Source organism: Bacteroides sedimenti (genome assembly GCF_040365225.1).
Lineage (GTDB): Bacteria > Bacteroidota > Bacteroidia > Bacteroidales > Bacteroidaceae > Bacteroides > Bacteroides sedimenti.
On the sequence record NZ_AP028055.1, the window covers coordinates 692,056 to 749,726 of the forward strand.

The 57,671-nt window shown below is 39.2% G+C and carries 49 protein-coding genes and 2 riboswitches (2 of these 51 only partly in view); of the genes, 30 read left to right on the forward strand and 19 right to left on the reverse strand.

Features of this window, described 5'->3' with window-relative positions; genetic code table 11:
- Positions 1–2,705 carry the 5' portion of an efflux RND transporter permease subunit gene (locus tag ABWU87_RS02650; RefSeq protein WP_353333033.1) on the reverse strand. The gene continues 487 nt to the left of window position 1, outside the view, so the window shows 2,705 of its 3,192 coding nt (coding positions 1–2,705); the start codon lies at positions 2,703–2,705; its stop codon lies off the left edge, out of view.
- A 27-nt stretch (positions 2,706–2,732) separates the two neighbouring features.
- Positions 2,733–3,926: an efflux RND transporter periplasmic adaptor subunit gene (locus tag ABWU87_RS02655; RefSeq protein ID WP_434533898.1), complete on the reverse strand. Its 1,194-nt coding sequence runs from the start codon at positions 3,924–3,926 to the stop codon at positions 2,733–2,735.
- 173 nt (positions 3,927–4,099) lie between these two features.
- Here ABWU87_RS02655 and ABWU87_RS02660 point away from each other — a divergent pair, with 173 nt between their 5' ends.
- Positions 4,100–4,957 carry a helix-turn-helix domain-containing protein gene (locus tag ABWU87_RS02660; protein ID WP_353333034.1) on the forward strand — a complete coding sequence of 286 codons (858 nt, stop codon included), beginning with the start codon at positions 4,100–4,102 and terminating at the stop codon, positions 4,955–4,957.
- A gap of 151 nt (positions 4,958–5,108) precedes the next feature.
- Here ABWU87_RS02660 and ABWU87_RS02665 read toward each other — a convergent pair whose 3' ends face one another.
- Positions 5,109–5,717: an OmpH family outer membrane protein gene (locus ABWU87_RS02665; RefSeq protein WP_353333036.1), complete on the reverse strand. Its 609-nt coding sequence runs from the start codon at positions 5,715–5,717 to the stop codon at positions 5,109–5,111.
- A 323-nt stretch (positions 5,718–6,040) separates the two neighbouring features.
- Here ABWU87_RS02665 and ABWU87_RS02670 point away from each other — a divergent pair, with 323 nt between their 5' ends.
- The 4 genes from ABWU87_RS02670 (at position 6,041) to ABWU87_RS02685 (ending at position 11,558) form a co-directional block, all read left to right on the forward strand.
- Positions 6,041–7,501 carry an aminoacyl-histidine dipeptidase gene (locus ABWU87_RS02670; RefSeq protein ID WP_353333038.1) on the forward strand — a complete coding sequence of 487 codons (1,461 nt, stop codon included), beginning with the start codon at positions 6,041–6,043 and terminating at the stop codon, positions 7,499–7,501.
- 69 nt (positions 7,502–7,570) lie between these two features.
- Positions 7,571–8,998 (forward strand): right-handed parallel beta-helix repeat-containing protein, encoded by a 1,428-nt coding sequence (locus ABWU87_RS02675; RefSeq protein ID WP_353333039.1) that lies wholly within the window; start codon positions 7,571–7,573, stop codon positions 8,996–8,998.
- An 8-nt stretch (positions 8,999–9,006) separates the two neighbouring features.
- Positions 9,007–10,044, forward strand: a complete 1,038-nt coding sequence (locus tag ABWU87_RS02680) for an endonuclease (RefSeq protein WP_434533899.1) — start codon at positions 9,007–9,009, stop codon at positions 10,042–10,044.
- Between the two features lie 104 nt (positions 10,045–10,148).
- Positions 10,149–11,558 carry an alpha-amylase family glycosyl hydrolase gene (locus tag ABWU87_RS02685; RefSeq protein WP_353333040.1) on the forward strand — a complete coding sequence of 470 codons (1,410 nt, stop codon included), beginning with the start codon at positions 10,149–10,151 and terminating at the stop codon, positions 11,556–11,558.
- 55 nt (positions 11,559–11,613) lie between these two features.
- Here ABWU87_RS02685 and rlmH read toward each other — a convergent pair whose 3' ends face one another.
- Positions 11,614–12,087 (reverse strand): 23S rRNA (pseudouridine(1915)-N(3))-methyltransferase RlmH, encoded by a 474-nt coding sequence (rlmH, locus tag ABWU87_RS02690; RefSeq protein ID WP_353333043.1) that lies wholly within the window; start codon positions 12,085–12,087, stop codon positions 11,614–11,616.
- Positions 12,088–12,210: 123 nt separating this feature from the next.
- On the opposite strand from rlmH, the gene ABWU87_RS02695 reads away from it, so the two are divergent.
- The 7 genes from ABWU87_RS02695 to ABWU87_RS02725 all read left to right on the forward strand — a co-directional run bounded on the left by ABWU87_RS02695 (position 12,211) and on the right by ABWU87_RS02725 (position 17,979).
- Positions 12,211–12,606 (forward strand): DUF4783 domain-containing protein, encoded by a 396-nt coding sequence (locus ABWU87_RS02695; protein WP_353333044.1) that lies wholly within the window; start codon positions 12,211–12,213, stop codon positions 12,604–12,606.
- On the forward strand, positions 12,599–13,438 hold the full coding sequence (gene nadC / locus ABWU87_RS02700; protein WP_353333046.1) for a carboxylating nicotinate-nucleotide diphosphorylase: 840 nt from the start codon (positions 12,599–12,601) through the stop codon (positions 13,436–13,438). The genes ABWU87_RS02695 and nadC overlap by 8 nt, the downstream gene beginning before the upstream one ends.
- Positions 13,439–13,800: 362 nt before the next feature.
- The gene (locus ABWU87_RS02705) at positions 13,801–14,358 is read left to right on the forward strand and encodes an RNA polymerase sigma factor (RefSeq protein ID WP_353333047.1); all 558 of its coding nucleotides are present in this window, start codon (positions 13,801–13,803) and stop codon (positions 14,356–14,358) included.
- The gene (locus ABWU87_RS02710) at positions 14,345–15,442 is read left to right on the forward strand and encodes an outer membrane beta-barrel protein (RefSeq protein ID WP_353333049.1); all 1,098 of its coding nucleotides are present in this window, start codon (positions 14,345–14,347) and stop codon (positions 15,440–15,442) included. The genes ABWU87_RS02705 and ABWU87_RS02710 overlap by 14 nt, the downstream gene beginning before the upstream one ends.
- A 31-nt stretch (positions 15,443–15,473) precedes the next feature.
- Positions 15,474–15,998 (forward strand): DUF4943 family protein, encoded by a 525-nt coding sequence (locus ABWU87_RS02715; protein WP_353333051.1) that lies wholly within the window; start codon positions 15,474–15,476, stop codon positions 15,996–15,998.
- A complete protein-coding gene (locus tag ABWU87_RS02720; protein WP_353333052.1) occupies positions 15,999–16,982 on the forward strand; it encodes a hypothetical protein in 984 nt (327 codons plus the stop codon). It abuts the gene before it with no gap.
- Between the two features lie 49 nt (positions 16,983–17,031).
- Positions 17,032–17,979 (forward strand): NAD(P)H-dependent flavin oxidoreductase, encoded by a 948-nt coding sequence (locus tag ABWU87_RS02725; protein ID WP_353333054.1) that lies wholly within the window; start codon positions 17,032–17,034, stop codon positions 17,977–17,979.
- A 425-nt stretch (positions 17,980–18,404) separates the two neighbouring features.
- Here the strand turns inward: ABWU87_RS02725 and ald are convergent, their stop codons facing one another.
- Positions 18,405–19,511, reverse strand: coding sequence for an alanine dehydrogenase (gene ald, locus ABWU87_RS02730; protein ID WP_353333056.1), 1,107 nt, complete (start codon positions 19,509–19,511; stop codon positions 18,405–18,407).
- A 254-nt stretch (positions 19,512–19,765) separates the two neighbouring features.
- Here ald and ABWU87_RS02735 point away from each other — a divergent pair, with 254 nt between their 5' ends.
- A complete protein-coding gene (locus ABWU87_RS02735) occupies positions 19,766–21,139 on the forward strand; it encodes an ammonium transporter (protein WP_353333058.1) in 1,374 nt (457 codons plus the stop codon).
- 152 nt (positions 21,140–21,291) lie between these two features.
- Here the strand turns inward: ABWU87_RS02735 and ABWU87_RS02740 are convergent, their stop codons facing one another.
- Positions 21,292–22,152 (reverse strand): TIGR01777 family oxidoreductase, encoded by an 861-nt coding sequence (locus ABWU87_RS02740; protein ID WP_353333059.1) that lies wholly within the window; start codon positions 22,150–22,152, stop codon positions 21,292–21,294.
- 136 nt (positions 22,153–22,288) lie between these two features.
- On the opposite strand from ABWU87_RS02740, the gene ABWU87_RS02745 reads away from it, so the two are divergent.
- The 3 genes from ABWU87_RS02745 (at position 22,289) to ABWU87_RS02755 (ending at position 27,457) form a co-directional block, all read left to right on the forward strand.
- Positions 22,289–23,932 carry a M23 family metallopeptidase gene (locus ABWU87_RS02745; RefSeq protein WP_353333060.1) on the forward strand — a complete coding sequence of 548 codons (1,644 nt, stop codon included), beginning with the start codon at positions 22,289–22,291 and terminating at the stop codon, positions 23,930–23,932.
- Between the two features lie 27 nt (positions 23,933–23,959).
- Positions 23,960–25,597, forward strand: a complete 1,638-nt coding sequence (locus tag ABWU87_RS02750; RefSeq protein WP_353333062.1) for a C69 family dipeptidase — start codon at positions 23,960–23,962, stop codon at positions 25,595–25,597.
- A 114-nt stretch (positions 25,598–25,711) separates the two neighbouring features.
- The gene (locus ABWU87_RS02755) at positions 25,712–27,457 is read left to right on the forward strand and encodes a phospho-sugar mutase (protein WP_353333063.1); all 1,746 of its coding nucleotides are present in this window, start codon (positions 25,712–25,714) and stop codon (positions 27,455–27,457) included.
- 77 nt (positions 27,458–27,534) lie between these two features.
- Here ABWU87_RS02755 and ABWU87_RS02760 read toward each other — a convergent pair whose 3' ends face one another.
- Positions 27,535–27,903, reverse strand: a complete 369-nt coding sequence (locus ABWU87_RS02760; protein ID WP_353333065.1) for a hypothetical protein — start codon at positions 27,901–27,903, stop codon at positions 27,535–27,537.
- A 44-nt stretch (positions 27,904–27,947) separates the two neighbouring features.
- Entirely contained in the window at positions 27,948–28,427 is a 480-nt protein-coding gene (locus ABWU87_RS02765) for a cytidine deaminase (RefSeq protein WP_353333067.1), read from the reverse strand.
- A gap of 105 nt (positions 28,428–28,532) precedes the next feature.
- On the opposite strand from ABWU87_RS02765, the gene ABWU87_RS02770 reads away from it, so the two are divergent.
- Positions 28,533–29,435 carry a glucosaminidase domain-containing protein gene (locus tag ABWU87_RS02770; protein ID WP_353333069.1) on the forward strand — a complete coding sequence of 301 codons (903 nt, stop codon included), beginning with the start codon at positions 28,533–28,535 and terminating at the stop codon, positions 29,433–29,435.
- Between the two features lie 54 nt (positions 29,436–29,489).
- On the opposite strand, the gene ABWU87_RS02775 is transcribed toward ABWU87_RS02770, so the two are convergent.
- Positions 29,490–31,064: an Rne/Rng family ribonuclease gene (locus tag ABWU87_RS02775; protein ID WP_353333070.1), complete on the reverse strand. Its 1,575-nt coding sequence runs from the start codon at positions 31,062–31,064 to the stop codon at positions 29,490–29,492.
- Between the two features lie 269 nt (positions 31,065–31,333).
- The gene (locus tag ABWU87_RS02780) at positions 31,334–31,609 is read right to left on the reverse strand and encodes an HU family DNA-binding protein (RefSeq protein WP_353333071.1); all 276 of its coding nucleotides are present in this window, start codon (positions 31,607–31,609) and stop codon (positions 31,334–31,336) included.
- A 164-nt stretch (positions 31,610–31,773) separates the two neighbouring features.
- Here ABWU87_RS02780 and mutY point away from each other — a divergent pair, with 164 nt between their 5' ends.
- From mutY to ABWU87_RS02805, 5 genes are all read left to right on the forward strand, one after another.
- A complete protein-coding gene (gene mutY / locus ABWU87_RS02785) occupies positions 31,774–32,814 on the forward strand; it encodes an A/G-specific adenine glycosylase (RefSeq protein ID WP_353333073.1) in 1,041 nt (346 codons plus the stop codon).
- 84 nt (positions 32,815–32,898) lie between these two features.
- The gene (locus tag ABWU87_RS02790) at positions 32,899–33,342 is read left to right on the forward strand and encodes a single-stranded DNA-binding protein (RefSeq protein WP_353333075.1); all 444 of its coding nucleotides are present in this window, start codon (positions 32,899–32,901) and stop codon (positions 33,340–33,342) included.
- Between the two features lie 99 nt (positions 33,343–33,441).
- Positions 33,442–34,782 carry a gliding motility-associated protein GldE gene (gene gldE / locus ABWU87_RS02795; RefSeq protein WP_353333077.1) on the forward strand — a complete coding sequence of 447 codons (1,341 nt, stop codon included), beginning with the start codon at positions 33,442–33,444 and terminating at the stop codon, positions 34,780–34,782.
- Positions 34,760–35,350 carry a gliding motility protein GldD gene (locus ABWU87_RS02800; protein ID WP_353333079.1) on the forward strand — a complete coding sequence of 197 codons (591 nt, stop codon included), beginning with the start codon at positions 34,760–34,762 and terminating at the stop codon, positions 35,348–35,350. The genes gldE and ABWU87_RS02800 overlap by 23 nt, the downstream gene beginning before the upstream one ends.
- Before the next feature lie 4 nt (positions 35,351–35,354).
- The gene (locus ABWU87_RS02805; protein ID WP_353333081.1) at positions 35,355–35,990 is read left to right on the forward strand and encodes a 4'-phosphopantetheinyl transferase family protein; all 636 of its coding nucleotides are present in this window, start codon (positions 35,355–35,357) and stop codon (positions 35,988–35,990) included.
- A 529-nt stretch (positions 35,991–36,519) separates the two neighbouring features.
- Here ABWU87_RS02805 and ABWU87_RS02810 read toward each other — a convergent pair.
- Genes ABWU87_RS02810 through ABWU87_RS02825 form a run of 4 tightly spaced genes read right to left on the reverse strand, consistent with a single transcriptional unit; the run spans position 36,520 to position 41,529 of the window.
- Positions 36,520–37,614 (reverse strand): PKD domain-containing protein, encoded by a 1,095-nt coding sequence (locus ABWU87_RS02810; RefSeq protein WP_353333083.1) that lies wholly within the window; start codon positions 37,612–37,614, stop codon positions 36,520–36,522.
- 5 nt (positions 37,615–37,619) lie between these two features.
- Complete coding sequence (locus ABWU87_RS02815; protein ID WP_353333084.1) at positions 37,620–38,753, reverse strand: DUF5074 domain-containing protein; 1,134 nt, start codon at positions 38,751–38,753, stop codon at positions 37,620–37,622.
- A 1-nt stretch (position 38,754) separates the two neighbouring features.
- A complete protein-coding gene (locus ABWU87_RS02820) occupies positions 38,755–40,767 on the reverse strand; it encodes a TonB-dependent receptor plug domain-containing protein (protein ID WP_353333086.1) in 2,013 nt (670 codons plus the stop codon).
- A gap of 12 nt (positions 40,768–40,779) precedes the next feature.
- Positions 40,780–41,529, reverse strand: a complete 750-nt coding sequence (locus ABWU87_RS02825; RefSeq protein ID WP_353333088.1) for a DUF4465 domain-containing protein — start codon at positions 41,527–41,529, stop codon at positions 40,780–40,782.
- A gap of 70 nt (positions 41,530–41,599) precedes the next feature.
- A riboswitch (cobalamin riboswitch) is annotated at positions 41,600–41,806 on the reverse strand.
- Positions 41,807–42,084: 278 nt separating this feature from the next.
- On the opposite strand from ABWU87_RS02825, the gene ABWU87_RS02830 reads away from it, so the two are divergent.
- Entirely contained in the window at positions 42,085–42,495 is a 411-nt protein-coding gene (locus ABWU87_RS02830) for a hypothetical protein (protein WP_353333090.1), read from the forward strand.
- 213 nt (positions 42,496–42,708) lie between these two features.
- A riboswitch (cobalamin riboswitch) is annotated at positions 42,709–42,911 on the reverse strand.
- A gap of 58 nt (positions 42,912–42,969) precedes the next feature.
- Here the strand turns inward: ABWU87_RS02830 and ABWU87_RS02835 are convergent.
- Together ABWU87_RS02835 and ABWU87_RS02840 are read right to left on the reverse strand one after the other, a co-directional pair.
- Positions 42,970–44,736, reverse strand: a complete 1,767-nt coding sequence (locus tag ABWU87_RS02835; RefSeq protein ID WP_353333092.1) for a sensor histidine kinase — start codon at positions 44,734–44,736, stop codon at positions 42,970–42,972.
- A 29-nt stretch (positions 44,737–44,765) separates the two neighbouring features.
- Positions 44,766–45,455 (reverse strand): response regulator transcription factor, encoded by a 690-nt coding sequence (locus ABWU87_RS02840; protein WP_353333093.1) that lies wholly within the window; start codon positions 45,453–45,455, stop codon positions 44,766–44,768.
- Positions 45,456–45,625: 170 nt separating this feature from the next.
- On the opposite strand from ABWU87_RS02840, the gene ABWU87_RS02845 reads away from it, so the two are divergent.
- The 4 genes from ABWU87_RS02845 to ABWU87_RS02860 are packed head-to-tail and all read left to right on the forward strand — an operon-like array spanning position 45,626 to position 50,395.
- Positions 45,626–46,810, forward strand: coding sequence for a hypothetical protein (locus ABWU87_RS02845; protein ID WP_353333095.1), 1,185 nt, complete (start codon positions 45,626–45,628; stop codon positions 46,808–46,810).
- Between the two features lie 26 nt (positions 46,811–46,836).
- Entirely contained in the window at positions 46,837–47,679 is an 843-nt protein-coding gene (locus ABWU87_RS02850; protein ID WP_353333097.1) for a DUF3805 domain-containing protein, read from the forward strand.
- Between the two features lie 10 nt (positions 47,680–47,689).
- Positions 47,690–49,555 carry an ABC-F family ATP-binding cassette domain-containing protein gene (locus ABWU87_RS02855; protein ID WP_353333099.1) on the forward strand — a complete coding sequence of 622 codons (1,866 nt, stop codon included), beginning with the start codon at positions 47,690–47,692 and terminating at the stop codon, positions 49,553–49,555.
- Positions 49,556–49,558: 3 nt separating this feature from the next.
- Entirely contained in the window at positions 49,559–50,395 is an 837-nt protein-coding gene (locus ABWU87_RS02860; RefSeq protein ID WP_353333100.1) for a histidinol-phosphatase, read from the forward strand.
- A 34-nt stretch (positions 50,396–50,429) separates the two neighbouring features.
- On the opposite strand, the gene ABWU87_RS02865 is transcribed toward ABWU87_RS02860, so the two are convergent.
- Positions 50,430–51,665 (reverse strand): fucose isomerase, encoded by a 1,236-nt coding sequence (locus ABWU87_RS02865; protein ID WP_353334402.1) that lies wholly within the window; start codon positions 51,663–51,665, stop codon positions 50,430–50,432.
- 185 nt (positions 51,666–51,850) lie between these two features.
- Here ABWU87_RS02865 and ABWU87_RS02870 point away from each other — a divergent pair, with 185 nt between their 5' ends.
- Genes ABWU87_RS02870 through ABWU87_RS02880 form a run of 3 tightly spaced genes read left to right on the forward strand, consistent with a single transcriptional unit; the run spans position 51,851 to position 55,292 of the window.
- Positions 51,851–53,050 carry a pyridoxal phosphate-dependent aminotransferase gene (locus ABWU87_RS02870; RefSeq protein WP_353333101.1) on the forward strand — a complete coding sequence of 400 codons (1,200 nt, stop codon included), beginning with the start codon at positions 51,851–51,853 and terminating at the stop codon, positions 53,048–53,050.
- Between the two features lie 8 nt (positions 53,051–53,058).
- Positions 53,059–54,045, forward strand: coding sequence for an acyltransferase family protein (locus tag ABWU87_RS02875; protein WP_353333102.1), 987 nt, complete (start codon positions 53,059–53,061; stop codon positions 54,043–54,045).
- A 2-nt stretch (positions 54,046–54,047) separates the two neighbouring features.
- Entirely contained in the window at positions 54,048–55,292 is a 1,245-nt protein-coding gene (locus ABWU87_RS02880; protein WP_353333104.1) for an ABC transporter permease, read from the forward strand.
- 66 nt (positions 55,293–55,358) lie between these two features.
- Here the strand turns inward: ABWU87_RS02880 and ABWU87_RS02885 are convergent, their stop codons facing one another.
- Complete coding sequence (locus ABWU87_RS02885; RefSeq protein ID WP_353333106.1) at positions 55,359–56,528, reverse strand: glycosyltransferase; 1,170 nt, start codon at positions 56,526–56,528, stop codon at positions 55,359–55,361.
- A 167-nt stretch (positions 56,529–56,695) separates the two neighbouring features.
- A protein-coding gene (gene lysA / locus ABWU87_RS02890; protein WP_353333108.1) for a diaminopimelate decarboxylase crosses the window boundary here: on the reverse strand, positions 56,696–57,671 show its 3' portion. It continues 185 nt past the right edge of the window; the window shows 976 of its 1,161 coding nt (coding positions 186–1,161); the start codon falls outside the window, past its right edge — the gene reads right to left on this strand; the stop codon is at positions 56,696–56,698.

Genomic DNA, 57,671 nt, shown 5'->3' on the forward strand with positions numbered 1-57,671 from the left:
ACCAGAGGCAATATATAACTTTCATATTGAGCGCTCAGCAATAAGTAAACAAATACAAGACACAAAGCAAAGACAATGACGGTGGTACTTGCTCCGGTACTCTGCTCTTCACGCGTCATACCCGAGAATTCGTAACCGTATCCAGTTGGCAATGTCTGAGCGGCAACCTCTTCGATGGCCTTAATAGCATCACCAGATGTATAGCCCGGTGCCGGAGCTCCATTCACAGCCATGGATGTAAACATGTTGAAGCGGTTAATCACGTCGGGACCATAAACTTTCTGAATGGTCATGAACTGAGAGATGGGAGCCATCTCTTCCCCGTTTCTTACAAAGATACTGTTCAGTGTTTCCGGGTTGATACGATATCTTGCATCAGCCTGTACATACACCCGGTACAGCTTACCAAAACGGTTGAAGTTGGACACATACATACCGCCATAATACCCCTGAAGAGTTTCAAGAATGGTATTAGGCTTGATTCCTGCCTGTTTACATTTGGCGGCATCCACATCAACCTGATATTGAGGGAAGTTCGGGTTGAAAGAGGTCATAGCTCTTGCAATTTCAGGACGTTTATTCAGTTTTCCAAGAAAATCCTGTGCCACCATGCTAAAGTTTTGCAAACTACCACCGGTTTTATCCTGAAGATTAAATTCAAAACCGCTGGTCATACTGTATCCCGGAATCATTGGAGGAGCAAAAATAAGGATTTGTGCATCCTTGAATCCGGCGGTCTGCATATAAAGCATTCCCATGATGCTGTTAACGTCTTGTCCTTTACCTTTTCGCTCATCCCAGTCTTTAAGCTTACAGATGAATGTGCCGTAAGAGCTACCTGCACCTGTAATAAGACCGTAACCGCAAATCTGAGTACTACTTTTAATCAGCGGATTGGCCTTGAGAATCTCATCGACCTTTTTAACGGTTGCCTCTGTTCGTTCAAGTGAGGTTCCGGGAGCCATTGTTATGTTTATCATCAAAGTTCCGGTATCTTCGTTTGGCACCATTCCGGTTGGAGTAAACTTCATCAGCAATGCAAGGATTATAAAGCTTATAACAACAAGCCCGGCGGATAGCCAGCGACGCTTGATGATCCGTGTAACGCCTCCCTTGTATTTTTCAAGCATCACATTGTAAGTGGTGTTGAAAGCCGTATGGAAACTTTGTACGAAAGTTGTTTTCTGGTTACCTTCTCCCTCTTTTCCATGTGGCTTGAGGAAGATTGCGCAAAGTGCCGGACTTAGGGTCAATGCATTGACAGCTGATAAACCGATTGCAACTGCCATAGTAATACCGAACTGACGATAGAATACACCAGCGGTTCCTCCCATAAAGCTTACAGGGATGAACACCGCCATCATTACCAGCGATATGGAAAGGATGGCACCGGAGATTTCGCTCATAGCATCAATTGAGGCTTGTTTTGCTGATTTATATCCTTGGTCTAATTTGGCATGGACGGCCTCGACCACCACTATGGCATCGTCCACCACTATCGCAATGGCTAGTACCAGAGCGCTCAAGGTAAGAAGGTTAATACTGAAGCCAAACAGCTTAAGCAGCAGGAAGGTACCCACAAGCGCCACCGGGATGGCAATTGCCGGAATCAGCGTAGAACGGAAGTCCTGCAGGAATATATATACAACGAGTACTACCAAGATAAATGCTTCCAACAAAGTCTTCAGCACTTCGTAGATGGAGGCATACAAGAAGTCATTGGTATTCATCAATACATTGTATTTTACACCGGCCGGCAGCGAGCCTTCTGTTTCACTCAGGAACGATGAAATGTTATTGATGATTTCGGTAGCATTTGACCCCGGAGTCTGGAATATAATGCAGGATACACCATTACGTCCGTTAGTGAAACTTTTAACGCTATTTGACTGTGCACCCAGCTCAATCCGGGCCACATCCTTCAGTCTTAAGACATTTCCATCTGGAGTGGCACGAACCACAATGTTTTCAAATTCTTCAGTTTTCTGCAAGCGTCCTTTTGATTTCAGAATGTATTGGAACGATTGTCCTCCATCTTCCCCGAACTGTCCAGGTGCCGATTCGATATTCTGTTCAGCTAGTGCAGCCGAAATGTCTCCCGGCATCAGTTTATATTGAGCCATCACCTCCGGCTTCAGCCAGATACGCATGGAATATTCGCGGGCACCCATAACCATGGCGTCGCCCACACCGGGTATACGCATGATTTGTGGCAGAACATTGATCTTGGCATAATTCTGAAGGAATGTCTGATCGTACTTGTCGTCTTCGCTGTATACAGAGAATACCATCAGCATACTGGTTTGTCGCTTACTGGTAATAACCCCTACTTTGGTAACTTCGGCAGGCAGCAACCCCTGAGCTTTAGCAACACGATTTTGTACGTTTACTGCTGCCATGTCGGGATTAGTGCCTTGTTTAAAGTATACATTGATTGTAGCCATACCGTTATTAGCGGCTGTAGATGTCATATAGAGCATGTTTTCCACTCCGTTGATAGCTTCTTCGAGCGGAGCGATAACACTATTCATTACAGTTTGTGCATTTGCTCCGGTATAGGTGGTACTTACCTGAATCGTTGGGGGAGCAATATTTGGATATTGTTCAACAGGCAACGATACAAGCCCTAGTATCCCCAATACAACGATAAATATTGAGATGACCGTTGAGAGTACCGGTCGGTTAATAAATTTATCTAATTTCATATTTTGTCAATTTTTAAACAGATCAGGTTACTTTGAAGTTTCTTTAGCGGCCTTTTCCTCCATAGCTTTTTTGGCTGCAGCTTTTTCAGGAGTAATTTCCTTTATTTGCATGCCATCTTTCAAAGTTCCTGCGCCTTCAACAACAATCTTATCGCCAGCTTTCAGCCCCGAAGTAACAACATAGTTTTGTCCATCGTCTAGTAGGAATGTTTCGATAAGTGTACTTTTAACGGTAGATTTGTTGTCAACTACATATACATATTTCTTATCTTGTATTTCATATGTTGCTTTTTGTGGAACAACGATGCAATTATCCATCTTATATGGAATCAGGACAGAACCTGACCCTCCACTGCGCAATGTGTGATTTTTATTTGGAAATTTTGCCCTGAGACTTACAGAACCTGTACTTTGGTCTATAACTCCGCTCATAGTAGCAACCTTTCCTGTTTCGCCATAAATTGATCCATCTATCATTTTTAATTCCACTGCAGGCATCTTATCCAAGATATCCTTTGCGGAATTTCCTTGTGCGGTAAGAGTTAACAGTTGTCTTTCAGTCATGGAAAAATAGGCATACATCTCTGAAATATCAGAAACTGTTGTCAGTGGGGTTGGAGTACTTGGGCTAACAAGGCTTCCTACACGATAAGGAATAGTTCCCACCACGCCGTTTGACGGACTTGTTACCTTAGTGTATGAGAGATTCTTTTTGGCACTGATAAGTTGTGCCTTTGCCTGAGCAAGAAGGGCTTTACTTGATGCGAGTGCATTTTCGGCTGTTTGCAACTCGTAAGCACCGATGATATTATTTTTTGCAAGTTCACGTTTATTCTCGGCGGTAAGCTGAGCTGTTGCCACATTTGATGTTGCCACATTAACTGCGGCCTGAGCGGCATTGACAGCTTCCTGATACTGTACCGGATCAATAATGAATAAAGTTTGTCCTTTTCGTACAGTTGAACCTTCATCTATGCATAGACGTGTAATAATTCCTGATATCTGAGGACGTATCTCAATATCTTGCTTACCTTTGATTACCGCAGGATACGAACTTTTAAGTTCAACATTGGTCGGACTCAAGACTGTTACCGGATATTCCAGGTTCATCTCTTTTGCTTGTTTATTACCTTTTTTGCATGAAGAGAGTGAAAAACACATTAATAATGCTCCGCAAAGCGCTAATGGAGCAGTAAACAATCTACCTTTTTTCTTAAACATAAATAATGTCGTATTGGTTAATATACATTTTATCTAAATTATTCAATGCAAAGGTCTTAACAATTTAAGAAGCACGAAAGTTCTAAAGTGCATTATAATTGGTCAATAATTCATCGGATTTTTCGGAATTTAACAAAATTAATGATATTTTTGTGGTCTAAAAGGAATTTGATATGTATGATAGGCTGTTAGAACTTGCTGATAAATCAGTATCCATAGATGATAACTTTGCAATGGTTTCCGGCTCAATTAACTTATTTGAACAGGAATGTCCCATTCATACTGACCGAAATTATATTGGTTTCTGCCTTAGTGGTTCTGGAAACGTAGAGATTAATCTAAAAACTATCACTATATCTAAAAATGATTTGTTTTTTATTGCAAGACATTCAATTGTCTTTAATAAAGAATCGAGTGATGATTTTCGTTATGTCTTTTTTTCCATCTCTCCTGAGTATATGAAAGATTTATTGAATGATTTAAGAAAATATCCACCTGTTTTTCTCGCAAATCAGAATAAGCCGACTCTTTCATTGAAAGATGAAGAAATGGAACAGTTGATGACAATCTTTAATCTTATGTGGAAGCATATGGAAGAAGAACAAAATGAACATCAAAGAGATATTGTCAAGCATCTTTTGTGCTCTATTTTGATAAACATCCATCGGTTGGCTGATCGTAATAAGAATATCCTTGAGTCAATATCCCGAAAGGAAGAGATGGTTAGAAAGTTTTTTAATTTGGTGTTTGAGAATTTTAAGGAGGCTAAAGATGTATCATTTTATGCTGATAAACTTTGCGTGTCACCTAAATATCTTTCTTCTCTGGTTAAAAAGGTGGTTGGACAGCCGGCAAAAGAGTGCATTGATTATTGTGTAATACTGGAAAGTAAATTAATGCTTAGATCTTCTTGTACTATTCAGGAAATATCGCAGGAACTGAATTTCCCAAATCAATCCTTCTTTGGTAAATACTTTAAGAAGCATACCGGTATGTCACCTATCAACTATCGGAAATCTTACTTAAAGTAATTCCTGCATACCTTTCATAAGCTTTTTCAAAACAAAAGTTTTATCATTGAATATATATCTGGATTAATTGTAAGATAGCTATAAATTATAAAAGGGTAAAATCTCATTGTGATTTCACCCTTTCTTATAATTTATAATGATTTAAATGATTTTATTTCTTCTTCTGTGAAGGAGCGTATCTATCATTTAATCCTTTAATAATATCATTTGTGATGTTATAAGCTTTGTCGGCATACAATAGATTGTCAAAACCAGTATTGCTGAAAATCATGCTGTATTTATGCTTTTTATTATAAATCTTCAAGAATGAATTAATAGAATCGCGTAACTGGATGCTATTTTTCTGGTTTTCAGCCTGCATTTCGTTAGTCAATCTGGTTTGTAATTCCTGTAGCTCTTGTTGTTTTTTGATAAGACGTGCATTTTCTTGTTCTGCTCTTTCACGACTTACAAAAGCATTGTTTTGTACCTTGCGTTGAAATTCTTTTCCTTCTGCATCAAGCTCACGTGCTTTCTGGTTAAGAGTTGCACGGATGTTTTCTTCCTTCTTCATCATCATTTCATTAAGATCATTCCAGAAGGTGTATTTGGTAAGCAGTGTGTCTATTTCTACATAAGCTATTTTCAGACCACTTGGCGCTGCTCCCATATTTGCAGCACTTGATTCTTCTGATTCAGCTTTCTTTCCGTTACATTGAGTAAACATAACAATCACAGCTGCAGCTAAGATTCCTTTTGCAAGGTAATTAATTCTCTTCATAATTCGTTTGAATATAGTTTCTAAATAGTTATTATCTTTTTATTTTGTATTTTTCTTATCTAAGGATAATAAAAGGTTAAATTTCAAATCTTCTAAAAAATAATATCAGAATTGCTAGTGCATCTAAGTTGCAACAATTAACACTGTTTTAGGGGTAGTGTCATGCATTTCTATTATTTTTGTGCTGCAAATATAGACTTTTGAAAGGATTATACATGCTCTTTTCTAATAAAAAGTGTGTTCGGTTTTCATAGAAAGTAATCAATTTAACCATATTTAGTAATTTCACCATGAAAATACTAAGTATAAACATACATAAGCATATGAATAAAACAGAATTAAAGCCAGTTGAGGTATTTCATTTCTTTGAAGAGATTTGTAAAGTGCCTCGTCCTTCTAAAAAAGAAGAAAAGATTATCCAATATTTAATAGCATTTGCAAATAAATACAAACTTGAATCAAAAATTGACGAAGCAGGGAATATTTTAATAAAGAAGCCTGCAACGAAAGGGAAAGAACATCTTCATACAGTAGTGCTTCAGTCGCATATTGATATGGTGTGCGAAAAGAACAGTGATGTAGATCACGATTTCATGAATGACCCTATTCAGACAATTGTTGATGGAGAATGGCTCAAAGCAAAAGGAACTACGTTAGGTGCCGATAACGGAATTGGCGTAGCTACTCAGCTGGCTGTTCTGTCTTCTGATGAAATAGAACACGGACCGCTAGAATGCCTCTTTACCGTAGATGAAGAAACTGGATTAACAGGTGCATTCGCATTGAAAGAAGGGTTTATAAGCGGTGATATACTAATCAATCTGGATTCGGAAGATGAAGGTGAGCTTTTCATTGGATGTGCAGGTGGGGCAAACACTTTAGCCGAGTATACCTACCAACCGATAAGTGCTCCCAAGGATTACTTCTATTTCCGCGTCGACATAAAAGGACTTTCAGGTGGACACTCTGGCGACGATATCAATAAGAATAGAGCAAATGCCAACAAACAGTTGGTTCGCTTCTTATCTATATTGGCAGATAAATATGATTTGTATCTTTGTGAAATCAACGGAGGGAACCTACATAATGCTATCCCTCGTGAGGCATATGCTGTTTGTGCAGTACCTATGGCCTACAAAGAGCCAATCCGCATCGATTTAAATGTTTTTGCATCAGAAGTAGAAGCAGAATATGCAGTAACCGAACCCAATATGAAGTGGGTGCTTCAGTCAGAATCGCCGGTATCTGTTGCTATCGACCGTGAAACAACAACTCGGTTGATTAAATCTCTATATGCTGTTTTCAATGGTGTGTTTGCTATGAGTCAGGAAATACCGGGATTCGTGGAAACATCATCCAATCTTGCTTCCATAAAGATGAGCGATAATAATATTATCCGCGTTGTAACAAGTCAACGTAGTTCTACGCTCTCATCAAGAAAAGATGTATCTGCTGCAGTGAAGGCTGCATTCGAGCTTGGAGGTGCAAAGGTTAATGTGGGAGACGGGTATCCAGGATGGAAACCCAATCCGGCTTCGCCTATTCTGAAAGTGGCACAGGAAACATATATACGCTTATTTGGCGTGGAACCTAAAGTAAAAGCCATTCATGCCGGACTTGAATGCGGACTTTTCCTGGAAAAGTATCCTTCACTCGATATGGTCTCTTTCGGCCCGACATTAAGAGGGGTTCATTCTCCTGATGAACGGATGCTGATTCCAACTGTAGATAAATTCTGGAGACATTTGTTGGAAGTATTGGTGAATATTCCTGCTAAGAAATAATATTTACGCTTATTCAACGTTTTATATAGGGATAGCTAATACTGGTTATCCCTATATTTATATATACTTATGAAGAAGATTCTGACGATTGTATTTCTGAGCATTATGATCTCTGGTTTGAGCACTCTTTTCCATTCGTGCAATGAAGAGAGTTTTTCCACAGATTCAACTCATTTGCTGACCTTTTCTCAGGATACCCTCTCGTTTGATACTGTTTTTACAACTATCGGGTCGGCTACGGCACAAATTAAAGTTTATAACCCCAATAATAAACCTCTTCTGATATCGTCGATAATGCTTGCTAATGCGGCTAACTCAGGTTTTAAAGTTAATATTGACGGACAGAAAGGAACTCAGTTTGCCGATGTGGAGATTCAGGCAAAAGATAGCATGCATATTTTTGTTGAGGTGAAAATCAATCCTCTGGACAGAGATAACCCTGTGCTGATAAAAGATTCTTTAGTATTCACAACCAATGGAGTTAAACAGGATGTAAAGCTAATGGCTTACGGGCAGGATGTGATAATACTGAAAGGGAAAACGATTAACAGAGATTCAACATTTACTTCAAATCGTCCGATATTGATATATGACAGCCTTAAAGTTTCCGAAGGCGCCAATTTAAATTGTGAAGCGGGGACAAAGCTCTATTTCCATGATAAAGCCAATCTGCTGCTGCATGGCACAATTAATGCACAAGGAACTCTCGGAAATCCCGTATTGTTCCGCGGTGACCGTCTTGATAAAATGTTTACCAACCTTCCTTATGATCGTGTCCCTGGCCAGTGGGGAGGAATTCACATCTACTCAGGCAGCTATAATAATCGCTTTGATTATGCCGATATTCATAGCGGTAAATATGGCATTTTATGTGATTCGTCGGCCGTAGACCAGAATAAACTCGAAATGACCAATTCTATCGTGCATAATGTGGAGGGTGATGGGTTAAGCCTTATTTCGTGTAAAGCGGCAATATCCAATTGTCAAATTACAAATGCCGGGAAGAATTGCGTTAATTTATTGGGGGGAGATTATACTTTCACCCACTGCACAATAGCCGACTTCTATTCATGGGGAATTCGTAAAGGGGTTGCTCTGACCTATTCTAATTATAATGGAAAGATTGATTATCCAGTTAAGGCTTCATTCTACAATTGTCTTATAACCGGCACTTCTGCAGATGAGATTGCCGGGAGCAAATCAGATAAACAAAACGTCTCTTTTGATTATTATTTTTCTCATTCACTGATTAACTCCAAAGAGGAACCAGCCAGTGATGTCTTGGTTAATATTACCTGGGCAAAAGAGAATAAATTCATTTATATTGGAAAGGATGATTTTAGATATGATTTTCGTCCCGACTCATTGAACAAGGCAATCAACATAGCCGATCCGGAAATAGCCAGGAATTATCCGTACGACCTAAATGGTCGTTATCGGCTGAAAGATGGTAAGCCCGACGCGGGTTGTTACGAATGGGAATCGGGTGATAAATAAAATATGGCATGACATTTAAACGTAATCTGTTTTTTGTGTGCTTATTCACTCTGATCTTCAGTGGGGAAAGCAGTTTGGCTCAAAACAGATTTCGTGTGATGTTTTATAACGTGGAAAATCTGTTTGATTGCAAACATGACACGTTGAAAAACGATTATGAATTTCAGCCTCAAGCTCTGAGAGCCTGGCACTATGGCAGGTATAAGAAAAAACTGATTAACATAAGCAAAGTAATAACCGCAGTAGGAGAGTGGACTCCTCCGGCGTTGGTTGGGCTTTGTGAAGTGGAAAATGATAGTGTATTGACGGCACTGGTCAGATTCTCCCCACTGAAAGCACAAGGATATAGATATGTGATGACTGATTCGCCCGATGAACGAGGCATTGATGTGGCACTGTTGTATCAGCGGGGAAGTTTTAAACTGGTTGAACAGCACTCTATACGAATAGCTTTCCCAAATAATCCAAAGAAAACAACGCGCGACATTCTGCATGTGGCAGGAGAAGTGGTCACCGGAGATACCTTGGATGTGTTTGTCTGTCACTTTTCGTCCCGAACAGGAGGCGAGATTGAAAGTGAACCCTATCGACTTATTGCCGCAAAGCGGTTGAAGCTCTATACAGACAGTCTTTTTAAGGTGCGAAATCATCCCAATATCCTCATTATGGGCGACTTTAATGACTATCCCAGCAACAGATCAATCTCTGAAGTGCTGGATGCAAAGACTCCATCTGGTACAATACAACGCGAAAAATTATACAACCTGTTGGCAAACAGGGAAAAAGACCGCTCATTCGGCACTTACAAATACCAAGGTGAATGGTGCATTCTCGACCAGATTATTGTTTCGGGTTCATTACTAACAGGTGATGGTAAATTATCTACATCGGAAAAACTGGCAGGTATTTGTAATTCTCCTTTCCTATTAGAAAAAGACGAAAAGTATTCAGGTTATAAACCTTTCCGAACCTATTATGGAATGAAGTACCAGGGTGGATTCAGCGATCATCTTCCTGTTTATCTGGATTTGATTCTTTCTGAGTAGTGCAAACGTTCGCACTAGTCAATTCCCTTTTTGATGTTATGTACTCAATTTGTTTGTTCTGAATTTAATATATTTGAAGTATAATAACCTATTAGTATTTTACTATGAAGAAATTACGTCATCTAATTCCATTATTCCTTGTTTTATCTCTTTTATCCTGCAGCACAAGGAAAGAAAGTCCAATATTACAAACAGGAGTTGTTCACCCAGAGTGGTCGCGCAATGCAGTGATTTATGAAGTTAACCTTCGCCAATATACAGATGAGGGCACTATAAAGGCGTTTCAGAATCATTTACCCAGATTAAAAGAGCTTGGAGTAGATATTTTATGGTTCATGCCGATAAATCCTATATCCGAGAAAAATCGTAAAGGAAAGTTGGGCAGTTACTACGCTGTGAAGAATTACAAGGAAGTAAATCCTGAGTTTGGAACCATAGCCGATTTTAAAGAAATGGTGGAAAAGGCGCATGAAATGGGATTTAAAGTAATACTTGATTGGGTGGCCAATCACACCGGCTGCGATAATGTATGGGTAAAAAAACATCCCAACTGGTATGTGAAAGATAGTCTGGGCAAAATTGTGAGCCCGTTTGACTGGACAGATACCTATAAACTTGACTATACAAAGATGGACATGCGTGCAGCCATGCTTGATGCGATGAAATTTTGGGTTAAAGAGTGCGATATAGATGGTTTCCGTTGTGATGTTGCTTTTGAAGTGCCAACAGATTTTTGGGATGAAGCCCGCAAAGAGCTTGATTCTATCAAACCAATGTTTATGCTTGCTGAGGCTGAAAAACCGGAGTTGAACAAGAAGGCTTTTGATATGAGTTATAACTGGCCGTTAAAAGATCTGATGACGAAAATTGTGAAAGGCCCAAAAGATGCTGGCAAAGCTCAATACGTTCATAAGAAAGATAGTGCGGATTCAGAAACGAACAAAGTAAAAGCAGCCGAAGAACTTGATAAGTTGCTGGCTCATCAGGATAGTATTTTCCCAAAAGATGCTTATCTGATGAATCACATTACTAATCATGACCTGAACTCATGGGAAGGTACTGAGTTTGACAGGTTGGGCGAGGGTGTAAGGGCATTTGCCGTCCTTACTTATACATTGAAAGGAATGCCGCTTATTTATACAGGACAAGAAGTGGGAATGAACCGGGCATTGAAATTTTTCGAAAAAGACAAAGCACCCGACTGGACAAAAAATGAAACATTCGAGTTCTATAAGAAACTTAACGAGTTGAAACATACTCAAGCAGCATTGTCTGCCGGCGATAAAGGAGGAGAGATGGTGAGGTATTTCACCGATTCTCCTAACGTTTATATTTTTGCTCGCAAACTTCCCGCATCAGAAGTTCTGGTTTACCTGAATCTTGGTAAGGAACCAGCCACTCTTTCATTCAAGAGAAATGCTCCTATAGGTGTTTTTAAGGACTATTTTCTGGGGAAGAAGGCCCATCTTCCGGTAACCCTGGCTCCCTGGGAATATAAAGTGTTTGTTAGATAAGTATATGTGTTTGGTGCTCCCGGATGGTTAAGCTGATTTAACCGCCGGGAGTTTTTTATTCATGATGATAAGGTCCGTTGTTCAAGATGTTCATTGCCCTGTAAAGCTGCTCTACGAAGATAAGTCTTATCATCTGATGTGAAAAGGTCATCTTTGATAATGAGATTTTCTCTTGCGCTGCGGAATATACCTTCTGAGAAAAACCATAAGGTCCTCCGATTACAAAGACTAATCGCTTGTTTACAGTCGACATTTTCCTTTCAATCCATCCGGCAAAATCCACGGAACGGAATTCTTTCCCGAATTCGTCAAGTAGCACTACCACATCACCTGGCTGAAAAGCTTTCAGGATAAGTTCTCCTTCCCTTTCTTTTTGCTGTTCCATTGTAAGACTTTTGGTGTTTTTAAGTTCGGGAATCACCTCCATGTCAAAAGAAATATAATGCTTAGTGCGCTCAATATAATCATTGATTGCTGTTATGTAATGCTTCTCTACTGTTCTTCCTACAACGATAAGTGCTATTTTCATGGATAAATTATTTTTTGGAGATTTTGAAGATGCAAAAATAGGTCTTTTATCTTGAATTAGGGAAATTACGTATGGTTTTAAGGAAATAATCCATAACTTTGCAAAGTATTAATGCTCATTGATATGAAAAAACAAATCCTTTTAATGTTATCGGCTATGATGTTCTGTACGGTTTTTGCCCAGGTGCAGGATATTACTTCCGGACTGGAAACAGCTTTCAGAAAAGGAAGTGCACAGGATTTACTTCCGTTTTTAGGCAATCAGGTAGTTATGATTATACGTAATAACCCTCAGAGCGTGAACAAAACTGAAGCTCAACAGAAGATGGCGGACTTCTTTTCGGCCAATAAAGTGACCGGCTTTTCGGTCAATCATCAGGGAAGCCGGAATGAGTCGGGCTTTATAATTGGAACATTGAATACGGTGAACGGCCCTTTCAGGGTGAACTGTTTTTTTAAGAAGAGCGGCAACAATCCAGCACTGATTCATCAAATAAGAATAGATAAGACAAATGAATGATTTAATTGACAGATTAATAGATCTTGCCTTCGCTGAAGATATAGGCGATGGCGACCATACAACTCTATCGTGTATTCCAGCCACTGCAATGGGGAAATCAAAACTTCTGATTAAAGAAGAAGGTGTACTTGCAGGAATTGAGATTGCAAAAGAAATATTTCACCGTTTCGATCCAGAATTGAAGGTGGAAGTTTTTATAAATGATGGAGCGGAAGTGAAATCAGGTGATGTAGCAATGATTGTAGAAGGTAAAATTCAGTCTTTGTTGCAAACAGAACGATTGATGCTGAATGTTATGCAGCGTATGAGCGGTATCGCAACTACAACCCGTAAATATGTAAAAGCATTGGAAGGTACTAAAACCAGAGTGCTGGATACCCGCAAAACAACTCCGGGATTGCGTATGCTTGAAAAAGAAGCAGTTAAAATTGGTGGAGGGGTAAATCACCGTATTGGTCTTTTTGATATGATCCTATTAAAGGATAACCATGTAGACTTTGCCGGTGGCATTGACAAGGCCATTAACCGAGCTAAACAATATTGCAAAGAGAAAGGTAAAGATCTGAAAATTGAAATTGAGGTACGCAATTTTGATGAAATACAGCAGGTTCTTGATTTAGGCGGCATTGATCGTATTATGCTTGACAATTTCAACATCAGAGATACCCGTAAAGCTGTAGAAATGATTGGCGGTAAATTCGAAATAGAATCCTCAGGCGGTATCACTTTCAAAACACTTCGTGATTATGCTGAATGTGGAGTGGATTTCATCTCTGTAGGAGCACTTACCCATTCTGTAAAAGGACTTGATATGAGTTTTAAAGCTTGCTAAAGATTTTATAGCAAATCTTTTTTGATTAATAACAGATGGAGCTGTCTTATTTTAAGGCAGCTCTTTTTATTTTGTAGGTGTGCATGATTAAAGACAGTTTTTTATTATTAGAACCTCTTATCGGAATCAACTTTATTCTATAAATACACAACTAATGAACAGAGCTGAACGATTGAAAAAATAATGGTAATATTACTAAGTCTGAAAAGTTAATTCTGAAACATCTTTTCCCTTTTGTTTGTTATTGATATATAAATATAAGTTAAAAATAGAATTTTCTTCTTTATTTCATGCAGCATTTATAATTTCACGGAGTTAAATAGATAGACAACGCAAAACAGTCTATAAAAACACAAGTAAAGTTGAAAGATGAGTTTGAACTGGTAAAAGGATGTCGGGCTGGAAATAACGAAGCCCGGAAGGGGCTTTACACCCTTTATTCCAAGAGGCTGCTTGCTGTTTGTTACCGCTATACCGGTGATATGGATGTGGCGCACGATATTTTGCACGATGGTTTTATAAAGATATTTAAATCAATCTCTAAATTTGATTATCGTGGAAATGGGTCTCTCGGATTATGGATGGGACGTATAATGGCTAATCTTTCACTTGACTATCTGCAAAGAAAGAAAAAAATGCAAGAGTTGATTGTTCAGGAAGAAGAACTGCCAGATGTGATTGATTTACCTGAAAAGGAGTTGTATGAAGGAATTTCGGATGAACAGTTGATGCTTTTTGTAACAGAACTACCGGCAGGTTATCGAACAGTATTTAATTTATATGTGTTCGAAGAAAAGACGCACAAAGAGATAGCAGCTATGCTTAGTATAAACGAGCATTCTTCCACCTCCCAGCTTTATAGAGCCAAATGTATGCTAGCAAAGAGAATTAAAGAATATATCAGCAATGAAGAAAAATGAAGATGAAATAACAGAATTGTTCCACTCGCGACTGAAGAATTATGAGATTCCGTTGCAAAAGGATATGTGGGATGACTTGGAAAGTGAACTTTCCCAATCTTCGTCTCACAGGATGTATTCAATCTGTTTGATTGCAGCTGCAGCTGTTTTTTTAATATTGGTTGCCTGCTCGGCAGCAGTTTGGATGTTTACTCCACGTCAACCAATATCTTCTGCATTGTCTGATGCATCCGCGCCTGCTGTAAAGAAGAACGTCCAAGTAATAAAAAAGGAGAAAACTTCTTTGAATATCCCGGTTACTGAAGTTAAGGAGACCTCCGTGTCTGAATCTGAAGAAATACTGGTTGCAGATACTTCTTTAAATACTGAAAAGAGTGATTTGGCGTCAATAGAGACATTGTCGGTTGTTCAACAGAAAGATACGGGTAACAGAATGGAGAATAGCATGTTGGCCGAAGTGAAGCAAAATACTGATGAAGAGATAAAACCTCACTTTGAAAGTGACTGGTCATTCGGAGTTACCGCATCCATCGGTGGAGGTAAAGAGCTTACTAAGATAGGTGATGATCAACATCAGCTTAACATTAACCATAAAACTCCTCTTACCCTGGGATTATCAGTAAGTAAAAAGCTTATTAATAATCTGACTCTTGAAAGCGGATTGAATTATACGGTTACTCATTCTGATATAACAGATAATAATGCGTCTACCGTTACCAATCAGACAATCAAGTATGTGGGAATACCTTTGAAGCTTAACTGGACCCTTATAAATAAAAGAAAATTTGATCTGTATCTGTCAGGAGGAGCATTAATGGAAGAATGTGTTTCTGCTAAAGACAGAATTAAATATTATACAGGGAGCAGACTGACAGAAACTGAAGAAAAATCGCTTGCATTGAACGGGATGCAGTTCTCTTTTACTTCTTCTATTGGTTTTCAGTACAATGCTTCCGAAAGTCTTGCTGTTTATGCAGAGCCGGGTATCGCCTATTCACTGAGTGATCACACTTCGGCTTATACACTCAGAAATAACCGACCGGTTAATTTATATGTAAGTTGTGGAGTAAAGGTAATGTATTAGCTACATTGGAAACACTAAAAGAATCGGTACAATGAAGAATGTAATAAGGATATTATTAGTAGGATTCTTTCTCTTTACGGGATGCAAAGGGGATGAGGTGAATTTTGATAATCCAGATCCGGAAACCTTTGTAAAACAGATAAAGTCCGGTAATTATAATACCAGAAGTCCGTTTGGTTTTGTGGAAGTTCCGGTGTTTGCAAAAAAAGATATTCCCGAATTAATTACTCATGTCAAAGATATGTCACATGTAGCATCTTTCCCGGTTAATGTTGGAGCTGTTTATGGACCATATGCTAATTACAGGTTAGGAGAGTGTGTGCTGTGGACAATAGAATCCGCGAGGGTAGGACGTTATGCGTCGTTCGGCTGCAAGCTTATTCATAAAAATGTGAATAAACATCTTCAATATGCATTTCTTACAGATAGAGAAGTAAAGAAAGTAGCCGATTTATATATTAAATGGTGGGAGAGAGTGATGAGTCGACCTGATTATGCTCAAACAGATCCTTTTCAAGAAAATCCTTTGGAAGGTTCAGAATATTGTTGGAATTAAATGATTAAAAGGATATATCTGTTTTTGTTGTTTTTGTTTTTTGGACTGACTGTTTCAATTGCACAGCAGCGCACTGACACATTAAAAAGAAAAAAAACTGTCCAGACCAGTGAATTATCTCCCGAAAAAGAAATCTATATTAACCCGGATGCCCTGAAATCAATCAATCTGGGAGCTCCACGTATATCTCCATCTTCAAATTCAATCGGAAGTTCCACCGAAATAAAGGATCTTACCAATAAGATTCTTGGTAAGGTAAACACCAATTTAGAAGAAGGAAGGCCAATGCTAGGCTTTTCATGCTTTGGAACCAGTCTGGTAAACATGAAGCGTAAAGGATTATCTGTCAATGCTATGGCTTTCACACCTCAGAAAACTCAGGTAGGTAGAGGTATGGTTATCAATAGTGATGCAATTAAACCCCGTTACCTTGCCCCGGATAGAATTGCGGCAATGGCTGGCCCCTCTTCAAGACCAGCTTTTTCGTTCAGTGCAGAAGATATGCTTCAGTCAATTTTTCGTAAAACGCCAAAAGATTACTGGACCCATTATGCAGATTTGTCAAAAGGTTCTTATAATATTGAAACTGAAATGCCCGAAGAGCTTGTAAAAATCAGAATGACTGATGTGGCTATGATGGATTCTTTGATTCGTTCCTCTCATAAAAAGTACAAAATTGTCTACCTCTTTTGCAAAGACAAAGACTTAGCTAAGCAGAATTTCCCCGAAGTGGCTAAGTTTGTAGATACTAGGAAAAGTGATTTCGAACTATTTCCCATTTCTGAACGCGATCAGAAGGAGGGAACTGCCTGTATTGCCAAATATCTTCATAAAGCGGCTTATTACAATCCGGTTTATGTGATGACAGGGAAAAACAGGGAAAGTATGATTCTGATGCTTGACCAGAATAACCAGGCTATTTCTTTGCTGGCTTGTGATGAAAGCATATCTAAAAAACTGGAAGAACTGAAACTTTTGCCATAGCTTTTTTCTTAATCTGTTTATTTCAGCTAAATTTGAAAATAAAAAGCTTATGAACAGAATTTGTAACCTGTTTGGAATTAAATATCCCATAATTCAGGGTGGAATGGTGTGGTGCAGTGGTTGGCGCCTTGCCTCGGCAGTGAGTAATGCAGGAGGCCTGGGACTAATTGGTGCTGGTTCCATGCATCCGGAAGTTCTTCGCGAACACATTAAAAAATGTAAGGAGGCTACCAATAAACCGTTTGGCGTAAATATTCCATTAATGTATCCGCAGATAGACGAAATCATGAAGATTGTGGTCGATGAAGGTGTGAAGATTGTCTTTACCTCGGCAGGCAATCCTAAAAACTGGACAAATTATCTGAAAGAAAACGGCATCAAGGTGGCTCATGTGGTCTCTAGTGCCAAGTTTGCCGAGAAGTGCGAAGCTGCTGGTGTCGATGCTATCGTAGCTGAAGGCTTTGAAGCTGGAGGACATAACGGAAGAGAGGAAACCACAACTTTGTGTCTCATTCCTTCTGTAAGAAAAGCTACTGTGCTTCCTCTGATTGCTGCTGGTGGAATAGGCTCGGGTGAAGCAATGCTGGCGGTTATGGCTCTCGGTGCCGAAGGGGCTCAGATGGGAACGCGTTTTGCACTTACAACTGAAAGCTCTGCACATTCTCTTTTTAAAGAATACTGCCTAAGCCTGAGCGAGGGTGATACTAAGCTTTTGCTCAAGAAACTCTCTCCAACCCGTTTGGCTAAAAGTAAATTTTTCTCAGAGGTGGAAGAGGCTGAGGCTCGTGGTGCATCTGTAGAAGAAATGCGCGAACTTCTGGGTAGAGGAAGGGCAAAGAAAGGCATCTTTGAAGGTAATCTGGAAGATGGTGAACTGGAAATAGGTCAGATTTCATCACTGATTCATGAGATTCAGCCGGTAAGCGAAGTGATAAAAGAGATTATCTGTGAGTTTAACTGTTCTCATCAGAAAATATCAGAGCTTTCTTCATTCTGAGTGGCTCAGGTTCAATCTACCTCTCCATATAATTGTTTTTTTAAAGTCACGCAAGTCGCGCAAGTCACTCAAAAGTTTGTATCTGACTGCAAATCAATATTGTGCAGGTGCGTGACTTTGTGTGTGACATCGATAATATTTACACAAAGTCACACGCTTTACACAGGGGTGCTTTTCTCTGAAAGCTAGAGAAACATACTTTTCGGTAAAGAAATAGCTGAACTAAATGTTTTTCTGAAGAAGAGTTTATTTTCTCTTTACGTGAATTTCTCTCTACACCCGGGTGTACAGTATGCGTACACCCGGATGGAGAATATAGTTACACCCGGATGTACAAGTGTTGTACACCCGGGTGGAGAAAAGGATTTACCATTATGATATACAATAATATCGGCCGGAGAATAAAGACTCTCCGCGGTTTGTGATTATAGTTCTACCGGTTCATAATTTAATCCGAAAGTATCTGCTACAGCTGGATAAGTTACTTTTCCCTTAACTATATTCAGGCCCAATTTCAGGCTTGTATCTTCACGGCATGCTTTTTCCCAACCTTTTTCAGCCAGCATTAACACATAAGGGAATGTGGCGTTGGTTAATGCAAGGGTAGAGGTAAATGGCACAGCCCCGGGAATATTAGCAACACAATAGTGCATTATTCCGTCTACTAGATATTGAGGATCGGCATGAGTTGTTGGGTGCGATGTTTCAAAGCATCCACCTTGATCAATTGCTACGTCCACCAGAAGGCTTCCTTTCCGAAGATGTTTCAACATATCTCTTGTTATCAGATGCGGAGCTTTTGCACCAGGTATTAATACTGCGCCAATAACCAGGTCTATAGTGGGTAATTCTTCTTCAATGTTATGTTGAGAAGAGAAAAGAGTTTTCACATTTGGAGGCATCACTTCGCTAAGATACCTCAATCGGGGGAGAGAAATGTCTGTAATAACTACGTCCGCGCCCATTCCAGCAGCCATTAACGCTGCATTTGTTCCAACAATTCCACCTCCAAGCACAAGCACTTTGGCAGGTTTTACTCCGGGAACACCGCTGATCAACAGTCCTTTTCCTCCCTGAGGCTGCTCAAGAAAACGTGCTCCAACCTGCACGGACATTCTTCCTGCAACTTCCGACATAGGTATTAAAAGCGGCAATGATCTGTCTTCTTTCTCAACTGTTTCATAGGCAATGCAGATAGCTCCGCTTTCTATCATAGCATATGTTAGTTCTCTTTCAGAAGCAAAATGAAAATAGGTGAAAATAACCTGATTGGGTTTGATTAATTTATACTCCGATTCAATGGGCTCTTTAACTTTTACAATCATTTCGGCAATATCGTAAACCTTTTCAATGCTGGAAAGAATATTTGCACCTGCAGCAACGTATGCTTCATCATCAAAACCACTGTTCACCCCTGCATTATGCTGCACGTAAACGGTATGACCTCTTTTGACTAATTCTTTAGCTCCACCCGGAGTAAGTGAGACCCTGTTCTCGTTGTTTTTGATCTCTTTTGGTATTCCAATAATCATAGTGTTAGATTTTTAAGTTAAACTTGGCGAAAGATACACTATTTTTTGATAAAGTGTTATTCTCAATCCTATTTTTTATTTTGTCTATTTGATGTAATTATTAAGATTAAGTAGCAAAAAGATTTAAATATATATATTATAATTTCATAATGATTAGTATATTTGCAAAAATAATATCAAAATGATGGCCTATAGCTTAAATTTATTGCTTCGTGCTATTTGATATAGGTATAATGAGTAAAAAAGTTTAGAGGATGAAGAAAAAATGGATTGTAATGATGGCGGTAATTGTCATCATAAGTGTGATTGGAGTATTTACTCCGGAGAAAGCGGGGTTATGGGAACCTGATGCTAAAGTTAACTATACAGATGTAACCTGGATGATTACCGCTACTATTTTTGTTTTAATGATGACTCCCGGTTTATCCTTCTTTTATGGAGGTATGGTACGGCAGAAGAACGTAATTTCTACAATTCTTCAAAGTTTTATAGCAATGGGAGTGATCAGTGTAATTTGGGTGGTTTGTGGCTTTAGTCTTGCTTATGGTAATGATATAGCCGGTTTTGTAGGTAACCCCATGACATTTTTTATGTTTAATGGTGTCGGAGCCAAAACTGACCAAGTACTTTCTCCTACAATACCATTGGCGTTGTTTGCTTTGTTTCAAATGAAATTTGCCATAATTACCCCATCACTTATTACCGGTTCATTTGCTGAACGGGTTCGTTTTTCTGCTTATCTGGTTTTTATGGCTCTGTTTTGTATTTTTGTTTATTGTCCACTTGCCCATTGGACCTGGCATCCTCATGGTTTTCTGCGTCAGTTGGGAGTCGTTGATTTTGCCGGAGGTATAGTTGTGCACGCCTCTTCCGGAGTCGCTGCTTTGACTGGTGCTTTGTTCTTAGGAAAACGTAATGACCAAGGCGGAGATAGAACACCGGCAAACATTGCTTTAGTTATTTTAGGAGCATCCATGCTTTGGCTGGGATGGTTTGGTTTTAATGCAGGGTCCTCGCTTGCAGCCAACAGCATTGCTGTTAAAGCATTTTTAAATACAAATACTGCTTCGGCAACGGCTATGTTGGTATGGGTGTTTTTTGATTGTTTACGTGGTCGTAAATCTTCGGCTATGGGAGCTGCCATTGGAGCGGTTGTGGGAATGGTGGCTATTACACCTTCGGCCGGATATGTTACTGTGGGACAAAGCATTTTTATTGCTTTTGTTACAACTATTGTCTGCAATGTGGCTGTGCACTGGAAAAATTACAGTTCTGTAGATGATGCTTTAGATGTTTTTCCTACACATGGAGTTGGAGGTATTATAGGCACAATTCTTACTGGAATCTTTGTTAATGGCCTTTTAGCAGGGAATATCCATGTTTTTCTGATTCATGTATTAGCCGTCATAATTGTGGGGGGATATACTTTTGTTGTAACATATGCTCTTTACTGGTTAACAGATAAAATGGTACCAATGCGGGTTTCGGCTAAAAGTGAGCATCTCGGTCTGGATCTTAGTCAACATAATGAGAGTTATGGAGCTCATTGGGGAGAACGAGAACTTGCAGAATATTTTGAGATTGAGGAAGCTAACCAACAACTGCTAATGCAGCCTTCCACAGAATAAAAAATACTATTGGGAATTTCTATATGAACAGATATTCTTGTTACCCTTTTATATAGAGTATTGACAGTTTTTGAAAATTAAAAAAAAAGGACTGCATTGTCAAATAGATGCAGTCCCTTTATAGTACATATAAATCAATAATTTAATTTTTTTTAGTGACATAACTCCCTTAGTGCCGTTTTAATTTCCGGAAATTGGAACATGAACCCGTAGTTGAGTAGCTTATAAGGAAAAACCTTTTGTCCTTTAGTGAAAATGGATGCCCTTTCTCCATACATCAGTTTGAAGAGTAATGATGGAATGCTTAAAAAAACCGGACGGTGACTCTCTTTAGCCATGCTATAAGTAAATATCAGATTGTCGCACATTTGGGGAGCTGTGCAATTTATTACACCTTTGATTTTCTTTGTATTAATAATAGTCCAGAATATCTCAAGTAAATCTTTTAAATGAATCCATGAAAACCCCTGATTGCCTGATGCAATTCTTACTCCTGCAAACAGGCGGAAGGGTAGTGCCATTTTGGGAAAAGCACCGCCATCTTTACTTAATACAACCCCTAAACGTGGAATTACAAGGCGAACGTCATCATGTATTTTCCTGGCCTCTGCTTCCCATTCCTGACAAACTTTTGAAAGAAATCCTTCATCGTATGCTCCTTCTCTTTCACTCCATATTTCTTTCTTGTCAGTATAGATACCTACTGCTGAAACAGAAATAAACACCTCAGGCTTATTTCCTAGTTCATTAATGGCCTGAACCAGAGTACGGGTTGTCTTAACCCGGCTATCTCTGATTTTAAGTTTGTTTGTCTTTGACCAGCGGCAATTGATCGAAGCGCCTGCCAGATTGATTATCGCATCACATCCGTTCAACAGAGCTATTAAATCTAATTTACGCTCCGGAAGCAAATCTTCCCTCCTGATGGCTTGTACGTCAGCTCCTTTACTTATTAAGAAAGCTGTAAGGTGTCTCCCTATAAATCCTGTACTTCCTGTAATAGCTACTTTCATAATATTATTAACTTCTTAATTAGATAACGTTTAAAGAGGTTATTATGTTGAACAGTTGTGAATAATATTTATAATGATTATGTGCTTTGAATAAAAAACTGTAAGTTTGCAACTGTTGGAAATTGTATTAGTTTTAATGAAAAGATATATTATTGCTCTAATGTTGTTTGCCGGACTTCCGCTTACAGCGCAGGAGTCAAGAAAGGCTGAATTTGTACCGCCTTTAAATCCTCCTCTGATTTTAAGTGGGAATTTTGGGGAATTGAGAGCAAACCATTTTCACCGCGGACTCGATTTTAAGACCCAAGGATTAACCGGACTACCTGTTTACAGTATTGCCGATGGGTATATATCTAAGATATGCGTCTCTTTAGGCTCGGGATATATGTTGCATGTAAGGCATAATAATGGATATACTTCCATTTATCGCCACATGATGGGTTTTGTAAATTATATTACAGCTTATACTGAAAATTATCAGTATGAGCATGAACAGGATGAGGTCAGTATCGATTTGCCTTCGGATAAATTCCCAGTAAAGGCGGGGCAACAAATTGGGTGGAGCGGTAATGAAGGTTATTCTTTCGGGCCACATTTGCATATGGACTTATTGAATACGGAAACCGGTGATGTGGTAGATCCGCTTCAGTTTTATGTCAATGTGATAAAAGACACCAAGGCTCCTGTGGCTCAGGCTGTGATGCTTTTTCCTCAGAGAGGCAAAGGAGTGGTGAATGGTAAGCAAACCAATGTTTCGTTCCCTCTTTCAAAGAAGAGTGTACTCGAAGCATGGGGAGAAATAGGTGCCGGAATAAAAGCCTTTGATTTTATGGACGGTGTGTATAATCATTATGGAGTTCATTCGGTTGCTCTATGTGTAGACGGAAAACTGATAGCCTCAAGTCACATGGATTATTTTTCGGATAATGAAAACGGATATGTAAATTCGAGTACATATCTGGGTTATATGAAATGTTTCCGCGACCCGGGTAATAAACTGCGGGTTTTGAGGACTGATGATAAAAACGGGATTATAACAATTGATGAAGAACGTGATTATAAGTTTCTGTTTATCCTGAAAGATGTTTATGGAAATACTTCAAAATGCACTTTCACAGTAAGAGGACGCAAACAGGCTATTCCGAAATGGGATACTGGAGATAAGAGGATTATCAGGTGGGATGAATTGAATATTTTGCAGGAGCCTGGGGTTAAACTAACAATACCTAGGGGAATGGTGTACCAGGATGAGCCTGTAAACTTCAAGGTTATGGATGTTCCCGGAGCTGTCTCGTCAGATTGTCAGTTGCATAGTGTGGCTTTGCCTTTGCATGCTCCTTGCGAATTGCAGATTGGAATAAGGAATATGGTAACTCCGGACACGAACAAATATTATATTGCCCAGAAAAGAGGGAAGGGATATCGTTCCTTAGGAGGGAAATTTATTAATGGATTTGTTTGTGCAGATATAAAAGAACTGGGAACCTATGCTGTGAAAGTGGATACAATCCATCCGGTAGTGGCACCCGTAGGAAAGAGTTTCTGGGGAAAAACCGGAATCGTCTCTTTTTCTATTTATGATAAACAGACCGGTATCAAATCCTACAAAGGAAAAATTGACGGAAAGTTTGCGCTTTTTCATTTAAGAATGATGAATTCCCGCCTTAGCTGCAGGCTCGATTCGAGAAAAGTGCAGAAAGGCATCAGACATACAATTGAATTGCTGGTAACTGACAATTGCGGCAATTCTACATTATATCGTGATACATTTATATGGTAGAATAATTAATAGCTATAATAGTAATATATGAATAAAAGACTCTTGACTTTTGCTTTCTTGCTGATAGCAGCACTGGCAAAAACTTTTGCCTGTACTAATCTGATTGTAGGAAAAAATGCTTCTGTTGATGGATCAACCATTGTTTCTTACTCTGCCGATTCTTATGGCATGTACGGATACCTATGTCATTATCCGGCAGCTACGTATTCACAAGGAACCATGCTGGATATACATGAATGGGATACCGGAAAATATCTGGGAAAGATAGAACAAGCCAAAAGGACCTATAATGTGATTGGAAACATGAACGAGTTTCAGTTGACTATTGCCGAAACTACTTTTGGTGGACGCCCGGAACTTGTTGATTCAACCGGAATTGTTGATTATGGAAGTTTAATCTATATTACCCTTCAGCGCGCACGTACCGCCAGAGAAGCTATTCAAATAATGGATAATCTGGTACAAGAATATGGATATTACAGCAGTGGAGAATCATTCACTATCGCCGACCCGAACGAAATATGGGTAATGGAGATGATCGGTAAAGGACCAGGTATTCGTGGAGCAGTATGGGTTGCAGTACGCATTCCTGATGATTGTATTTCGGCTCATGCAAACCAGTCGCGTATCCATCAGTTTAATATGGACGACAAAGAGAATTGCATGTACTCTTCGGATGTAATATCATTTGCTCGCGAGAAGAAATATTTCAATGGAGTGAATAAAGATTTTAGTTTTGCCGATGCTTATGCTCCGATTGATTTTGAAGCTCGTCGCTTTTGTGAAGCCAGAGTATGGAGCTTTTATAGAATGTTCAATCCGGAGATGGATAAGTATTTAAGTTACATTCAAGGCACTACTACCGAGCCAATGCCTCTTTATATAAAAGCCCCCAAGAAAATATCTGTACAGGATATTAAGAATGCCATGCGTGATCATTACGAAGGAACTCCGCTTGATTTAACAAAAGACTTTGGTGCAGGCCCTTTCAAGAGTCCATACCGTCTTTCTCCACTCACATTCAAAGTCGGAGATCAGCAATATTTCAATGAACGTCCCATTTCGACACAGCAAACCGGGTTTACATTCGTGGCACAAATGAGAGCTGATAAACCCGATGCCGTTGGTGGTGTGCTTTGGTTTGGAATGGATGATGCTAACATGACAGTATACACTCCGGTGTATTGTTGTACAGACAAAGTGCCTGACTGTTATGCTCAGGGCAAAGGCGATTTTCTTACTTTTTCATGGGAGTCTTCATTCTGGGTATTCAACTGGGTGTCGAATATGATCTATCCGCGTTATAGTTTAATGATCGATGATATGCGTGCAACTCAGAAAGAACTGGAAAATGGATTTAATACCTCTCAGGAAGCGATTGAGGCAACCGCCACAAAGATGCTTGAGACCGATCCGGCCAAAGCAAAAGCATTTCTTACCAATTATTCGGGTATGACCGCACAGACTACAACAGAAACATGGAAGCGCCTTGGCGAATTCCTGATCGTTAAATATAACGATGGAGTAGTGAAACGTATGAAAAACGGTAAATTTGAAAGAAATTCTATTGGGCAACCTGCTCCAGTGATTAGACCGGGATATCCGAAGGATTTTCTGGAAGAGATAGCAAAAACGACAGGTGACCGTTATAAAGTACTTGAATAAGAAATCGTTTAACTCAAAAAGTTAATTGATTAGATAGGAAATATGAGTTGAAAAACTTATTTTTGTATAATTATTAAACTTCTGAAAATAATAATATAAAATAGAAATAGACGTATGAGTAATGAGGAATTAATAAAATTCGTTACAGAGAAAGCAATGAAATGGCTGACTCCGGCTTATGATGCAGAGACACAATCTGAAGTAAAAAGAATGCTCGAAAATGAGGATAAGACAGATTTAATTGAATCTTTCTACAAAGATCTGGAATTTGGAACCGGCGGTTTACGTGGTATTATGGGAGCAGGCAGCAACCGGATGAATATCTATACTGTTGGTGCTGCAACCCAAGGACTGTCTAACTATCTGAATAAGTCTTTCAGCGAATTGAAACAGATTTCGGTAGTTATTGGTCACGATAGCCGTAACAACAGTCGTAAGTTTGCCGAAATTTCTGCAAATATCTTTTCTGCTAACGGTATCAAAGTATATCTGTTTGAAGATCTTCGCCCAACTCCTGAAATGTCGTTTACTATTCGTCACTTGGGATGTCAGAGTGGTATCATCCTCACTGCTTCTCATAACCCGAAGGAATACAATGGTTACAAAGCATATTGGGATGATGGGGCTCAGGTACTGGCACCACACGATGCAGGTATTATTGATGAAGTGAATAAAGTAGCTTCAGCGGCCGATATCAAATTTGAAGGAAATCCGGCATTGATTGAAATCATTGGAGAAGAGATCGATAAAGCTTATCTGGATAAGGTAAAAACTGTATCAATCGACCCGGAAGTAATTGCTCGTCATAATGATTTAAAGATTGTATATACTCCGATTCACGGTACAGGTGTGCATATCGTACCTCGTGCGTTGAAAATGTGGGGCTTTACTAATATTATACCTGTTCCTGAACAAAACGTGATTAGCGGTGATTTCCCAACCGTGAAATCTCCTAATCCGGAAGAACCGGTTGCATTGTCAATGGCTATTGAAAAAGCAAAGGAAACCGATGCAGACTTAGTTATGGCTTCCGATCCGGATGCTGACCGCGTAGGTATTTCATGTAAAGACGATAAGGGAGAATGGGTACTGATTAATGGCAATCAGACATGTTTGATGTACCTTTATTATATCATTACTCAGTACAAGGCGTTGAATAAGATTAAGGGTAACGAGTTTGTGGTAAAAACAATCGTTACAACTGAGCTGATTAAGACAATAGCCGATCGTAACAACATTGAGATACTTGATTGTTACACCGGATTCAAGTGGATTGCTCGCGAAATCCGTCTGCTTGAAGGTAAAAAAGTATATATTGGTGGGGGAGAAGAAAGCTACGGATTCCTTGCTGAAGATTTTGTTCGTGACAAAGATGCTGTTTCGGCCTGTTGTTTGATCGCTGAAGTTGCTGCATGGGCAAAAGATAATGGCAAAACACTATATCAGCTTCTTCAGGATATTTATGTTGAATACGGATTCTCCAAAGAGAAAGGTATTTCTGTTGTGAAGAAAGGTAAGAGTGGTGCCGAAGAAATTAAGCAGATGATGGCTGATTTCCGTAATAATCCTCCTAAAGAAATGGCTGGTTCTAAAATTGTTCTTTATAAAGATTTTAATGCTTTGAAACAAACTAATGCAGCTGGCGAACAGAGTAACCTGGATATGCCCGAGGCATCGGATGTTTTGCAATACTTTACTGAAGATGGAAGCAAGGTCTCTATTCGTCCTTCAGGAACAGAACCTAAGATTAAATTCTATATTGAAGTGAAAGGTGAAATGAAATCTCGTGAAGAATTTGATGACGCAAATGAAAAGGCAGACGAAAAAGTTAAAGCCGTGATGACTTCACTTGGAATCTAAATAAACATGATACTTTATAAAAAAAGCTGCCTCCATAATGGAAGCAGCTTTTTTTTATTGAAGACTCATTTGAGAAGTTATTTTTTGCAGCTACAGCTATTATCAAAGGTAAGGCTTTCATTCCCTTGTTCCTGAGATATCAATATGGAGTTCTCAAAGTGAAATATTGTATTTACGGAGTACCATGTCATTATATAAAGTTGCTCCTTATAATACAGTGTTTCGTGTAATATCTTATCCTTATCATAAAAGAAGGCTGATTTATATGGCTTTCCAAAAATGGAAATCAGCTCTGCTTTACTCATGCCCGGTTTTATCTTATCACTTGTTACAAATATGCTTTTGGTATCATCATTTCGAATAAATGAACCTTTATTCTCTATTTGTGAAGTTACACAACCAGATAATGATACAGAGAATAATAGCAATAAACAGATCTTTTTCATATTATTTTCCTATTTAATATAAGACATTTGATTGCTAATTGAAACTACTCCATTGCCGAAGCATCAAAAGAGAGCGGAAGCAGATCTTCAATCCCTTCAATCAGATAAATGCAATTTTTTCCATAAAGCAAAATGCGGATAGGTTTTCCAAAACGTTTTTCTGTTTCGAGGATTACCTGACGACAAGCACCACAAGGAGGAATAGGAGTTTCTATATAATCACGCTCAGTGCGAGCTGCAATAGCGAGTGTTTTTACTGCTGATTCAGGATATTGAGAATTGGCATAAAAAAGTGTGGTACGTTCGGCGCACAAACCCGAAGGGTAGGCAGCGTTTTCCTGATTAGTACCTGTGACAGTTATTCCGTTTTCAAGTAAAGCGGCAGCTCCGACAGAGAATTTGGAATAGGGTGCATAGCTGCGTTTGGTTGCCTCTTTCGATTGGTCGATCAATCTTTTATCTTCGTCATTCAGTTCGTCGTATTGGCATATTTTTATAACAGACTTGATTAGTAGTTCTTTCATACCTGCGTAGTTTTAAAGGTTTGATAAACAAAGTTAATAAAAGAGATTGGTTTATTCGATTATTTTTATGAATTTTGTGCTTTGAACCAGAATTAAACATAGATTATGAAACTCTCCCGATTGTTATTTGTTTTTGCAGTGTCTACAGCATATTCAGGTATGATGCAGGCACAATTCAGAAACCCCAAATACGTGGCATACGTTAAGCAATACAGTAGCTTAGCAGTGAAGCAGATGAGAACTTACAAAATTCCTGCTAGTATAACTCTTTCACAGGGATTACTTGAATCTGGCGCCGGTGAAAGCACATTGGCAAAAGAATCGAATAACCATTTTGGCATTAAATGCGGTGGGCGATGGAATGGTCCGAGCGTGCTTCATGATGATGATGCCCGTAATGAGTGTTTCCGGGCATACGAGCACCCTGGAGCTTCCTATGAAGATCATTCCAAATTCCTTGTATCAGGTTCACGTTATGCATTCCTGTTTAATTATGAAGTAACCGATTATAAGAGTTGGGCAATTGGTTTAAAGAAAGCCGGATATGCAACAGATCCATCTTATGCAAACCGTCTGATTACCATCATAGAAGATTATGAACTCTATAAATATGACAGGGAGGGACTGGGAAAAGCTGTACGCGATAAAAAGGAATTGGTGATATTCAATTCGCATCAGGCTTATATTGCTAACGATTTACTTTATGTAGTTGCTCGTCGTGGTGATACCTTCGAGAGTATTGCAAAAGAATTTGAAACCTCAGCGCGTAAGCTTATAAAGTATAACGACCTTCAAAAGGGATACACCCTCGAAGAAGGAGATATTGTTTATCTGCATGCCAAGAAAAAACATGCCGCAGAAAAGTATAAGGTTCACGTAGTGCGTGAGGATGACTCTATGCACAGCATTTCTCAACGTTATGGTATTCGCCTTAAAAACTTATACGAACTCAATGCTAAGCCAGGTGAATATGTACCTCAGGTAGGCGATCTTATTTGGTTGCGTTAGTTTTAAAATGCAATTTAAAATAAAAGGCTGTCCATTTGGGCAGCCTTTTGTTTTTTACTTGATTTCGATTTCTTCTTTCATATCAATTTCTTCGCCATTTGAATCGTAGAATAGATATTCCAGGAAGGCGAGTTTTTGATTAGGAATAATCTTAATACCAAATCCGTATTTTATTTGCCACTTATGTTTCAAGGATATTAATCCCTGATTAACATACGCTGCAATATACGGGTGGATGTGCAGAGTGAATTTCTTTACCTTTAGTTTATTTACCAGGTAATCAATTTTATTCTCTAAATTATCTGTAAAGAGGATAGAAGGCTTAATGGTCCCTTTACCGAAACAGGTGGGGCAGGTTTCGCTTGTGTTTACATCCATGGCAGGACGGACACGTTGGCGAGTGATCTGCATCAAACCAAATTTACTTAGTGGCAAAATGTTATGTTTGGCCCGATCCAGTTGCATATTGGCACACATTCTTTCGTAAACTTTTTGCCGATTTTCAGGTTCATTCATATCGATGAAGTCTATGACGATAATTCCTCCCATATCCCTGAGACGAAGTTGTCTTGCCAATTCATCGGCCGCTCCGAGGTTAACTTCCAAAGCATTTCCTTCCTGGCTGTTGGTTCCTTTTGCGCGGTTACCGCTGTTCACATCGACCACATGAAGAGCTTCTGTATGTTCGATAATCAGATATGCACCACTTTTGTAGGAAATAGTCTTTCCAAATGAGGATTTTATTTGTTTGGTGATACCGAAATTATCGTAGATTGGAAGCTGTCCTTTATACAACTTTACGATTTCAGCCCTTTCAGGGGCAATAAGTGTAACGTAATCCTTTATCTCTTCATATACGTTTTTATCGTTGATGTATATGTTTTCGAAAGAAGGATTAAACAAATCACGAAGCAATGCAACAGTGCGACTAGTCTCCTCATAAACAAGAGTAGGAAACTTGGTTGCTTTCTGAACTTTTGTGATGCTCTCTTCCCAATGTTTTAGAAGAACCTTGAGTTCTCCATCAAGTTCGGCAACCCTTTTACCTTCTGCTACTGTGCGCACAATAACACCAAAGTTCTTTGGTTTAATGCTTTGCAGAAGTTGTTTTAACCGGGCACGCTCTTCACTTGATTTAATTTTTTGTGAAACAGAAACCTTGTCGTTAAAGGGGATAAGCACTAGATATCTTCCTGCGAATGAAATCTCTGCTGTAAGTCTTGGCCCTTTGGTTGAGATAGGTTCCTTTACAATCTGTACAACAACTTCCTGACCTACTTTTAAAACGTTGGAGATAGTTCCTTCTTTTTCTATGTCGGGAAGAACAGTTGCTTTGGCAATGGAATTAAGCTTTTTTCTGTCGCTTAGTGTTTGTTTTACGTACTTTTGTAGAGAATTAAATTGAGGACCTAAATCTAAATAATGAAGAAAGGCGTCTTTTTCGTAACCGACATCCACGAAGCAAGCATTTAAACCGGGCATTAATTTTTTTACGCGGCCTAAATACATATTACCCACAGAGAAGGAGATGTTTCTCCCTTCACTTTGAAGTTCCACCAGATTCTTGTCTTCAAGAAGTGCAATGGAAATTTCTTTGGGTTGTACGTCTACTACCAGTTCGCTTGTCACAATATCTTTCTTTATTAGTTAAGTGATGAACAGTAGATTAATATCTATTGTTCATTTGAAGTTCCTCTTTAAACAAAGAACAAACTTCCAAGACATTAGTCTCAACAAGTTTGTTCTTTATTTCTGTTATACAGACTAAAAATTATTTCTTGCTTTTATGTCTGTTCTTTCTTAGTCTTTTTTTACGTTTGTGAGTAGACATTTTATGTCTTTTCTTCTTCTTTCCGCTTGGCATAGCTTCAAAATTTTATGGTTAATACTCTTGTTAATTATTTCTTTACTGCAAGTGTAAATGTCTTCGCAGGCTTGAACGATGGGATATTGTGTTCAGGGATAATGATAGTTGTGTTCTTAGAAATGTTACGAGCTGTTTTCTGAGCTCTTTTCTTTACTACAAAACTACCAAATCCACGTAAATATACATTATCGTCGTTTGATAATGATTCTTTCACTGTATCCATGAATGCTTCAATTGTTGTAAGCACTGTAGTTTTATCAATACCGGTATTCTTGGCAATCTCGTTTACAATATCTGCTTTTGTCATTTTATTAAAAAATAAATGTTATAAGTACTTCTAATTTTTTGGAATGCAAATATATAGCTTTTTAGGTTCTCAAAAAAATATATCCTTAAGATTTTTCTAAAAAAGTAGGCTGATTCCCGTTTATTGCTTTACTTTTGTGGAGAAATGTTATTTTGATTTATGTGATGAGTGATTTTAGTAATAAACTTATAGACTGGTATTCAGTAAATAAGAGGGCTTTGCCATGGCGTGAGACGACTGACCCTTATTTAATATGGATTTCAGAAATCATTTTGCAACAAACACGGGTAGTGCAGGGATATGACTACTTTATCCGATTCGTTGAACGCTTTCCAACAGTAAAATCGCTTGCTGAAGCTGATGAAGACGAAGTGATGAAGTATTGGCAGGGATTAGGCTACTATTCCAGAGCCAGAAACCTTCATACTGCTGCAAAAAGCATCTTGGGTGACTTCCCTAAAAGTTACGATGAGATTCTTTCTCTGAAAGGAGTCGGTGAGTATACTGCTTCTGCAATTTGCTCTTTTGCCTACAACTTGCCGTATGCAGTAGTTGATGGAAATGTTTATCGGGTATTGTCGCGTTATTTGGGAATTGATACTCCGATTGATTCAACACAAGGAAAAAAGTTGTTTGCTTCTTTGGCAGCTGAACTGTTGGATAAATCGAATCCTGGAATCTATAATCAGGCAATTATGGATTTTGGTGCTATTCAATGTATCCCATCTTCTCCGGATTGCAATGTATGCCCATTGGTTGATAGCTGTATCGCTTTTGCCGAGAAACTAACACGTGTGCTCCCTGTAAAGCAAGGCAAGACAAAATCGTCAAATCGGTATTTTAATTATATATATGTACGCATGGGCGCGTATACCTTTATTAATAAGCGTAGCGGAAACGATATCTGGAAAAATCTGTTCGAGCTTCCGTTGATAGAGACAGAGCATCTGCTTAGTGAGGAGGAATTCTATGCTTTACCCCAATTTCAGCAATTATTTACTTCTGGTGAAGAGCCAATGATTCGTTGCCTGGAACGAAATGTAAAACATGTATTGTCCCATCGAATTATTATTACTAATTTTTATGAGGTTGTTTTGTCCGAACATTCAAAATCTTTTTCCAACTATAAGAAAGTCGCGATTAAGGATATTGACCAGTTTGCTGTGTCTAGATTGATACATCTCTTTCTTGAGAAATATTTGTAAATATCATCTGAATATTTGTTTGATGACTAATTTCTGCTTATTTTTGGGCAAAAGATGAACTAATAATTTTTAAAAACAAATCTTATGTCAGTTAATAAAGTGATATTGTTGGGAAACGTTGGGAAAGATCCTGATGTTAGGTATTTGGATAGTGGGGTAGCAGTAGCAAACTTTACTTTGGCAACATCCGAGAAAGGGTATACTTTGGCCAATGGCACTCAGGTTCCTGAAAGGACTGAATGGCATAATATTGTTTTATGGAGAGGATTGGCTGAAGTTGCTGAAAAGTATGTGCATAAAGGAGATAAATTGTACATTGAAGGAAAGATAAGAACTCGTTCTTATGATGATCCTAGTGGTGCCAAAAGATACATTACAGAAATATTTGCAGATAATATGGAGATGCTTAGTCCGAGAGGAGGAGCCCAACCAGGCAATGGAACTTATCAGGCGCCATCTCAAGGTGCACCGATGCAAGCTCAACAGGAGCCTGCACAAGAAAATCCTACAGATGATCTGCCTTTCTAAATTGATGAATTATGTATTTTGAAACATGAACCGAATGTATTTCTTGGTTCATGTTTCAAAATACATAATTCTTCCGATGTTTAACTAAATTCAAAATCTTTGGACTCAGATGCCTTTATATGCCAATTGGCTAATTTTATAAGCGGTATAACCGCACATACACCTTCTTTAGTTGCAGAATTAGAACTATTTATAGCCATATTGCTGTTAATTGTTTCAGGTTTTGTTTCTGCTTCAGAAACTGCCTTTTTTTCGCTTTCTTCCTCCGAACTAAATGTAATTGCACAGCGTAACCATTCTTCTGACAGAAAAATATCTTCGTTGCTGGAAAAATCCGATAGATTACTGGCTACTATTATAGTGACCAATTTGTTTGTCAATGTAGCCATTATCATGTTATTTAACGCTTTCTTTCTGAGCGTTTTTGATTTTGGTGAATACAAAATTATCGGAATCATTTTTTTGACTGTTGTAATCGCTACCATTTTATTACTTTTTAGTGAGATGTTGCCAAAAATATATTCTTCACAACGAAGCCTTTCTTTTTGTCGTTTTGGCGCTCCGATAATTAAAATACTGGAGTTTGTATTTTTGCCGCTTGTTCTGGTTATGACTCGTTCCACAACATTTGCCAATCGACACATGGCTCGGAAAGGATACAATATTTCGGTAGATGAACTCTCTCATGCTCTGGAGCTGACTGATGAAGAAGAGTTATCTGACGAAAAGCAGATCCTTGAGGGGATTATCCGGTTTGGCGGAGAGACAGCAAAAGAGGTGATGACTTCACGACTGGATATGGTCGATTTGAATATTAAGGCTACCTATAAAGAAGTACTTCAGTGTATTATTGATAATGCCTATTCAAGAATACCGGTGTATTCAGGATCAAGAGATGATATCAAAGGGATTCTATATATTAAAGATTTGCTTCCTCACCTGAATAAGAGCGATAATTTCCGTTGGCAATCTCTTATCCGTCCAGCCTATTTTGTGCCGGAGACAAAGATGATTGATGACTTACTTCGCGATTTTCAGGCCAATAAAATTCATATTGCGATTGTGGTCGATGAGTTCGGAGGAACTTCCGGGATTATCACCATGGAAGATATTATTGAGGAGATTGTTGGAGAAATCCATGACGAATATGATGAGGAAGAACGTAATTTTGTCAAGCTGGATAATCATAGTTATATCTTCGAGGCAAAGACTTTGTTGACTGATTTTTATAAGATTACAGATCTGGAAAATGATATCTTTGAAGAAATAGCAGGAGAGGCTGATACTCTGGCAGGTTTGTTGCTCGAAATTAAAGGGGAATTTCCCGCTCTACATGAGGTTCTGCATTATAAAGAATACGACTTTGAAGTCCTGAAAATGGATGAACGCCGCATTTTAAAAGTTAAATTTTCCATCAATGACAACGAAAGAGAAAACTAAACTATTTCAGGGAATATTTTCTTTTATACTGATACTTCTTTTAATGGAAGCATGTTCGCCCTCCAAAAAGAAAGAACCACTAAAAGTGTCCTTCCCGAAGGCTATATATGCCTTGTCAACAGACACTTTACCTTTTACGTTCGATATTTCTAATCAGGCAAAGCTTACCTGGCAAAAGAACAAACCTGGTGAGTATTTCTGCAATGTAGATTATCCTCAGCTGAATGCTAGGCTTTACTGCACGTTTCATTTGATAACACCCGATAAATTTCGCACTTTTGCCGAAGAGAGCCGCAAGATGGCTTATCAACACACTGCAGTTGCCACAGGTATAAAAGAGAAGGCTTATTCAAATGACACGGCTCATAGATACGGAATTCTATACGATATTCAAGGAAAAGTGGCAACCCCCATACAGGTTGCTTTGACTGATAGTAGTCATTACTTCTTTAATGCGTCTCTTTATTTTAATACAATAACCAATGCCGATTCCATTGCTCCGGTGGTGAACTATATCCGTCAGGATATTATCCGGATCATGGAGACGTTGACTGTAAAATCTCACTAAGCGTATGGCTGTTATTGAAAAATACATAGAAGATGATTGCTGTTGGGGAATCTGGAAGATGGAAGAAAACTTTGAGAATTTGCTTCAGCAGTTTAATAATCCCGCTCAGGTTTTAGAGCAGATGCAGCATCTAACAGCTCCTTTCAGGAGATTGGAGTGGCTCTCTGTCCGTGCTCTATTGAAAGACCTTTGCGGAGAAGAAAAACAGGTGAACTATCTTCCTAGTGGTAAGCCTTATCTGGCAGATCAATCTTACCAAATCAGCATCTCGCATACAAAAGGATATGTTGCGGTTATTCTCAATCCAGATAAAAGAGTTGGGATTGATATAGAGCAATATGGCGAAAGAATCCTGAAGCTTCGCTCCAAGTTTCTCAGCGAAAAGGAAATTGCTGCTATCTATTCTGATAAAGAGGTGCTTCACTTGTTGTTGCATTGGTCGGCAAAAGAGACCATGTTCAAGCTCTTGGGAGAAGAAGGGGTTGACTTTAAGGAGCATTTATTAATAGCCCCCTTTATGCCTGAGGATAATGGAAGGTTTGATGCCTGCGAAATGCGAACTGCTAAGCAACAGAAGTTTCGACTTCATTACAGAGTTCATTCGGATTTTGTAATTACTTGGAGCCAGCTTTCTCTTTAATTAGAGCCGGCCGAATTTTCTGCTTGTCGTTGCTGAGGAGAAATAGATTGTTCCCTGAAGGGTTAAACAATGCTCAATTAGTTCTTGAAATAAATGAGAGGTGGAGCAATTTACTGAAGGTATTTATAGACCAATATTCTTCTATTTTCTGTAATCACGACAGTACAGCCTACGCTACAACATATCCTTTGTAGTTTAATGTTCATCTTGCTCCTGCAATCAAAGAGAGATGAAACAATTTGGTGCAGCTGTTTATAGGCCAATATACTTTAAGTTCCTGTAATCATGACAGTTTTATCTATGCTGCAACATAATCCTTTAAAGTTTCATGCTCATTTCGCTTATGTAATCAGCTCCTGAGTAGAAACGGCTCGCTCCCGAATCCTTATAATGTAACTATATTCCAATATTAGTACTCGGCGAACTTTTTAGGATAGCACCTAATATATTAAATTACAGTTTGCTATATTTCAATGAGAGACGAAAATACCGTTCAAAAAACTTCAGTAAATCAGGTGGTAAAACGGGATTAACGGGTAACAACTATTTTCTGATTATTCGTTGCAGTCTTTATCAAATAGACTCCTCTGGCTGGTGTAAACTCAAAACTTTGCATCCCTCCTTCGTGATTCCACTGACCAACAACCGTTCCCTGTAGATTATAAGCTTGCACGATACAAGGATATTCTTCTTCAATGGTGAGACGCCCATCTTGATAAATCGCTTTGGAGTTATTACTCACCTGATTAATTGCCGTAAGTATAACGGATTCTCCCGTCAATTCGGGGTGAAGATCTTCAACTCCTGAAATTTCAGTGGAGATTTCGCCCACACCATTCTCTATGGCTTGGTTCACGGCTGTATAAATCCTAATAAAGTCAACGCCTTTTACCTTCACGCTGTTACCGTTTGCATCGACCGCCCAGTCCAGTTTCAGCTTGCACCCATCTGATATGTTTGGTTGATTATCAGCATAACCATACTCATACGAAGCCATAACCCACTTATTCAGATTACTGTCGAAAGTTCCGTTGTTCTGAAGCCGTGAACCTTGATAGGTCATTGTTTCTGCATTTATCCACTGAGGATAATATGCTTGTGTATGGAAAGTGTTGCGCAGTACGTATCCTTCTCCGGTCTTGTTGTCTGTCCATCTGACTTTATCAGTAGCATTCGCCGGTTTGTAATAGGTAATCTGGTAGTTGTGAATGGTATTCGGGTTATCATATTCCGACCCTTTCAGTTCGTACCAAGTATCGTTGGGCAAACCGTCCTTGTTTGTATCGGCTGATACAAGGACGATTCCCGGTTCTGCGCTTCCATCGAAGGCATTTCCCAGTACTTTGATATCATATTCGCCTTCCTTATTCGCAATTGTATGGTCAAATCCCACAGTTATATAACCGCCAAAAGCGCCTAAACTAACGGTATAATCCTGATTAAAGTAATCCAAGCATTTGGCACACATGGTAGCAGCATTGTCACCGCTTGTGTACGCCGGAAGCACATTCACGAATTGTCCCGGAGCAGGAACATATTCCAGCACCTTGGTTATGTAATATTTATTTTGAGCCTGACCTTGAATGGCAAGCAAAGTTATGATACTTAGTAGAATCTTTTTCATTGTTCCTATTTGTTTATAAACAATACAGAGTTTGGGTTTATGCCTTTTGCATCAATGGTGAATTTATGTACACCATTCTTGGAGAAGCAAACAATGCTTCCGTTGATTACGTAATTCTGCGCATCGCAGATGTAGATATCACCGTTGACCGGATTAACATCGATATGGTACGTACGGACAATCTTTGTTTCATCTTTAATAAAATTGTCATCAATAATCTCCCCCGTACGTGTATCCATCACCTGAATGGCTTCAATGTTCGAGTTGTAACTGTACATATAAGCCAGATGCCCGCTGATAGTAAAGCTCAGAATAGGCCGATCATATGTTTTAATCAGTTTATCTGTTTCGCTATCGATGCGATGCAGCCGACAGTTGTAATCGCCAATGGTATAATTGTAGCTGTCGCGCGAAACTACATAAACATTCCCCGATTCATCCGCATGAATGGTGCCCAGGTTGTTGCGAACCGTAATTCTCTTTGTTTCCGTAAAAGTCTCCGTGCTGATTACCGATACGGTATTATCCGGATTCTTTTCGTCCAGTCCACCCGAATTCGCCACATAAAGCTTGCCGTTTGCCACACAAATGCCGTCGGGATTGCGGCCAACTTTAACTATGCCGTCCACTTTTAATGTAGTAGTATCAATTCGTGCAACTGTTCCATCGAAGTTGCATGCATAGGCTTTATCCTTATAAAAGGCAAAGTAGCGGGGCTGACGGGCAATTCCTTCTTCGTTTATCAGAGGAATCTGTTTTAGCGAAACGCAATCGGAGGCATTCAGTACCTCTATCTGACTGGATACGTTTACCGCACAGTAAAGTTTGGAACCGTAACGCTGAAGGTCGTTGGCGGTATCGCCCAGCTTCCTGCCGTTCATCATCTTGAAGTAGTCGAAGCTAGTCTTGTCGCTTCCTCTTTTATCCTGATCCTGGAACGAGATCATTTGCCCTTTCCCGAAGTCGTAGCAGGAGAGGGTGCTGTTGTTCATGTTAAACAACCCCTCGCAAAGAATATAGATTCCCTTTGTTTCCGTTTCCATAGGGTGATCGCCCGTTTCTTGCCATACGATGGTGTCGTCGCAGGCGCACATCAACAGCGAAAGTAGGAGGATAATATGTAGAATACTTTTTTTCATATCAATAAATCAAACGTATGCTTCCGCGGAACTGTCGTCCCGGCATCGGGTAATTCTGTACTATTTCATATTCCTTATCGAAAAGGTTGAGCACCTCTGCCTGTGCGGAGATGGAGCAGCTCTTCATTTTGAAGGTTCTACTCAACGAAGCGCAGTGTTCCGTGTAACCTTCCAGACGATATTCCGGGGCATTGTACTGGTTGGAAAACCGTTCGCCGGCAGCTATCAGTGTATAGGCAATGTTTACCCACGGCATTTCCAGACTGAGTCTGGCCGATCCCGAATGACGCGGAGTGTATGGTATCTGATGATTATATGTCACCTTATCGGGCATGTTGTATTTATCTGTTTTATCCATGGCGCGCTGATAGGTATAGTTTCCGGTAGCGGCCAGTCTGATCTTGTCGCTGCAACGGAATGCCGTCTCCATATTTGCTTCCATTCCCCGGATGTCAACCCGTCCGATATTGCGCATGCTCCATACAAACAGATTCTTTGTGGGTACAGCTACAATCTTATCGCTAACCCGGTTATAGAAACCGTCGACCGACAAGGAGATGTATGGAATAACGTGGTTAAATTTCTTAATCCAGCTCAGGCCGGCATTGAATTCGCTCGCCTGTTCCGGCTTGAGCGACCGTGTGCCTATCGTTCCGTAATAGAGATCGTTGAAGGTAGGCAGACGGAAAATATCTTTGTAAAGCAGTCTCGCCCGCAGATCCTCGTTCTTAAACAACTGGTAGGAGAAGCTTACAGAGGGAGAGAAGCGGTTCCGGTTATCGGCAGCCGTTCCGGTTCTTACTGATTCGCGGGTTAAGGTAGAAAGTATGTGAGCCGTTGCGGTGAGGCGGTTGTTCACATACTTGGCAGCCAGCGCATTGAGCAAAGTGAAGCGGGTAGGGTAGACAAAATTGGTAAGGTCTGCCCTCATGGTATTGATACTTCCATCATTGGCCAACGATAAGGAGAGATTAGAATTTGCACGATACATGACGGTTCCCGACAGATAATATTCGTTCTGATAATAATTATTTCGGGTAACCGCATTATAAGTGGCGTTGTCCGGATTATCATACCTGTTGTAGCCCCAGTTGAACTTACCGTTCATCAAGAGGCTCCAACGATTGGATAATTGGTTTTCATAATTTGCCTGGACAAAGAAATTCTTGTCTTTCAAACGCTCCTCGGCACGTGCGTAATATAATTTGTTAGAAGGCAGACCTCTGTCCGAGAAGTAGTAATAAGCCTTCAAACTGGCCTTCTGCCTGTCGCTGAAACGGGCAAACAAGTTGGCTTCTGTCTTCACCGTTTCAATATCCGAGTTAAGACGATGCAATCGCTCCGTGGCGGTTCCGTTAAGCTGAGTGTAGGGATAGTTGCCGTCGGCATGCATGTAGTCTGCATGGAAGGAGGAAGACAACACCTCGTTCCACTGGTTGTCTAGATGAAGACTCGGATTATAAAAGCCAAAGCTACCCCCTTTAAAGGTAGCGCTGGCATTTATATTTTTCTGAGTAAGTACGGGTGCCGGACTCTTTATATTCAGGACACTGGCGGCAGAGAAGAGTCGGGCAGGCTGAAAGATGTTATCGTTTTGCCCGCTGTTCAAACTAATCTCTTCAATATTATCCAGCGTTAGCTTTCCAAGGTCCACTTGTCCCGTTTGAGAATCGGTAATAGAAATCCCGTCGTAAACCACGGCTGTGTGGTTGGCTCCCAGACTTCGTACCGAGATTGTTTTTAGTCCGCCGATGCCGCCATAGTCTTTTACAACCACTCCGCTGAAAAACCTGACAGCATCCGAAACCTGTAATAACCCGGACTGTTTTAATTGATTAACATCAAGCACCTGAAGCGGAGTAGTGGAACGAAGTTCCTTCTCCTTTTTTCTCTCCTTTACCACAACTTCCTTAAGGGTATGTACACGTAAGGAATCTGGTTTTTGCGCCTGGACAAGCAAACTTGTGCAGAACCAAATGGATAAAGAGATTATTATGCTTCGAGTGTATGACATTTTATTTTCAGATTATAATTCGATTGTGAATCCGTCCATGCAGAAATAGGCAGGAGTATTCATTCCGAAATTTCCGTTATCAGTTGAAGATAGGCTGAATTTAACTTCAGCAACTTTGCCAAGGGCAGAAAGGTCCATCCATGTCCATTTATCAAGCAGAACCTTTTTCCCGTTGCGGTAATCTGCAAGATAAATTTCGGCAGTGCCTGTTGTGTTACCTTTATCATCTAAACCAGTAACAGTAAGTTTAAACCAGCTGCCATCCTTAAATGGTTTTGCGTAACCGTCACCATTCAATATAGATAAATAGGCATAAGTACTGTTGGTTACATACATACCTTTCACGGTATGGCTGGCGTTTCCTGCAAAATGGAACTTGTCGGTTGAGTACTCACTTGGGTTTACAGTCATATATGTTGCACTGGTTTTACCGCTACCGGTGATTGCACTGTTGTTAGTATATCCCGCAGTTTTTACATCAGTCTTATTGGTATAGGTAAATCCCCCTCCAAATGTATTAAAGCTTGTTGTGTAGCTATCGAAAACGAAATAACCTGTCTGGTCAACAAATGTGTTTTTATAAGTCCAGGCCCCTGCCGGCTCTTCTTTAAATATCCCGGTAAATTCAGTTTCGGGCTTGTCTAGTTTTCCTTGTAGGTTAAGAACAACGGTTGTGCTGTTTACAATGGGCGAATTGTCGTCGCTGTTGCAACTACATAGTACCACCACGGTAAGCAGCAATAGAGAATAGATCTTTTTCATCTTGTCTATCAGTTTAAATAAGTAATAAAATGTGTTTTGTTATGTGCTAAGCTCATTCCTCGTAAGCTTTATACTGTCATAATGCACGGTAGGTCTTCTGACTTGTTTCCGTTGGAAAGCGCCTTCCCGAACTAATTGTTCAGTGGTATTGAGTGGTTGCTTACAACGTTATAATGAAACTTACAGCAGCGGGACTGTTCAGGATTCTCACCTGATTCCCTTTTAATCACTTCTTCGCTACGGGAGATTTTGTGAACCAATGCGCGGCAAAGTTAGAAAGAAAATCTATAAACACAATAAACTTTTGATTTAATTCTACTCTTATGCCCGTTATTTATCTGACTAATAATGAGAAACTAGCTGGTTATTGCCGCCGAATTAGTATCTTTGTTTAGACGACTTATTGTTAGGGTCATGTCCCTTGATGTTTAGGGTCATGATGCCATGAGTATAGCCTCATAAGGCTAATAAGCTGGGGTCGCGACCCTAATAATAGTTCTTCGATAATAAAGTAATAGTATAAAGTAATTAATCTGTTAATCTAAAGAGGAAGAAATGGCAATTCGTTACAGCGTTCACACCAATACTTTGAAGAATGCAAAGACTGGTGAAGACAAAAAATCTGTTTGGGTAAGTGTAAAAAGTAGATCTAACTATAGGATGGAGGATTTGGTCAGGGAGCTAAGTGGTGGTTCGCCGGCTAAGAAGGGCGAACTGATGAGTGCGTTTATAAGGATTGCCGCTTGCATTGAGGAAAAACTGAAAGATGGGCACAGTGTTACCATTGATGGATATGGTACGTTCCAGCTGACAGTGCAGGTTAAAGAGGGGAAAGAGAATAGCGATTTCCGTGCCGAGTCAGTGGAATTGAAGAATGTGATATTTAATGCCACCAGACAGGCAAAGAAAAGAATCAACGCTGCCGGGTTTGAACGTTTCAATGAAGATATTCATCCCAGACGATAAATAAAAAAGAAAACCCGGGCGAATCACTTCGACCGGGTGTCTTTCAATAAACTTGGCAGAGTTTAAAGATTATATACTATTTGTCATAAAGTTTTCGCCTGTTAGAGTAGAAAATATTCCTTCACCCTTTCAGCTACATAATTGGTTATGGAAATAATATAACCGGAATGATTATCATTCGGCTACGTGGTTCAACGCTTTATCCTCGAAAGCTATTGAAAAGCATGCATGGCAGGTCTTCTGACTCTGTTTCCGTTTGCAGGCACCTTCCCGAACATTCAGTTCAGTGGTAGTGAGTAGTTGCCAGCAACGTTTTGTTGAAACTTACAGCAGCGGGACTGTTCAGGACTTTCACCTGATTCCCTTTTCATCTTTTGCCCGATAGGGCTTTAGAACCAATGCAGAAGCAAAGATACATATTTATTTTAAACAAAACAGGATTGCGGAAGAATAAAATCTTCGCAATCCTGCTTTTTAATTTTTGGCGAGGGTGAATACGAACTCCAGTCCACCGCCTTTATTATTTTTGGCCGAGATGTTTCCTCCGTGTATAAGTATGGAGTTCTTCACGATGGCAAGTCCCAGCCCGGTACCGCCTATCTTTCGCGATCGTCCTTTGTCAACCCGGTAGAATCGTTCGAAGAGCCGGTTCAAATGTTCCGGTGAAACGCCTACGCCTGTATCCGAGAAACTGAAGTAATAGAATGTTTCATCTTCTCTGAAGCATTTTATTGTGATGGAAATATCGGTTCCAGCGTAAGAGATGGAATTATCCATCAGATTGCGGAAGATGGAATAGATGAGCGATGCGTTTCCGCGGATATACATATCTTTTTTCAGCAGGTTATGAACGGAGATGTTTCTCATTTCAAGCTCCAGAGATACCTCATTAATTATATTCTGTACCAGTGAATTTACTTCCACCTTTTCCATGTCGATCATGTTGCTTGCCTCATCTATTCGGGTAAGAACCGAAATATCCCTTAGCAGCCTGGTCAATCGGTTGCTTTGTGCATAACATCTTTCTATGAAAGTATTGAATTTGTCTTTCGGCAGGTTCGGATTGTTGACTATGGTTTCCAGATATCCTTGGATACTGCTTACAGGAGTTTTCAACTCATGAGCAATATTCTGCGTCAGCTGCCTTTTCATGCGGTGCTGTTCCTCTTCCATAGTCACATCATTAATTGAAACTTCAAAGCTGAGGTCCTGGAAAATGATACATTCAACAATAAAGACTCTTCCGTTTTTCTCAATATTAAGAGAGAGGCGTCTCTCCTGATTTCCCGGTTTTGCCGGTGCATTGTTTATAAATTCGGTAATCTTCTGTAGCTCCGGAATTGAGAATACCTCTTCCGCGCTTTGAAGATTGACATCCGATATCAGGTTGCTATACTGTGTAAAGAGACTGTTGACAAGAATTTCTTTTTTTTCGGCATTGAAGACCCCCAGTCCTTCATGAGAACTTTGCAGATGGGTAATCAGCTTTTCGCGTTCAATATATAGAGCCTCTTTTGTTTCGCGAAGACGCTTGTATATTTTGATAATATGTTGCGAAATCTCACCCAGTTCGTTATGCGGAAAAGTCTTTTCCATATCCATTCCCAAAGGCTCGTCGCGGTGTGCCCTTACGGTAAATTCCCTTAATCGGGCAATGGACATTCCAAACTTTCTGGTAAATCTGGAAAATGCGATGGTGAGTATTATAGTAATGAATATGGTAAACCAAACGAAATGGTAATCAGCTTTCAAACTGGTGATTAGTTCAACATTGTAGGGCAGCGCACTTCGTATTATGTAGTCGTCATACAGCGTGGCCGAATAGAAATAAGAAACTCCGGTAGTTTCTGACGTTCTTCTAACAGAATAACCGGTTCCACTCTCTAATGCCATTTTTATTTCGGGCCTTTCCAGATGATTCCCTATGTGGTTGTAATCCTTCTTTTGATTATCAAAAATTACTTTCCCATCTAAGGTGATTACTGTTGTTCGAAGATCCTTTAATTTATGTCGTTTAATAAAGCCGTTCAGCGCATTTTCTATATTGCTGGAATCGTTAATCTCCTCGTGTAATCGAGCATTATAATCTTGTAGTTTTGTATTTAGTAATTCCACTTTAAACTCTTTCTCCCGCTGATATTGATAGCCAATAAAACATAGTGAAAAGGCTGCAAAAAGAGCAACTACCGAAAGCAGTAACTTTTGGTTGAAAGATAAAAGTGGTTTGTTGATTGGAGTCATATAATAATCAGATGTTATTAGATACGAAGTTATTCACTTTCAAAGCAATAACCATAACCCAGACGGGTAACTATTTGTTTTCCATATTCGCCTATTTTTTTACGTAGGCGAGTGATGTTTACATCTATTGTACGATCGAGAACATACACTTCATCGCTCCATATTTTGGAAAGAATATCTTCTCTGGAGAATACACGTCCTTTGTTTTGCAGTAACAGGAGAAGAATCTCAAATTCTTTTTTGGTCAAAGAAATTTCATGTTCGTCTATACTTACCTTTTTCTTGCTGATATCAAGTACCAAACCTTTGTAGATAATCTGTTCGCTGCTCTCTTTTGCAGTTGCATTTCCTGTGCGACGAATAACAGCCTTAACTCGTGATATTACTTCGCGGATAGAGAATGGTTTAGAGATATAGTCGTCAGCTCCCAGATTAAAGCCGGTGATTGTGTCGTTTTCCGTATCCTTTGCTGTGATGAATATTATTGGAATTTGTGCTGTTTTTTTATCTTTTTTGAGAATATTGGCCATCTTAAATCCCGATATCTCACCCATCATCACATCCAGTAAGAGCAGATCATAGCTAGAGATGTTCAATTTCAGTGCTTCTTCAGCTGAGTTTGCTGTATCTACTTCGAATCCTTCATTCTCAAGATTAAATTTCAGGATCTCACAAAGATCTTCTTCGTCATCAACAACTAAAATTCGATTGTCATTCATAATTTTTTTCTTTTGTTATCTATACAAATATATGCATTCTTCTTAATTATTCGCAAAGATCCATATTTATTATTACGGTTGAATGAAATACATATTACAAAGTTGTGACATTCCTTTTCTGTATAAAAAGTTATCTTTATATTTGTTTCATGATTGTTTTTAGCAAGAAAATGAAGAATATTAATGTCTGGAAAGTCCTTTCAATCTCATTGTTAGTTTTTATTATAGGATCGGGAGCACTTTATTTATGTCGGGACAACCTTTTCCGACAAGGATATAAACTGGTCGACGAGTTGGGAGGCAATGTTTTTCCTTCTGCTATTCTTTCAATTGCTACGACCGATACACTGGTTGTTAAACCTACCGATAATCACATTCTGGGCAATCCGAAATCTGGCTTTATCATTCGACTAAGAGCTCCCAGAGCAAACAGTAAAGTAAGAATTACACTTGCCAAAACTCCTTTCTTTGAAGAGTCTGTATCAGAATTTATATTGGAGGAATCAAAAACATTTTACCAGATATTTCCGGATGTAATATGGAATTATGATGCTTTGAGAAACAATAACCAGGCAGTACCAGTCAGTGTTTCTGTTGAAGTGGAGCTTAATGGAACCAAATTAGGACAAACTGTTCGTACCTATTCTGTTAGAAGTATAAACGAATGTTTGTTGGGTTATGTGGATAGCAAGCAGCGATTTCATGATACGGGAATTTTCTTTGCTGCATATGTCAACGAAGAGCATCCAATGATTGACAAGTTATTGCGAGAAGCCTTAAATACCCGTCTTGTTAATCGTTTTGTGGGGTACCAGTTCAATAATCCGGTTTTAGTGGACAAACAGGTTTATGCTCTGTGGAACGTGTTGCAGAAACGTAATTTTAAATACAGTTCTGTCTCAACTTCGAGCCTATCTTCCAATGTGGTTTTCTCGCAACGGGTACGTACTCTCGATGATGCCCTTGAATCGTCTCAGGTAAACTGTGTGGATGGTAGTGTTCTGTTTGCGTCACTTCTAAGAGCAATAAACATAGATCCTATCTTAGTACGGATGCCGGGACATATGTTTGTGGGGTATTATCTGGATAAGAAACATAGTAAAAGAGATTTTTTGGAAACAACAATGATAGGTGATGTGAATTTGGATGAATTCTTCCCGGATGAACGATTAGACTCTACGATGGTTGGCAAATCTCAAAACGAGATGTCACTGCTTACCTTCAAAAAGTCTAAAGAATATGCGAATAGAGTTTTTGAAAAGAATCTTCCGGCATTAAAAGCGCATCAGCGTTTCTATATGTACCTCGAAATATCCAAAGAGGTGCGTGGGAAAATTCAGCCTATCGGCAAATAATTAATAAAATAAGAAAAGATAGATATATGAGTGTGCAAGGTAAAAAGTTTATTTCTCCAGGAGCCTGGTTTTCGTTGATATTCCCTTCTGCATGGAATGAGTTTGAGGATTCGGAAGGCTGTTTTCTGTTTTACAATCCTAATAAATGGACTGGTAATTTCAGGATTACTGCATTAAGGGATGATAGAAATAAAAGATACGGAAAAGAATCGGTTGATTATGAGTTGAAAGAGAATAAGAATGCAGCCCTTGTGAAGGTCGGCGAACTGAACTGTGCATACAGCAAAGAGATGTTTCAGGAAGAAGGCGCTTATTATGTAACACATGTATGGATTACCGGCATTGATAATGTAGCATTTGAATGCACATTTACCGTTCCACGCGGAAGCAATGTGGATGAGGCTGAAAAGATAATTTCATCGCTAAATATATATCCGATAGGGCAACTGATTCACGAAATAATTCCAATTCGTGTGCTCGAGATCAATGAGGTAAATGAAGCTTTTGATTGGACTTCGAAAACAATTAAAAAGCAATTGAAGAAAGATTTCACCTCTTCGGAAGAGGATATTGTTAAAATTCAACAGTTAATTGATAACGGAAGCTTCAAACCTCAACAAAGAGAGGCATGGATTTCGTTGGGCATTGCATTTGGTTCAATACTTGAGAACCAGATTGATGGTATGGAATGGGTCACTGTTATCAAAGGAAAACAAGAAGTTCCGGCATTACGTTTTGAGCAAAGCCAGCTGGTGATTTATCCGGCAGAACTGATTTGGAATCCGATTCATTCGGGACAAACATGTGTTTTGAATGCCATTTTTGAAGAGATAAAACAAAAGGTGGAGAAAGAGTTGAATAAGCAATAAGAGGAATAAAATGGCGAGTTATATGCAGGTAGACGGGTTAACCAAATCATTTGGCGATTTGGTCCTGTTTAATAAGATATCATTTGGGATAGCAGAAGGACAAAGAATGGGTCTGATTGCTAAAAACGGAAGTGGGAAAACAACCTTACTAAATATCATAGCCGGGAAAGAGGGGTATGACGAAGGAGATATAGTTTTCAGGAGAGACTTACGCGTGGCGTATCTCGAGCAGGACCCTCATTATCCGGAAGAGTTGACTGTACTTGAGGCTTGTTTTCATTCAGAAAACACAACTGTGCAGTTGCTTAAGGAGTACGAAGCATGTATGGAGACTGAAGGACACCCTGGTTTGCAGGAACTGCTTATACGAATGGATCATGAAAAAGCCTGGGATTATGAAAGAAAGGCAAAGCAGATTCTTTCGCAATTAAAAATCCGTAACTTCGACCAGCCGATAAAATCACTTTCCGGCGGTCAGCTGAAGAGGGTAGCTTTGGCTAATACACTGATTACTGAACCCGAATTGCTGATTCTTGATGAGCCAACCAACCACCTCGATCTGGATATGACAGAATGGCTGGAGGAATATCTCAAACGATCAAACATTAGCTTGCTGATGGTTACTCACGATCGTTATTTTCTGGACAGGGTATGCTCCGAAATTATTGAAATAGATAATAAACAGATTTATCAGTATAAAGGGAACTATAGCTATTATCTGGAGAAAAGACAGGAACGAATCGATGCTACTAATGTAGAGATTGAACGGGCCAATAATCTGTACCGCACGGAACTGGACTGGATGCGACGTATGCCACAGGCACGTGCACATAAAGCTAAGTACAGACAAGATGCCTTTTACGAATTGGAAAAGGTAGCCAAACAGCGTTTCAATAATGATAATGTGAAACTGAACGTGAAAGCCTCTTATATCGGTTCGAAAATATTTGAGGCAGAACATGTATATAAAAGCTTTGGCGATTTGAAAATCCTGGATGACTTTTCGTATACATTTGCCCGCTATGAAAAAATGGGGATAGTAGGAAATAACGGAACAGGAAAGTCAACCTTCATTAAAATCCTGATGGGAGAAGCAAAACCTGATAAAGGAAATATTGATGTGGGTGAAACGGTTCGTTTTGGTTACTACTCTCAGGATGGACTACAATTCGACGAACAGATGAAAGTCATTGATGTGGTACAGGATATCGCAGAAGTAATAGAACTGGGAGATGGAAAGAAACTTACTGCCTCACAGTTTCTTCAGCATTTCCTCTTTACACCCGAAACTCAACACAGTTATGTGTACAAATTAAGTGGTGGCGAGAAAAGGCGTCTCTATCTTTGTACCGTATTGATGAGGAATCCTAATTTTCTTGTGCTTGATGAGCCAACCAATGACCTTGATATCGTAACCTTGAATGTGCTGGAAGAATATTTGGTCAACTTTAAAGGATGCGTGATTGTGGTTTCTCACGACCGCTATTTCATGGATAAGGTTGTTGATCACTTACTTGTATTCAATGGACAAGGTGATATCCGTGATTTTCCGGGGAATTATTCTGATTACCGCGATTGGAGCGAAGCAAAGAAGCAGAAGGAAAAAGAAGCCGAAAAACCAAAAGAAGAAAAAACAGCAAGGGTTCGTATAAATGATAAACGCAAAATGACCTTTAAGGAGCGAAATGAATTCGCTCAGTTGGAAAAAGAGTTGGAAGAGCTTGAACAGGAAAAGGCAGATCTGGAAGCAGATCTTTGTACCGGTGATGTTCCTGCTTCACAATTAATGGAAAAATCAAAAAGAATAGCTGAGATTATTGATTTGATTGACGAGAAGACTATGAGATGGCTCGAATTAAGCGAAATTGAAGGATAAATTATGAATCTTACGAATTATCATAGCCATACCACGTTCTGTGACGGAAGGGCACCGATGGAAGATTTTATTAAGGAAGCCATACGACAAGGATTTACATCTTATGGCATTTCATCACATGCACCACTCCCTTTTCCAACACGATGGACGATGGAGAAAGAGAATGTTAGTTCTTACCTTGATGAATTTTTCAAATTAAAGAAGATATATAAGGATAAGATTGAGCTCTATATCGGGCTGGAGATTGACTATCTTGACGAAAATAGCAACCCAGCTGCAGAATACTTTCAGAATTTACCACTGGATTATCGCATAGGCTCAGTACATCTTCTTAAAGACGAGAAAGGGGAAATCGTAGATATTGATTGCAGCAAAGAGGTATTTAAGGAAAGACTTGAGAAGCACTTTCATAATGATTTGAAAACTACAGTCCTTGCCTATTATAATCAGTTAATGACAATGGTCGGGCTAGGTGGGTTTGACATTGTTGGGCATGCAGATAAGATTGCATATAATGCCTCTTTTTGCCAGGTAGATGTAACTGCACAGGAATGGTATAAGCAAACAGTAAGAGAACTTTTTGCATATATTGCTGAAAAAGGATATATGATGGAAATCAATACAAAAGCTTTTCATCAATTAGGCGTTTTTTATCCAAGTGTGACTAATTTTTCTTTGATCAGAGAAATGAATATTCCCGTTTTGGTAAACTCTGATTCGCACTTTCCTGAACTTGTTAATGATGGCCGTACTGAAGCACTTCAAGCGTTGAAATCCGCCGGAATAAATGTTGTTATGGAATTAACGGGAGGTGTCTGGCAGAAAGCACTTATTCTCTAATAAGATTTTATTGTAGAATGAGGCTGATGTTGTCTCATTCTACACGCTTGCAGTTGTTGGAGGCAAAAAAGGCATCTAATGCTTCTTCATAATTTCCTAATATTACCAAATGATGATTTCCGATAGGATTTTTTAGAAAATAATCAGCTGGTGAGTCCAACTTAACACGTATTTGTGTGCGACATGCATTCAAGAAATTTGTGTTTTCAGTCAATCTGCCAGAAGTTACATAATACTCGTCAAGGCATTCTCCTCCACATTTTATAACTGTAACATCTCCGATGGGCAAGATTCCCTGAATTGATACTCCCGAGTTGCTTTCAAAATGATTACGGATAATAAACTGTTCTGTCAATTTAGTGCTTACACTGCAATGGGCAAATACAATCTCATTTTTCTTGATATTAACTTCTATGGGATTTGCCATAAATGCGGTTTTTCCTACTACTGCTTTTATAGCCAGGAAAGTGAATATTGACTGAAGATCTCCTTCACAACCTGCAACTATTCCTTCATCATTCAATAATGATAGAGCAAGACAACCGGTGGTGCCGATCATTGAAATCAGCTTATAACAGTTTAGGGTAATTGCAGATAAGTTTTCTTTTTCACAGATCTGCTTAACTGCTTTGTAGACCCGCATCGCCCTGATCATATCATCGGGTGATGCCTCCCTACATGCAAGAGCTTTTCCTGCAATGATTGCAGCTTGTTCTCCTACTTCATCTTCCGTGATTTCTTCGTATCTTTTTACTATATTCTCAATAGGTATATTGAGGAATTCGATCCCCCACCGCCGTTTACTAAGCAGATAATCAACGCCGCTTGCAATTAGCCAGGAAGATGGAGTACCAATAACGCCTATTTTTTTTCCTTTTATATTTTTTTGTGCTTCAAAGTTATTATAATGCACATTTATTCTTTGTACAATGGATTCTGTTTCTCCGTGCAGGATTTCCGATTTCAGACCTTTACATTGCAACCAGTATGAAATTTCCAGTGATGCAGAGAGTGAATTCTGCATGCCGTCTGTTAGAAGAATCATAGGTTGAGGTAGTGCTTCAAAGCTTTGAACTACGAATTTTTCAACGCCTCCTGTGGCAATAAATACAAGCTTGAAATCGTCTTCCGATAATGTGTAAAGCTCTTTATAATCCACATATTTAATCTTGAAGAATTTTTCAAGTTCGCTCAGCAGCACTTCGTGCATCTTGTAGATAGATGACTGTTTCTGTAAAGCAGATGAGAAGGTAATCAGATGAATTGTTATCATGGTGCGTTTCTCATTAAGGATAGTCAAATTTACATATTATATTTGAAATATTATATGTTTGCCTCTAAAACTTAACTTAAAGAAAACTAAGAGGTATTTTTGTTAACTATTTGTTTGCTTGGTTACTTTTGAAGTCCTATCTTTGCACCTCAAACGAAAATATTTTTTTAATACTTAAAAGTATGCCAACTATATCCATCCGTGGAACCGAAATGCCCGCATCACCGATCAGGAAACTGGCTCCGCTAGCTGAAGCTGCAAAACAAAAAGGAATTCATGTGTATCATCTGAATATTGGTCAGCCAGACCTTCCAACTCCTAAAGCCGCGCTTGATGCGATTCGAAATATTGACCGTACAATTCTGGAATATAGTCCAAGTGACGGATACAGAAGTTATCGGGAAAAACTCACACAATATTACAAGAAATTCAATATAAACCTGACGGCAGATGATATTATCATTACTACCGGCGGTTCAGAAGCTGTGTTGTTTGCCTTTATGTCCTGCCTGAATCCGGGAGATGAAATTATAGTTCCCGAACCAGCTTATGCCAACTACATGGCCTTTGCTATATCTGCTGGAGCAGTAATACGCACGGTATCAACTACTATTGAAGAAGGTTTTTCTCTTCCTAAAGTTGAAAAGTTCGAAGAACTTATTAATGAAAGGACAAAAGGAATTTTGATTTGTAATCCGAATAACCCAACTGGGTATTTGTATACTCGTAAAGAGATGAATCAGATAAGAGACATGGTTAAGAAATATGATCTTTTCCTTTTCTCAGATGAGGTTTACCGTGAATTTATCTACACTGGTTCTCCATATATTTCGGCCTGTCATTTGGAAGGAATTGAAAACAATGTAGTTCTGATTGATTCGGTTTCTAAAAGATACTCTGAATGCGGTATTCGTATTGGGGCTCTGATCACAAAGAATAAAGAGGTTCGTAATGCCGTAATGAAATTCTGTCAGGCACGTTTAAGCCCTCCGCTCATCGGTCAGATTGCTGCTGAGGCTTCTCTGGATGCTCCCGAAGATTATTTCAGAGAGAACTATGACGAATATGTTGAACGCCGTAAATGTTTGATTGACGGACTGAATAAAATTCCGGGTGTCTATTCACCAATTCCAATGGGTGCCTTTTACACGGTAGCCAAACTTCCGGTCGATGACTCAGATAAGTTCTGTGCATGGTGTCTTTCCGATTTCCAGTACGAAGGAGAAACTGTGTTCATGGCTCCGGCTTCTGGTTTCTATACTACACCGGGTGCAGGATACAATGAAGTGCGTATTGCGTACGTATTGAAAAAAGAAGATCTCACTCGGGCTCTTTTTATTCTGGGTAAAGCACTTGAAGCCTATCCGGGAAGAGTTGATTAATGTACTCCATGAAGCAGTATGATTACATAACGCTTTCCAAAGCTCTAGGTATTATATTGGTCGTAGTCGGTCATTTTACTTCAACAGTATACATGCCCGCATATTATATTGAAATGAAGAACCTGATTTTTTCATTTCATATGCCTTTATTCATGGTTTTGTCCGGCTTTCTGTTTCAGATGTCTTTGCGAAGTAAGCCGGACAAAATTTCTTTGCTCCCTTTCCTGAAGAAGAAGTTCAACCGTCTGATGGTTCCCTATTTCTTTATTTCTGCTCTAATAGCCTTGCTGAATTTTGCTTTAGGTTTTTTTATGCCGGTTAAAAGATCGGTAGATTGGCGCTATCTGGTTGAAATTCTGTATACAAACGTAGGAGGTTCGGCTGTGTTTCTTTGGTTTGTTTATACCTTGTTTGTGATATTCGCGATTTCTATTCTTTGCATGAGAAGCAAAGGAGGCATATTCATATTGGGAACACTTTCGCTCTTGCTGTATTTTATTCCATTGCCGCAAATCTTCTATTTATCATTTGTACATTCATTCATTGTTTATTTCTGGGGGGGGATGCTACTCTTTTTGTTGACCGACCGGCCGAAGAAGCATTACTCGGTTAGCTATTCGCTTATAGCTTTGCTGGTATTGGTTCTTGCCTATCTGATAAGAGAATCGGTACCTGTTGGTTTTACGAAACAGATTTTAAATCTGATATGTGGTTTTGCCGGGAGTTACATGGTTATTTGCGTGGCTTATATCTCTCAGGATAAAAGCAAATGGCTGATGGCATTAGGTAAATACAGTGCCTATATCTATTTGCTTCACATGGCAGGAGTCTATATGGTGCGTGTTGTTTTTGAAAAAATTGTTATTTTTACACCTGTATGTTACGGTATTGCTTTAGTGGCTGCTGTGATTGCTGGTCTGCTGATTCCTTTATTGGTAACAAAGAATATTATCTACAGGAATAAAGCGCTAACCTTTTTAATGGGAGGAAAATAAATATGAATTTTGCACTCTACGTTGCCCGAAGAATATACTCCGGAAAAGAAGCAGGAAAACAAGTTTCAAAACCGGCTATCCGTATAGCTATGCTTGGCATTGCAATTGGTTTGGCGGTAATGATTGTTTCGGTGGCTGTGGTTATTGGTTTTAAAAATGAAATCAGAAGCAAAGTTGTAGGCTTTGGTTCTCATATTCAAATTAGTAACTTTGACTCTTCTCTTTCTTATGAAACTCGTCCGGTAGTCACCAATGATAGTATCATGAAGGTAATCTCTTCTTTGCAAGGAGTGAAGCATGTGCAACGTTTCTCTACTAAGCCTGGAATGATAAAGACAAATAATGCATTCCAGGGAATGGTATTGAAAGGAGTTGGGCAGGAATTCGACCCGACTTTCTTCCGAAAACATCTTCTCGAAGGTGAGATACCCTCATTCTCGGACTCTTCTTCCTCTAATGAAGTGCTTATTTCGAAATCTTTGGCAAACAAACTACGTTTAAAGCTGGGAGATAAGATTCTTACTTATTTTATTCAAAGTGAAGTAAGGGCAAGAAAACTCACTGTTAAAGGTATCTATCAAACAAATTTCTCAGAATACGATAATCTGTTCTTGTTGACGGATATTCACACGGTAAATCGGCTTAATCACTGGGACCCCGTACAGTCTACAGGTTTGGAGATTCAGGTGAAAAACTATGATGAATTAAATAAGGTTGCTCAAGAAATCTATGGGCATGTAGACAAACAGGTTGATAAATATGGAGGGGTTTATTATGTTCAGACCATAGAGGAGCTGAATCCTTCCGTTTTTGCCTGGCTAGGATTGTTGGATATGAATGTTTGGGTGATACTTATTTTAATGATAGGAGTAGCTGGTTTTACAATGATTTCCGGGTTGCTGATTATTATTTTGGAAAGGACCAACATGATTGGTATTCTGAAAGCTCTGGGAGCAAAGAATTTTGGAATCCGTGAAATTTTTCTCTATTTCTCTGTATTTTTGATAGGGAAGGGGATGTTATGGGGAAACATTGTTGGCTTACTTTTCTGTTTCATACAATCTAAATTTCAGATTTTCAAACTAAATCCGGAGACATACTACATTGACCACGTACCGGTGGAATTCAACATCTGGTTGTTTCTTTTGTTGAATATCGGGACATTTATTGTTTCAGTGTTGATGCTACTGGGCCCATCTTATCTTATTTCCAGGATTCATCCTGCCAAGTCTATTCAGTTTGAATAAATAAGAGTAACTGATAATTTATTACTTTATGACTTAGGAAATAGATTTCCTATCCCTTGTGTTAGGCTATCTTCTCATAAAGTCGCCTTTTCCTCTGAACCTTCTGTATAATTTGAACTTCAGAATATCGATGGGTTGAATGACATCGAACAGAGGAAGGGTGAAATAGTATCTCTTTTCATTCATTTCAGATGCAGTACGATTTATGATGACCATCTGCATTACATAACGTAGTACATATGCCAGAATTGCAATTCCTAATATCAACCATTGCTGCATAATGATGCTGTAGGCAAGTGTTGATACACATGCTGTCAGGAAAAATAAACGTGAAGTGGTTTCGAACCCTGTTAGAAACCTTTGCATGCCATGGTAGTAACGCGAAGTAGCCAGGTAGCTCACTTTCTCTTCTTTCCAGAACTTATAGCTAATAGCAGATTCCATCCTTACAATAGCCCCGGGTGATGTCTCAACTTTCGTATTGAATGGAGTTGCTACCTCATTGATAAACAAATCATCATCACCACGTTGCAGATTCAGGTGTGATGAGAATCCTTTATTCTTAAAAAACAACTCTTTCCGATAAGCCATGTTTCGTCCAATTCCCATAAAAGGCTTATCAAGCAGGGCAAATCCCAAATAACGGATGGACATTAGCAGGTTGGTGAAAGCAGCTTTTCGCTGAAACCACCCTTTACCTTGCTCGTATCCGCTGTATCCAAGTACAATATCTGTACTCGGGGTAAAGTTTCGTGCCATTAATTTTAACCAGTCTCTGCTCACCGGACGACAGTTGGCTTCTGTAAATACTAGCCAGTCGTGCTTACTTGCTTTGATGCCCACTGTAAGGGCTAGTTTCTTTCGGCTGATATAGCGAGCTCCATCTGGAGTAAACGAGTGATATAAATTGCTGTATTTATCCTCAAATATAGTGAGTACATCTTCACTTTCATCTGTCGATCCGTCGTTGACAACGATTACCTCAAAGTTTGGATAGTCCTGTTCCAAAACGGCAGGCAGAAACTTCTGTAGATTTTCCGATTCATTTCTGGCACAAATAATAACTGATACCGGGGGATATTTATCCTCATATATTAAATCTCCTTCTTTTTCGGCTTTATTGTGAATGTGTAATTGATTGTAAAGTGTGAAGTAGTAAATTGCCTGAATAATAAGAAGCAAACCAATGGTTGCCAGTAAAATAATTTCGACTATGTTGAATGCCAGTAAATCCATTTCTTGATATCTTTTTTTGTTGTTGCAAAAGTACACTAAATATTGGAATTACTATGAATACAATTCAGTTTTTGATGCAGAGAATTTCCGTCAATTACAATCTGGCGATTCTATAAAAAAGTAAAAGGATGACTTTTGGTCATCCTTTTACTTTTATAATCATTTTATCACATCAGTTCATCAGATGTATAGCCTTTTGGAAGTTCTCTGCAATTGTATCCAGAAGCCATTATCTCTCCATATGCACCGGCCGAACGAAGAGCCAAAAGGTCTCCGCGCTTAACCTTGTTGAGGTCGAAAGCTTTTCCAAATACATCAGACGACTCACAAATAGGACCTACTACATCGTATTTTTCCACAGGTTCTTCCGATGTAATATTCTCTATCTTATGATAAGCCTGATAAAGAGCCGGGCGAATCAAGTCTGTCATACCACCATCCAGAATAGCGAATTGTTTGTTTGCACCTTGTTTAACATACAACACCTTGCTGATTAAGCTACCGCATTGGCCAACAATTGAGCGTCCAAGTTCAAAATGCAATGTTTGTGATGGTTGCAATTTCAGATGCTTGTGGAATGTGGCAAAGTAAGCTGCAAAATCAGGAATCGGTTGTTTGTTTGGGTGTTGGTAATCAATCCCAAGTCCTCCACCTACATTTATGTGCTCAACAATAATGCGGCGGTTGGATAACCTCTCTTGTATTTCGTTTACACGATTACATAATCCTACAAAGTCGCCCATATCAAGGATTTGAGAACCAATATGGAAATGCAATCCTACCAGTTTTACATTAGGTAATGCATTTACCCTGTCTATTACATCGTCTAGGTCGTCCAGATTGATACCAAATTTGTTTTCTTTCAGACCGGTAGTAATATTGGCATGAGTATGTGCTCCTACGTTGGGATTGATTCGCAGAGCCACTGATGCAACTTTTCCTTTTGCACCAGCCAGTTCGTTGATAACCTCCAGTTCGGGTATGGATTCTACGTTGAAGCAGAAGATTCCGTAATCCAAACCGAGATTGATTTCCCAATCAGCTTTTCCAACACCTGCAAAAACGATTTTAGATGCAGGGAAGCCTGCTTTGATTGCAGCTCGGATTTCTCCACCGCTAACACAGTCGGCACCAAGGTAGTTC

Coding starts and splice junctions, on each gene's coding strand:
- ABWU87_RS02835 (WP_353333092.1), bottom strand. CDS start 44,736: ATGACTCCAATCAACAAACCACTTTTATCTTTCAACCAAAAGTTACTG.
- ABWU87_RS02880 (WP_353333104.1), top strand. CDS start 54,048: ATGAATTTTGCACTCTACGTTGCCCGAAGAATATACTCCGGAAAAGAA.
- ABWU87_RS02760 (WP_353333065.1), bottom strand. CDS start 27,903: ATGAAAAAGATCTGTTTATTGCTATTATTCTCTGTATCATTATCTGGT.
- mutY (WP_353333073.1), top strand. CDS start 31,774: ATGAGTGATTTTAGTAATAAACTTATAGACTGGTATTCAGTAAATAAG.
- ABWU87_RS02670 (WP_353333038.1), top strand. CDS start 6,041: ATGAATAAAACAGAATTAAAGCCAGTTGAGGTATTTCATTTCTTTGAA.
- nadC (WP_353333046.1), top strand. CDS start 12,599: ATGAATGATTTAATTGACAGATTAATAGATCTTGCCTTCGCTGAAGAT.
- ABWU87_RS02805 (WP_353333081.1), top strand. CDS start 35,355: ATGGCTGTTATTGAAAAATACATAGAAGATGATTGCTGTTGGGGAATC.
- ABWU87_RS02665 (WP_353333036.1), bottom strand. CDS start 5,717: ATGAAGAGAATTAATTACCTTGCAAAAGGAATCTTAGCTGCAGCTGTG.
- ABWU87_RS02780 (WP_353333071.1), bottom strand. CDS start 31,609: ATGACAAAAGCAGATATTGTAAACGAGATTGCCAAGAATACCGGTATT.
- ABWU87_RS02660 (WP_353333034.1), top strand. CDS start 4,100: ATGTATGATAGGCTGTTAGAACTTGCTGATAAATCAGTATCCATAGAT.
- ABWU87_RS02715 (WP_353333051.1), top strand. CDS start 15,474: ATGAAGAATGTAATAAGGATATTATTAGTAGGATTCTTTCTCTTTACG.
- ABWU87_RS02750 (WP_353333062.1), top strand. CDS start 23,960: ATGAATAAAAGACTCTTGACTTTTGCTTTCTTGCTGATAGCAGCACTG.
- ABWU87_RS02655 (WP_434533898.1), bottom strand. CDS start 3,926: ATGTTTAAGAAAAAAGGTAGATTGTTTACTGCTCCATTAGCGCTTTGC.
- ABWU87_RS02680 (WP_434533899.1), top strand. CDS start 9,007: ATGACATTTAAACGTAATCTGTTTTTTGTGTGCTTATTCACTCTGATC.
- ABWU87_RS02695 (WP_353333044.1), top strand. CDS start 12,211: ATGAAAAAACAAATCCTTTTAATGTTATCGGCTATGATGTTCTGTACG.
- ABWU87_RS02740 (WP_353333059.1), bottom strand. CDS start 22,152: ATGAAAGTAGCTATTACAGGAAGTACAGGATTTATAGGGAGACACCTT.
- ABWU87_RS02790 (WP_353333075.1), top strand. CDS start 32,899: ATGTCAGTTAATAAAGTGATATTGTTGGGAAACGTTGGGAAAGATCCT.
- ABWU87_RS02855 (WP_353333099.1), top strand. CDS start 47,690: ATGGCGAGTTATATGCAGGTAGACGGGTTAACCAAATCATTTGGCGAT.
- ABWU87_RS02830 (WP_353333090.1), top strand. CDS start 42,085: ATGGCAATTCGTTACAGCGTTCACACCAATACTTTGAAGAATGCAAAG.
- ABWU87_RS02725 (WP_353333054.1), top strand. CDS start 17,032: ATGAACAGAATTTGTAACCTGTTTGGAATTAAATATCCCATAATTCAG.
- ABWU87_RS02675 (WP_353333039.1), top strand. CDS start 7,571: ATGAAGAAGATTCTGACGATTGTATTTCTGAGCATTATGATCTCTGGT.
- ABWU87_RS02810 (WP_353333083.1), bottom strand. CDS start 37,614: ATGAAAAAGATTCTACTAAGTATCATAACTTTGCTTGCCATTCAAGGT.
- rlmH (WP_353333043.1), bottom strand. CDS start 12,087: ATGAAAATAGCACTTATCGTTGTAGGAAGAACAGTAGAGAAGCATTAC.
- ABWU87_RS02885 (WP_353333106.1), bottom strand. CDS start 56,528: ATGGATTTACTGGCATTCAACATAGTCGAAATTATTTTACTGGCAACC.
- ABWU87_RS02820 (WP_353333086.1), bottom strand. CDS start 40,767: ATGTCATACACTCGAAGCATAATAATCTCTTTATCCATTTGGTTCTGC.
- ABWU87_RS02850 (WP_353333097.1), top strand. CDS start 46,837: ATGAGTGTGCAAGGTAAAAAGTTTATTTCTCCAGGAGCCTGGTTTTCG.
- ABWU87_RS02755 (WP_353333063.1), top strand. CDS start 25,712: ATGAGTAATGAGGAATTAATAAAATTCGTTACAGAGAAAGCAATGAAA.
- ABWU87_RS02770 (WP_353333069.1), top strand. CDS start 28,533: ATGAAACTCTCCCGATTGTTATTTGTTTTTGCAGTGTCTACAGCATAT.
- ABWU87_RS02860 (WP_353333100.1), top strand. CDS start 49,559: ATGAATCTTACGAATTATCATAGCCATACCACGTTCTGTGACGGAAGG.
- ABWU87_RS02825 (WP_353333088.1), bottom strand. CDS start 41,529: ATGAAAAAGATCTATTCTCTATTGCTGCTTACCGTGGTGGTACTATGT.
- ABWU87_RS02745 (WP_353333060.1), top strand. CDS start 22,289: ATGAAAAGATATATTATTGCTCTAATGTTGTTTGCCGGACTTCCGCTT.
- ABWU87_RS02870 (WP_353333101.1), top strand. CDS start 51,851: ATGCCAACTATATCCATCCGTGGAACCGAAATGCCCGCATCACCGATC.
- ABWU87_RS02875 (WP_353333102.1), top strand. CDS start 53,059: ATGAAGCAGTATGATTACATAACGCTTTCCAAAGCTCTAGGTATTATA.
- ABWU87_RS02735 (WP_353333058.1), top strand. CDS start 19,766: ATGAAGAAAAAATGGATTGTAATGATGGCGGTAATTGTCATCATAAGT.
- ABWU87_RS02685 (WP_353333040.1), top strand. CDS start 10,149: ATGAAGAAATTACGTCATCTAATTCCATTATTCCTTGTTTTATCTCTT.
- ald (WP_353333056.1), bottom strand. CDS start 19,511: ATGATTATTGGAATACCAAAAGAGATCAAAAACAACGAGAACAGGGTC.
- ABWU87_RS02815 (WP_353333084.1), bottom strand. CDS start 38,753: ATGAAAAAAAGTATTCTACATATTATCCTCCTACTTTCGCTGTTGATG.
- ABWU87_RS02845 (WP_353333095.1), top strand. CDS start 45,626: ATGAAGAATATTAATGTCTGGAAAGTCCTTTCAATCTCATTGTTAGTT.
- ABWU87_RS02840 (WP_353333093.1), bottom strand. CDS start 45,455: ATGAATGACAATCGAATTTTAGTTGTTGATGACGAAGAAGATCTTTGT.
- ABWU87_RS02710 (WP_353333049.1), top strand. CDS start 14,345: ATGAAGAAAAATGAAGATGAAATAACAGAATTGTTCCACTCGCGACTG.
- ABWU87_RS02800 (WP_353333079.1), top strand. CDS start 34,760: ATGACAACGAAAGAGAAAACTAAACTATTTCAGGGAATATTTTCTTTT.
- ABWU87_RS02720 (WP_353333052.1), top strand. CDS start 15,999: ATGATTAAAAGGATATATCTGTTTTTGTTGTTTTTGTTTTTTGGACTG.
- ABWU87_RS02765 (WP_353333067.1), bottom strand. CDS start 28,427: ATGAAAGAACTACTAATCAAGTCTGTTATAAAAATATGCCAATACGAC.